This is a genomic window from Loigolactobacillus rennini DSM 20253 (genome assembly GCF_001436505.1).
In the GTDB taxonomy this organism is placed as follows: Bacteria; Bacillota; Bacilli; order Lactobacillales; family Lactobacillaceae; genus Loigolactobacillus; species Loigolactobacillus rennini.
The window spans coordinates 1-57,671 of sequence record NZ_AYYI01000015.1 but is presented as its reverse complement, the minus strand read 5'-3'; the positions used below and the strand labels follow the sequence as shown (position 1 = coordinate 57,671).

Here is a 57,671-nt window from a genome sequence, read left to right as displayed (position 1 = left end):
TAAATCTCTTTGGCGCCAGCTTTCATTTCTGGTGTTGGGTGGCTCATTGGTTCTTTGGTGTAACCGGCGTGGATGCCCATTTCTTCCATGACTAATTTCAAGCTTGGGTAAATGTCATTTTGAATTAAAGCGGTGATTAAATCATTGCTATCTTTTTGCAACTGCCGTGCTTTAGCGATGTCGCCAGCTTCAAAAGCGTTCATTTCTGCCTTTGCCCGTTTAGCATTTAAATTATAAGTGGAACCGATCGCACCGTCAACATTTAATGCTAAAGCAGGTAATAACATTTCATCGAAGCCAGACAGAATTAATTTATCTGGGAACCGATTACGGACACGTTCTAATAAGTAAAAGTCAGCGTTGGTGTATTTGATCCCAATAATTTTTGGATTTTCAAATAATTCAGCAAATTGATCCGTGGTTAGTGCCACACCAGTTAATGCTGGAATGGAGTAGATGATCAATTTGTTATCGACATCTTTAACAATTTCATCATAGTAATGTTTGATTTCATCAAATTTAAAGTTGTAATAAAAAGGTGTTACGGCAGAAATTTTCTTGTAGCCCAAATCGGTGACGTATTTTGCCAATGCTTTAGCTTCTAATAAGTTCAAGGAACCAACTTGTGCGATTAAATCAATGGCGCCGTTAGCTTCATCAAAAGCTGTCTTAAAGATCAATTTCTTTTCTTCTGTACTTAACATGAAAGCTTCACCAGTACTACCACCGACGTACAAGCCATCGATGTGGTTAACGTCAATATTATAACGGACCATTTCGCGAATGCCTTGTGAATTGACGGTACCATCTTCGTTAAATGCCGTCATTAAAGCAGAATACAATTTTTTCATGATTTTAGCCCCTTAGTTTAAAATGAATTTTGTAATAATCATCTCAATAATTCAACCGCTTACACCTTGTAGCATACGTTGCGAAAAAATATATTTCAAGTTTTATTTTCGGTAATAATTTTCGTTTGATGTAAACAACCTGACTATAATAAGCTTAAATTAAATTTAAAAAATTTACTCTTTGCGCTTTAAATGATTCCATGCTATTATGTTAGCGTTTTAATCATCGCATTTAAGTCGTTTAAAACTTAAAAGAATTGAGTTGAAATTTCATGGCAAAAGAATATTTAGTGTTTGATGTTGGCGGAACAACCATCAAATATGGGTTATTGAGTCAGGATTTAAAGTTACACGATTGCCAGCGTTGTTCTACGGAACATAACCATAATGGCCACATTTTAGCCCAATTAAAACGGTTAAGTGCTAATTATCAGCAAAATCATGAATTAGCTGGCATTGGTGTCAGTACAGCAGGCATTGTGGGTGCAGATGGTGGGATTCAGTATGCCGGCCCCACCATTGCCGACTATCAAGGGACACCGATTAAAGCTGCATTAAAAGCGCAAACGCAACTACCAGTTTCCGTGGTTAATGATGTGGATGCAGCGCTACTAGGCGAGCAGCTGGCGGGAAGTGTGCAAAAAGCGGACGCTGTTTATTGTGTAGCTTTAGGAACTGGTATTGGTGGTGCGTATCTGAATCAGAGCCAATTACTTAATGGTGCGCACGCAACGGCCAACTCATTAGGGTACACATTATTTGATGTTAAAACGCAGACAAATTATGAACAACGGGCCTCAACTTTAGCGTTGGAAGCTACGTTAAAGCCGCTTAAAATCAGTGTACCAGAAGCTTTTGCTCGTGCTCGTCAAGGCGAAACCACGTATTTAAACGTGATTAAGGCTTGGGCGGCCCAGGTAGCTGCTGGTTTGGCACAGATCATGCTACTTTTTGACCCAGAAGTGCTTTTGATCGGTGGTGCGGTTTCTCAGCAAGGCGACTTTTTATTAACCTTGCTTAAACAACAATTAAAGCCAATCTTACCGCCTAATTTATGCCAGACACAGTTAAAGGTTGCTACCCTTGCGGACAAGGCACAGCTTTATGGTGCTGCAGCTGGTTTGATTAATTAATTTTTATAAAGCGTTTACAACCAGAATTTTATATGCTATATTTATGACGTAATAATCTTTCAAAAAATTCAACCGCTACTAAAAATGTAGCTATAGTCCGTTCTGTTCCCATTTTGGGTACCATTGGACTCATAGCCTACGTTTTCTTAGTAGTGGTTTTTTTGTCTGTAATTTTTGAAAGGTGGTTTTACTGTGCAAGTTGCGATTAACACAGCAGTTTTTTTATCTGAATTGCAAAAGGGCACTAGTCAATTAACTTGTTTACAAAAATTAGTCGGCACGGATATCAACGCTGTCGAAGTCCGCGGTGAGTTTTTTGATTCCGCAACACGACAGCAAGAATTAAGCAACATTGCGACCTTGTGTCAGCAACAACATTGGACACTTTATTATTCCGTACCGGACACTTTGTTTACTGAAGCGGGTGTGAACCCTAATTTAGCAGCACACTTAACGTTAGCTAGAGACTGCGGCGTTAAAGCTTTAAAGTATAGTTTTGGCACCTTAACTACTGCGGCTAAAAATGTAGCCGTAGTGACAGCGTTAAAAGAACAGATTGAAGCAAGCGGCATTCAAGTTACCATTGAAAATCAACCGAATGCGGATGGTACTTTAGCAACCATGCACCAAAACTTAACTTGGTGCCGGCAACAACGATTGCCGTTAGCTTATACCTTTGATGCTGGTAACTGGTACTGGATTGACCAGCAGCCAGAAGCTGCTTTTCAACAGTTACAGAATTTTATTACGGTTTTCCATTTAAAAGACATTAAGCAAAAAGAAACAGTTTTATTAGGTGACGGAACCACTGACTGGCGGTCACTGCTGCAACAATTAACACCGCAAATTCCTGTTTTTTTGGAATATGCGATTGCACCAGCAGAACTACCGCAGCAGATTAAGCTAGTTAATGATGTTCTCAAACAGCAGGCGTCATCATGAGTTATTTAGTACAACTGGTTCTAATTTTAGTGTTGACTAAACTGGGGGCCCATTTATCCAACACCTTGAATTTTCCTAGTGTGATTGGCGAATTACTGGTGGGCGTGCTTGCAGGGCCAGCCGTGTTGCATTTATTGACACCTACTAGTTTTACCCATTATTTTGCGGAGATCGGTGTTATTGTTTTGATGTTTATCGCGGGGCTAGAAGGTAACTTAGGGTTATTGATGCGTTATTGGAAGCCAGCGTTAACGGTTGCTACATTAGGCGTCATTTTACCAACATTAAGTGCTGCTGCACTTTGTGTTTGGGGCTTTGGCTTTTCTTGGGCAACGGCGATGTTTATCGGCCTGATTTTAAGCGCCACGTCGGTTAGCATCACGGTTCAGGTTTTAAAAGAAATGAACCACATGAACACCCGCGAAGGGGCCATTATTTTAGGCGCAGCGGTAGCGGATGACATTATGTGTGTTATTTTACTAGGCATTTGCGTCAGCTTGTTTGGCACGGGTGCTGCTGCCCAATCACAGTCTGTCGGAGCCTTGGCATTGCCGAAAATCCTGTTCTTTATTTTAATGTTGGTCTTAGGCAAATGGTTTGTTCCTTATTTTCTCCGCTTTTTTGACAAGCTTAACGCAAGTGAAAATGTTGCCACCGCTGCTTTAATTTTGTGTTTTGGCTTTGCAGCGTTGGCCGTTAGTTTAGGGATGAGCGATGTGCTCGGGGCTTATTTTGCTGGGTTAGCGATTTCGGAAACTAGCTTTAAAGAAAAATTAGCCCTGAAAATTGAGCCGATTGGCTATGCGGTTTTTATTCCCGTTTTCTTTGTCAGCATCGGTTTGAACATCACCTTTAAAGGTATGCAGCATGATCTGTTATTCATTGGCTTATTAATTATTATTGCGATTATTGGCAAACAATTTGGTGGTGCATTGGGCGCTCATTTATTCGGTTTGAATTTAAATGAAGCGAACATTGTTGGCGCAGGGATGGTATCACGTGGTGAAATGGCGTTAGTTGTGGCTAACGTGGCCTTATCCGCACATTTAATCGATCAGAATCACTACACAGCAATGATTGTAGTGACAGTGATCACCACGTTAATTGCACCGCTAGTTTTGAAATTATTCATTCAACGCGCACAAAAAGAACATTCTGAAATTAAACAAAGCAGGACAAAAATTGATGAGGTGAAATCATGAACAAAGTTGGTTTTGGTGGTTTAAATTGGGCGGTATTGATTTTATATTTATTGGCAATGCTGGGTGTCGGGGCCTACTTTACCCGCAAGGCGAGTAAAGATACAGAAGCTTTTTTCAAAGCTGGCGGCAACGTGCCTTCTTGGGCTGCTGGTTTTAGTATTTATGCGACAACCTTAAGTGCGATTACGTTTATGTCAACGCCAGAGCAGGCCTTTTTACAAGATTGGGCTTATGCGATTGGGTCTTTTTCCATTCTTTTAATTATTCCCTTACTGGTTAAATATTACGTGCCGTTTTTCCGGAAATTAAATGTTTCAACGGCTTATGAATATTTAGAAGAACGGTTTGGTCCAGTAATGCGGGCAATTAGTAGTTTATTATTTATTTTGTATCATATTGGCCGGGTTGCAATTGTGATTTACTTGCCGATTATTGCAATTACAGCTGTATCTGATATTAATCCAATTCTAATTGCCATTGTGGTTGGCGGGTTGTGTATTATTTATACTTTCTTAGGTGGTTTAGAAGGGGTCATCTGGAGTGACGTGATCCAAGGTTTTATTTTACTAGGCGGCGCCTTGTTAGTCTGCATTTTAGGAATCTACTACATTGATGGTGGTTTAGGTACTGTTGTTCACGATGCAGCCGTTAACCAGAAATTCATTTCTGGCGCTGACTTTACTTTTAGCGATCTGTCGAAATTCGTACCACTGATTTTAGCAGGGCAGATTTTCAACACGTTATACCAATATACCGGTAGTCAAGATGTTGTTCAGCGCTACCAAGCGACAAGTTCGATGAAAAAGGCAAAAGAGTCATTATACACCAATGGGTTCCTGGCTTTAATCACCATTCCGCTGTTCTTTGGAATGGGGACAATTTTGTTTAGTTTCTATCAGCATGTTGGCACCTTGCCGGCTGGTTTCAATACCAGTGCCGTTGTGCCGTACTTTATCGTGACGCGGATGCCTGCTGGAGTTGCTGGGTTAGTGATTGCCGCTATCTTTGCAGCTGCCCAGTCCACAATTTCGTCTAGTTTGAATGCGATTTCATCATGTGCGATTTCTGACTTTAAGCAACGGTTCTTTAGTGATAAGTTAAAAGGTGTTAAAGACGTGACACTAGCGCGGATCATCATTATCATTACTGGTTTGTTAGGCTTAGGGATTGCGATTTACTTATTGATTGCAGATGCTTCTGAAACTTGGAACCTGTTCTTATCCGTTACAGGAATGTTTGGTGTGCCGATTGCTGGTATTTTTGCGGTTGGAATGTTCACTAAACGGGCCAATACGGTTGGCGTATTAGTTGGTTTAGTCGCTAGTGTAGCTCTATCTTTCTATGCGCAATCACTCAATGTTTCTTCCTTATTAGTCGCTTGTGTTGCCTTTATTTCCGCATTTATTATCAGTTACTTGGTCAGCTTAGTTACGCCAGGACATAATAAAGACGTTACTGGTTTAACTGCAGCGACTATCAAAGAAACTTACGTTAAGAAATAAGACTTGCGTGCGTTTGGGAGGCTTAGTCAGTTGAAATTTGAAAAGATAACGTTACAAACACCTGAAGGTGCGTCGTTTAAAATTCGACTTTACAGTCGACGGCAATTTACTGCCTTTCCTGATCGCCGGCAATGGCCAATTGCAGTAATTTTTCCTGGTGGCGGCTTCACCGGTATTTCAGAACGTGAAGTTGAGCCAGCCGCGTTAGCCTTCTTAGCTAAAGGCTACCAAGTTGTGGTAGTACGATACCATTTGGCCGTGACCACACCGTTTTACCCCACGGCCGCAGTAATGGGATTAACTGTTTTGCATTATCTGCGGGAAAATGCCGCTATGTTTCATGGCGATCCAACTAAAATTGTGACGGTCGGTTTTTCTGCTGGGGGACATTTGGTGGCTGTGATGAACGCGTTAGGCGAACAACCTGAATTTTTAAAGCAGCATGGCTTTACCGAACAAAAGTTACAGCCTTTGGCACAAATACTTTGTTACCCGGTGATTGATCTAAGATTAGGATTTCCAAATGATTTAAAGCAGGCCGAAAAAATTAGCCCGGATCAGGAATTATGGGCAGCGCAAAATTTAGTCACAGCACAGACGCCACCGACATTTATTTGGCACACTGCTACTGATGAATTAGTTCCCGTGTTGAATACCGTTGTTTACATCACAGCTTTAACTCAGCACCACGTTAATCTTGATAGTCACATTTATAGTCAAGGTGTCCATGGTTTAGCATTTGCCAATCTGGCCAGTTCACGGGCGAACCATCCGGAAGACATTGCGCCCCGTGCAGCAAGTTGGTTTGAACTTGCGCTAGGTTGGCTGCGGACTTGTTTTGCGTCTAGCAACCAAACCGAACTTTAAAAGGAGGAAATGGCAATGAATTGTGGGGCGTTAACTTTAAAGACACCAACTGGCTTTGCCTTTAAAATAGAATATTTTTTAAAAGAACCATTAAAAGAAGAAAATGATCAACGCCAGTGGCCCATCGCAATCATATTTCCTGGTAGTGGCTTTGTTAAGATGACGGAACGTGAAGGCGAACCGATTGCGCTTGCTTTTAGTGCGCAAGGTTACCAAACATTAGTTGTGCACTATAATCTACTTGACCAAGGCCCGATTTACCCTAATGCCATTGATGTAGGGCTGACAGCTTTACATGCGGTTAAGCAACATACAGCCGAATTTCATGGTGATCCACAGCGAATCGTAACCATCGGCTTTTCGTCAGGGGGCCATGTGGTGACTTTAATGAATGCGCTGGGACAGCAACCCAAATATTTAGCAGCACATGGTTTTAATGCCCAAAAAATTTCGCCAGCAGCACAAGTACTGGGCTATCCCGTGATTGATTTGAACCTAGGTTTCCCTAAGGATCCGGCTGACATTCAGCGGATTAGTCCAGATGCCACTTATTGGCAGGCAGAAAAATTAGTCAGTGCGCAGACACCGCCAACTTTTATCTGGCACACATTTGCGGATGCCATGGTACCGGTGATCAATAGTTTAACTTACGCCACAGCGCTGGCACAGCATCAAGTGCCGTTAGATTTACATTTATTTACCAAAGGAAAACACGGTTTGTGCTTAGCAACTGTCGAAACGGCACGTTATAATCGGCCGGAAGATATTGAAAAACGAGCTGCGGCTTGGTTTGAGCTTGCGTTGAGCTGGCTTGCCGAGCAATTACAGTTTGATCAAGTTAATTTTTAATGATAAGACCAATTAAACGCAATGGCGGCTTGACTTAAGTGCAAGCCTGCCATTGCGTTTATCATTTAAAAGCAGGTTTTGTAGTTGTAATTTTTCACCAGTGGTTTAATTTCAGCAATAAGCCTGCTATGATTATTTTTAGAAGTATCAAACTGACAAACCTAGCTCGCTTATTGCTGGCTTTATGGTAGAATAATAGCGTAACTAAAATGAAAGAGAGGCAAGAGAATTGGCAATTAGTAAAGAGCAAGTCGAACACGTTGCAAACCTCGCCCGTTTATCTTTTAACGATCAAGAATTAAATCAATTTACTGACCAATTAAGTGAAATTACGGATATGTTTAATCAACTACAAGTGGTTGATACTAAAAATGTGACGCCTATGAATTATGTGGGTGATTTAGACAATGTTTTGCGTGCGGATAACCCTGCACCGGCCGATCCAAAAGAACGGCAAGCATTACTGGATAACGCACCGGATACACAAGATGGCTTCATTAAAGTACCTGCTATTTTTAATAAAGGGGAGGATGACGGCGAATGAACTTCTTTGATAATGATTTAACCACCATCCATCACCAGTTGGTGACGAAAGAACTCACCAGTTATGACTTAACGCAGCAGACTTTAGCGGCATTAAAGGAAACTGACCAACAAATTGGCGCTTTCTTAACTTTAAATGAAGAGCAAGCTTTGGCAGCAGCTAAAGCGGTGGATGAAGAGGGAATTGACCCAGACAACTTGTTAGCTGGGATTCCGATTGCCATTAAAGATAACATTATGACTAAAGGGCTGCGTACTACTGCAGCTAGCAAAATTTTAGCTAACTTCACGCCTGTTTATGATGCTACCGTCATGAAAAAGATTTACGCTAATGATATGATAGTTATCGGCAAAACTAACATGGATGAATTTGCCATGGGCGGTTCCACCGAAAACTCTGCTTTTAAAATCACTAAAAACCCTTGGGATACCACTAAAGTACCCGGTGGTTCATCTGGTGGTTCCGCAGCAGCAGTTGCCGCTGGTATGGTGCCATTTGCTTTAGGGTCTGATACTGGTGGTTCTATTCGCCAACCGGCGTCCTTTACCGGTGTTGTCGGGATGAAACCAACCTACGGGCGGATTTCTCGCTGGGGCCTGATTGCCTTTGGTTCTAGTTTGGATCAAATCGGTCCGTTTGCCCGCAACATTAAAGATAATGCTGCGTTACTGAACATTTTAGTGGGCAAAGATGAACACGATGGCACTTCTGTCGATGGCTACCCAGCTGATTTCACCGCTAACTTAACGGCTGGTGTTAAAGGCATGCGGATTGGCTTACCTAAAGAATATTTAGGAGCAGGGGTGCAAAAAGAAGTTAAGCAAGCCATTTTAGCAGCTGCGGATAAATACCGTGAATTAGGTGCTACAGTGGATGAGGTTTCTTTACCGCACAGTAAATATGGTGTCGCAGCTTACTACATTATTTCTAGTTCCGAAGCATCCTCTAACTTACAGCGTTTTGACGGTATTCGTTACGGCGTGCGTTCAAAAGATGCGCGTAACTTAAATGATGTTTACGTTAGATCCCGAACAGAAGGCTTTGGTCCAGAAGTCAAACGGCGGATTATGTTAGGCATGTACTCGCTATCCGCTGGTTATTATGATGCTTACTTTAAAAAGGCAACGCAAGTACGAACTTTGATGCAGCAAGATTTCACTAATATTTTTAAAGATCATGACTTAATTTTAGGACCAGTGGCACCGACTACGGCGTATGGCATTGGCGAAGATAGTGACGATCCATTAACCATGTATGCTGGCGATGTTTTGAGTGTGCCAGTCAATATGGCTGGCTTACCAGGCTTATCACTGCCAGCTGGCTTTGCTTCCGGTTTGCCGATTGGGATGCAACTGATTGGTAAGCCATTTGCTGAAGCAACGCTGTACCAAGCAGGTTATGCCTTTGAACAAGCGACCGACTTTCACCAACAAACACCAACGTTAGGGGGCAAATAACTCGTGAATTTTGAAACGACAATTGGACTTGAAGTCCACGTGGAATTAAAAACCAAATCGAAAATGTTTAGTCCATCGGCGAATGAATTCGGTGATACCCCTAACTTGAACACCAACGTGATCGATTGGGGTTATCCCGGTGTTTTACCGAGCGTCAATAAAGGCGCAGTTGAATTCGGCATGCGGGCAGCATTAGCTTTGAATGCAACGATTGCCAAAGAAAACCACTTTGACCGGAAAAACTACTTTTATCCAGATAACCCAAAGGCTTACCAAATCACCCAATTCGAACAACCCATCGGTCATGATGGCTGGGTTGAAGTCGAAGGCGCTGATGGTAGTATGAAGAAAATTGGCATTGAAGAATTGCATTTAGAAGAAGACGCTGGGAAAAATACCCACCGTGGGCAATACTCTTATGTTGACTTAAACCGGCAGGGGACGCCTTTGATTGAAATTGTTTCTAAACCAGACATGGCTTCGCCAGAAGAAGCTTACCAATATTTGGAAACTTTGCGCCAAGTGATTCAGTTCAGCGGAGTTTCCGATGTTAAAATGGAAGAAGGTTCTTTGCGGGTTGACGCTAATATTTCAATTCGGCCAGCAGGGAAAAAAGAATTTGGTGTAAAATCTGAATTGAAGAACATCAACTCTTTTAACTTTTTGCGTAAAGGCTTAGCCTATGAAGAAAAACGGCAAGCGCAGATTTTGCTGTCCGGTGGGGTTGTCCGCCCAGAAACTCGTGGCTACGATGAAAATACGGGTAAAACGGTGTTACAGCGGGTCAAGGAAGGCTCTGACGACTACCGTTACTTCCCAGAGCCGGATATTCCACCTTTGCACATCAGTGATGATTGGATCGAAAAGGTTCGCCAGTCGATTCCAGAAATGCCAGCAAAGCGGCGCCAGCGTTACGTTAACGAGCTAGGTTTAAGTAAAGCAGATGCAGCGGTGTTGACCCAAAGTCTGGAAATGGCCAACTTTTTTGAAGCGACAGTTAAAGCCGGTGCAGATCCTAAATTAGCCGCTAACTGGCTACAAGGTGAAGTTAATGCTTATTTAAACGCGCAGAAAATGGATTTAACGGCTACAAAATTAACGCCGGAACATTTGGCAACCATGATTAAATTAATTACTGATGAAACAATTTCATCGAAAATTGCCAAGAAAGTCTTTAAAGAAACCATTAGTAATGGAACTGAACCTAAGCAATGGGTTGAAGCAAAAGGCTTAGTTCAATTGTCCGATCCTGCAAAATTATTGCCAATCATCACTGAAATATTGGATAATAATGAGAAGTCAATTACAGACTTTAAAAATGGTAAAGACCGTGCAGTGGGTTACTTAGTTGGCCAGATCATGAAGCAAACCCGCGGTCAAGCAAACCCGAAAGTGGCTAACAAGCTATTGATGCAAGAATTGAAACAACGGTAGAGAAAGAAGGTTGCGCCATGCAGCAGCGAGCGCGTGTGATTTATAATCCAGTGTCCGGTCATGAAAGTTTAAAGCCGAACATGATCGATATCTTAGGCATTTTTGAACAGGCGGGTTACGAAACCAGTGCGTATGCCACTACCGCTGAGCCGCTTTCTGCCCAAAATGAAGCTACCCGAGCTGCTAAAGCCGGATTTGATCTAGTTGTCGCGGCAGGTGGAGATGGCACTATCAACCAAGTGGTCAATGGTTTGGCGGGGCTGAAAAAACGCCCGAAGATGGCGATTATCCCAGCTGGCACTACCAATGACTACGCGCGGGCGTTAAAAATTCCCCGGGATGATCCGGTTGCAGCTGCCAAAGTTGTGCTGAAGCGCCGGACCATTAAAATGGATATCGGCCAAGCGGATGATAAATATTTTATGAACATCGCCGGTGGCGGATTTTTAACCGAATTAACTTATGGCGTGCCCTCGGAAACTAAATCAATTTTTGGCTACTTGGCTTATTTGGTTGAAGGAGCCAAAATGTTGCCGCAAATTAAGCCGGTACCGATGCACTTAATTTATGATGATGGCGAATTTGACGGTGAAGCCTCCATGTTTTTATTGGGTCTGACCAATTCCATCGGCGGTTTCGAAAAGGTTGCACCAGATGTTACCCTAGGCGATGGTCGTTTTTCACTAATTATTGTTAAAACCTCTAATTTAGCGGAATTGATTCGTTTAATTGCGTTAGCTTTAAACGGTAAACACTTAAACGATAAACGGATTATTTACACGAAAACTCACCGACTCATCGCAAAAACTGAGAATGGCACAAAAATGAAAATTAATTTGGATGGTGAATATGGCGGCACTGCGCCGATGACTTTCACCAATTTGAAGCAGCACATCGAAATTTATGCTGATGTCGCTGCGCTGCCAAAAAGTGCTACCGCAGCAGAGCGCACTGCTGGCCTGCCGCAAACACCAGCAAAGCCGAAAGTAACAGATTAAAAAACCGAAAACGGTGAACGATTCGCAGTGGGTCGTTCACCGTTTGTGGTTATTTGCAAGTTGCAATTACTTAATCAAACAGAATTGCAACATTAAAGGAGAACAAAATGAAATTTAAAGCACCAGTAACTAAGAATGAAACCGTGACAGCCACCATCGTTGACCTGACGTATGAAGGCTTAGGCGTCGCAAAAGTAGCGGACTATCCGTTGTTTGTGGCTAACGCATTGCCTAGTGAAAAAGTGAAGCTGCAAGTCACCAAAGTGGGTAAAAATTTTGGTTACGCTCGGGTATTGCAACGCTTTAATGACAGTCCTGATCGCGTTAAATTACCTGATAAAGTATACATGCAAGCTGGCATTGCGCCATTAGGACACCTAAGCTATTCAGCACAATTGAAATTTAAACAGCAACAATTGCGCAACGTTTACCAAAAAAATCATTTGGACATTGACGTGCTGCCGACAATTGGAATGGACGATCCTCGCGGTTACCGGAATAAAGCGCAAATCCCGGTTCGTCAAGTGAAAGGTCAACTAGAAACTGGCTTTTACCGGCGCCACAGCCACCAATTATTGCCACTAGAAGATTTCTATATCCAAGACCCCGCAATTGATCACGCGGTAGTGGTGGTGCGCGACCTGTTACGCCAGTACAACATTCCAGCCTATGATGAAAATCGTAACCGCGGCGTGATCCGCCACATCATGGTGCGGCGGGGCCACTTTAGCCACGAAATGATGATTGTCTTAATCACCCGCACCAAAGAAATTCCCCAAGCGCAGAAGCTGATTTTAAACATTTTAAGCCAGTTGCCAGAAGTTGTCAGCATCATGCAAAGCGTGGTACCAAAAGCAACTAATGTGATTTTAGGCAAAACCGTGAAAAAATTATACGGCAAATCTTACATTCACGACCAAATTCTCGGCCACACCTTTGATATTTCTGCCTTGTCCTTTTACCAAGTCAACCCAGTACAAACGGAAAAACTGTACCAAACCGCGATTGACGCCGCCCAACTGACTGGCGAAGAGACCGTTATCGATGCTTATTCAGGCATTGGCACCATTTCTTTGTCATTGGCACCGCACGCTAAATACGTTTACGGCATGGAAGTGACCGAAGCCGCGGTTGCTGACGCTAAACGGAATGCCAAGCATAACGGCATCCACAACGTGAAGTTTGAACAAGGCTTGGCTGAAGACATCTTACCAAAATGGCAAGCAGCCGGGATTAAAGCCGATGCTTTAGTAGTCGATCCACCACGTAAAGGCTTAGCCAGCTCCTTTATCGATACCGTGGGCAAAATGCAGCCAAAACGGATCGTTTATGTCAGTTGCAACCCAGCAACATTAGCCCGCGACCTTACGCGGCTACAAGAATTTGGCTACAAAGCCAGCCAAACCCAGCCAGTGGATATGTTCCCACTGACCCAGCATGTGGAGAGTGTGACGGGATTGGAACGGGAGAAATAGTTTAGACTGGTAGTAACAACATTTAATGATAATTTAAGGTGTGCTTTTTCTGTTGTGATGATTGGAAAGAGTACACTTTTTTCTGCTATAGAATTAAATTGGTGGATACTTTTATGTAGTTTGTTTAGATTTTTTAAGAATAGATTATGTTTTCTTCGGAAAGACAGTGTACAAGATCATGAGTCTCTTATAAAGAAATAAGAGATAGGCTAACTGTGAGAATTTTTTCACTTACTAGTGATTGTTAAAGGATGTTTTTAATTAAATATTACATTGGGAAAGTACTAATTAAGTAATTTATTCTATTCAGTGAACCTAGTAGACTTAAATGTTGTTTTTTAGCCTGACAAATAATTTTGGTATAATTGATTTGATACTGGTCTTTGATTAAATTGACAAGATTATACTGTTAAGATTTTATATTGATATTAGCTAATTAAAGATGACCATAAAGAGTACACTTTTCAACTTCTTTTTAGTAATAATAAATAGTTTGTAAAAATATATAATAGAGTTGTTAGAGGAACATAAGAAAACGTATCCAACCTTTTTATCAACTAAAGTAAATTGGATTAAACAATATGTGGGAAACTTAGAACATTTACTAGATATTGATTTTAATAAAGCAGAAATTAATGTGGTTAGGTCTGAAAATGGTAATGGTTCTTTCATTTAGATTAAAAGGTAAAAATGTATCACTTGAATTTTTGAAATTTTAGACTAGTTATATTATGGAAATTACGAGGGAGTTACGAGAATGGTAGCGAAATCAAAAGAATTAAACATTGAAGACAAGCTGTGGAAAACGGCTGATGCATTGCGAGGAAGTATGGATGCTTCTGAGTATCGTAATGTGGTTTTAGGACTCATTTTTCTTAAATATGTGTCTGATTCATTTGAGATAAAACGTGAAGAGCTATTAAAAGGCGATTACCCAAAAGATGCAGAAGACCCGGATATGTATCTTTCGGAAAATATCTTTTGGATTCCAAAAGAAGCTCGTTGGAGCCTAATTCAACAATCGGCTAAGACACCAAAAATCGGTGAAATTATTGACAAAGCAATGGATGCGATTGAAAAGAAAAATAGTTCATTGCGTGGCGTACTCAGTAAGAACTATGCCTCACCTGATTTAGATAAAGCTCGTTTAGGTGAAGTTGTTGATTTGATTTCGGATATTAGTTTAGGTGATGAAGAAGCCAAACAATCAGATATTATTGGACGCGTTTATGAGTATTTTTTGAATCAATTTGCTTCTAGTGAAGGGAAAAAAGGCGGAGAATTCTATACACCTCGATCTATTGTTCGTATATTGGTTGAGATGATTGAACCTTATAAAGGTAGGATTTATGATCCATGTTGCGGTTCAGGCGGGATGTTTGTTCAATCAGATAAATTTTTACAGGAACATCAAGGATATATTGGTGACTTGTCTGTTTACGGTGAGGAATCGAATCCTACTACTTGGAAATTAGCTAAGATGAACTTGGCCATTCGAGGGATTGACAACAACCTTGGTCCTCACCAAGGGAATACCTTTACTAATGATTTACATAAAGGTGAACGCTTCGATTATATTTTGGCTAATCCACCATTTAACGTTAAGCGTTGGGGTGGCGATAAGTTAAAAGAAGATGCTCGGTGGAAGTACGGAGTACCTCCAGAAGGGAATGCCAACTACGCTTGGATTGAGCACATTATCAGCAAGCTTGCTCCGGATGGTAAAGCAGGTTTTGTTCTAGCTAATGGTGCTTTATCAACTTCAATAGGTGCTGAAGCTACGATTCGGAAGGCTATCTTAGAGGATGACAAGATTGATGCGATTGTAGCCTTACCAAGCCAAATGTTTTATTCTACAGGGATTCCTGTTTCACTGTGGTTTATTGATATGAATAAGGAATCAGCAGATGAACGGTCACGAAAAGGTGAAACGCTGTTTATTGATGCGCGCAATCTAGGTGAAATGATTGACCGGACCCATCGCGCCTTTAACACAGAAGACATAAAGAAGATTGCAGATACCTATCATGCTTATCGAGGGACTAATGATCAAAAATATCAAGATATTGCAGGTTTCTGTAAGGTTGCTAAGTTAGATGAAATTGCTAAAAACGACTATGTGTTAACTCCTGGTCGTTACGTAGGCCTTGCTAAGCAAGAAGATAATGGTGAACCATATGAAGTTAAAATGAAACGGCTCACGAGTGAATTGAAAGAGCAATTTGAAGAGAGTGATAGATTGCAGGCTCAGATTAAGGATGTATTGAAGGAGCTTGGATATGAAATATAAACTAAAGGATATTGGTAAGATAGTTGGTGGGGGCACTCCATCTACTAAACATTCTGAGTACTATGCTGAAAACGGCATAGGATGGATTACTCCTAAAGACCTTAGTAGGTACCATAGGAAATATATTTTTCATGGGCGAAGGGATATATCTAGACTGGGATTGGATCATTCGAGTGCCAGATCAATGCCCACTAATAGCATTTTAGTGAGTTCTAGAGCACCAATAGGATATGTAGCGATGGCTGGAGATACTCTAACGACGAATCAAGGCTTTAAGAATATTGTGCCTGATATCTCAAAAGTACTTCCAGATTATCTTTACTATTTAATGTTAAATAGTAAAGATAAATTAGAGCAGGTTGCTTCTGGATCGACTTTTAAAGAGGTTTCAGGAAAGACCATGAAGGAGCTTGAAGTTGACATTCCAGAACTTAATAAGCAATATGAAGTTGTTTCCCGGTTGAATCCTATTATTCAAAAGATAGAGCACAACAATAGGTTAAATGATAATTTACTTGAGCTAATATCGTTAATTTGGAATCAGTATAGAAATAATATTAGTCGAAAAATCACTTTAAAATCATTGGCAAAATATATTATTACGGGGAAAACTCCTAGTACAAAGGTTAAAGAAAACTATGGTACTGATGTTCCCTTTGTTAAAATCCCAGATATGCATAATAAAGTATTTGTAGATGAAACGACACAAAATCTTTCTGCATTGGGAGCTAATTCGCAAAAAAGTAAATATCTACCTACTAATACAATAATGGTTAGCTGTATTGGGACACCCGGGCTTGTTTCATTAGCAGGCGGAGTCGTTCAAACCAATCAGCAGATCAATTCATTAATTCTTGACGATAAATACACTTACTGGGTATTCCTTGAATTGAGATCTCTAAAAAATAAAATTGGAAATCTTGGTAGTGGTGGAACAACCATCAGGAATTTAAATAAATCCGATTTTAGCAACATAGAAATTAAAATACCTAACACAAAAGACATGTTGGATGACTTTAGTAATATTGCTCGATCAATGTTTGAGCAGATTCATGCAAATTACAGCGAAAATAGGAAACTAATTCAGTTAAAGAAATCTTTACTAAACAAATACTTCTAAACAACTAAATTATCATTTATTCACCTATAAACTAATTCTGTGTGGTGTAATGGTATTAAAAACGGAGATATTGACTATGCAGAAAATAGAAGTGGATAAAGTAGTTAGAGAAATGTTGCCATATTTAAATAACCAACAATTGATGCGGTTAAAGGGTATTCTTGGTAGTCTTGCATCTACTACTGCTGTTAAAAATGATTCAGATGATAATAACTTGTTATTAAAGAAATATTTTACTGCTAAGCGGACAGAAGGATGTTCGGAAAAGTCATTAAAATACTACAAAGCGACACTTACTAAAGCATTGGATTCAATCGGTAAAAATGCCAAAGAAATCGAGACCGATGAGTTAAGGAATTATTTAACTAACTATCAAGCAGTTCACGAATCAAGTAAGGTTACGATCGACAATATCAGACGGATCATGTCTAGCTTCTTTAATTGGTTAGAAGATGAAGACTATATTGTCAAAAGTCCGGTGCGCAGGATTCACAAAGTGAAGGTGTCGACGACGGTAAAAGAAACCTATTCTGATGAAGAATTAGAAAAGCTCCGTGATAATTGTACCCAGATTCGCGATTTAGCGATGATTGATCTTCTGGCTTCAACTGGGATCCGAGTGGGCGAGCTAGTGTTATTGAACCGTGATGATATTAATTTTGAAGAACGGGAATGCATAGTATTCGGCAAGGGTAGTAAGGAACGAATTGCTTACTTTGATGCTCGGACTAAGTTACACTTGCAAAAATATTTAAGTAATAGACGTGATAATGAACCTGCCCTATTCGTTTCACTATATAAGGAGTACACAAGACTAACGATTGGCGGAGTAGAAGCACGACTTAAGCATCTGGGTCAAAAAGTAGGAATATCAAGAGTGTATCCGCACAAGTTCAGAAGAACTTTAGCAACAACAGCGATAGATAAGGGGATGCCAATAGAACAACTACAACAATTATTGGGTCACAAGAGAATTGATACTACGTTGCATTATGCAATGGTTAAACAGCAGAATGTGAAGATAGCACATAGAAAGTATATAGGGTGATTTAATGTGAGAGTGAAATTACGTGACTGTGCTCAGCTTATTAAGTCACGAGTGGGCATAGAAGAAGCTAATACTACTAATTATGTTAGTACGGATAATATGTTGCCAAATCGTGGTGGAATAAAGTTTGGTAAAGATAATTTGCCAAAGGCAAAAACAGTCAATTATTACCAAAAAGGTGATATTTTGATGTCAAATATCCGGCCTTATTTTAAGAAAGTTTGGTTTGCTGACAGAGACGGGACTAGATCTAGCGATGTGCTATGTTTTCGGGCGCACAACACAGATGTATTAGATGAGTACTTATATTGCATTTTACAAAGTGATCATTTTTTTAAATATGTTGTATCAACTTCTAAGGGAACGAAGATGCCACGTGGTGATAAAAAAGCCATCCTTAATTATGAATTTGATTTTCCTTCTAAGGAAGAACAATATAGAAAGTATAGTCCAATTATGCTTATTGAGAAGAAAATACGTCTAAATAGACACATAAATGATAATTTAGTAGTTTAGAAGTATTTTTTTAGTAATATATGTTTGAGCTCCGATAGCCGTTGGTTTTCTTTAATAACCTCAATTCGTTTATCATAAAGTGGTTTCATTATAACGTCTAATTTTTTAAATCTATTTTCATTAGGTATAAGGACCTTCGAAGATTTTAAATCACTTTTTTTGATATGCCCCATGGTTGTCGCTTTTCCAGCTGCAATTGACTGAAATTTACGTAAGTGGTATTTAGTCCACTCATAGATAAACCATTTAGGGTAATCGTTTGAAGTAACTTTAAATAAGTGCTGGTTTAACCCAGCAGTTTTACCTGTCCAGTTTTTTACAAGCAGTGTCCCAGACCATGAGAATATGATATCGCCTGTGTTTACAATTACGTTCTTATCAATTTTTGCTGAACATTTATCTGAAAAATCATCAGTGTATCCTTGATTTAATTCTTTAATCTTAAGCACCGGTAAACTTTGCTCATCATCATTGGGTCGATATTTTTGCATTGCCAATCCATTTTTATAGGTAGCAATATCTGTTAAAGCCGCTTTAGAAAAATTATCATTATTGGTTTGTTCTTCAAAAATGATCGTCATTACCGCGTCTAAATTATCATTTATTCAATTAAATAAAAGAAAGGAGCGTTATACATCATGTCAAAAGGTTATTTACTAGAATCTGATGTTGAAAATCTAGCTTTAGCTACCTTAAAGCAGGTTAGATACGATGTTTATAAAAGTCCAAGTCTTACATCACCAAATCCTGAAATTGATGCGATGAGAGATAATGACCATTCAGTATCTCTTTTGACCGATAATGTTCAAAAGGCACTTCGTGGACTTAATCCAGGATATTCAGATGAAATCTATAGAGAAGCATTTCGACAACTGAGCCGATTAGCTGATAATCCTGATATGATAGTTAACAATCATTATTTTCACAGGTTATTAATTGAAGGAATCAGGGTCAGGACAACAAAAAAAGGTGAAGATAGGACTGAGGTTCTATATCCTATTGATTTTGATCATGCTGAAAATAATGAGTTTATTGCAACAAATCAATTTACCTTCAAAGGAAACCGCGAGAGGCGTCCTGATACGACTATCTTTATAAATGGGTTACCAGTTGTTACGTTTGAATTCAAAGATGCTAGTAACCCTAATGTCAGCATTGAAAATGGTTATCGTCAGTTACAAACCTACAAGGCAGAAATACCTGAATACCTTAAGTATAATGAAATTTTGATCGCTTCGGATGGTATTAATTCACGAGCAGGTTCATTAACCGCTGGTTTTGATCGATTCATGCGTTGGAGAGCTCCCAAAAATATTTCAGAAGATGATGATCTTCAACTAGAAACGATGATTAAGTATATGCTAAATCCTAAAGACTTGCTTAATCTGATTAAAAACTTCATTATCTTTGAAACTGATGGCGATAATACCATTAAAATTTTAGCCGCATACCACCAGTACTATATGGTGAATAAAGCAGTTAATGCTGCTAAACGAACTATCGCTGATCCAAATGATAAGCGTATTGGGGTTGTATGGCATACGACTGGTTCAGGTAAGAGTTTATCGATGGTCTTCTTTGCTAGTATTGTGGCTCGAAAGCTCAATAATCCAACGATGTTAGTGATTAATGACCGTAATGATTTGGATGATCAGTTATTTGACACGTTTGCTGCGGCCCATGAATTCTTACGTCAAAATCCTGAGCATGCTGAATCACGTGTTGAATTACGTAAATTTATGGATAAGCAGTCTGGCGGCATTGTTTTTTCAACTATTCAAAAGTTTTCGCCCAATTTTGAAAACGGTGAAACGGAAATGCCAGTCTTGACTAATCGTAGTGACGTTATTGTTATCGCTGATGAAGCACACCGTAGTCAGTATGGACTAGAGCCAAAATTCACAAATAATGGTTTACGTTATGGCTATGCAAAATACTTGCGTGACGCTTTGCCTAAGGCTGCCTTTATTGGTTTTACAGGTACGCCGATCTCGACAACAGATAAATCAACGGTTGCTGTTTTTGGTAACTACATTGATGTTTATGATATTACTCAGGCGGTAAACGATCATGCCACCGTTAAGATTTATTATGAGAGTCATGTCTTTCCTTTGAAATTAAAAGGAGACGCTCAAGCTAAATATCAGCAGCTTCTAAGAGATGCTCATTTAGATGATGATCCTAATCTTGAGGTTAATGTTCAACGTAGTCGAGAATTTTCACGATTGGAGGCTTTAGTTGGGGCAAAACCACGTTTACAAAGTATAGCTAAACATTTTGTTCATCATTTTGAAGCCAGACAAAAGGAAACATTCGGCAAAGCAATGATTGTCGAGATGTCTCGTCGAAACGCTGTGCGCCTTTATAACGAAATCGTTAATATTCAGCCGGAATGGGAAAGTAATGATCTTAATAAGGGCAAAATTAAAGTTGTCATGACTTCATCTGCTGCTGACGGACCTGAGATGGCAAAATTTCAAACTAGTAAAGCAGATCGAAGAGTTCTTCAAAAGAGGATGAAGGATAACTATGATGAATTACAGATTGTTATTGTGATTGATATGTGGTTGACAGGTTTTGATGTACCTGCGATGAATACTATGTATGTTGATAAACCAATGAAAGGGCATAACCTGATTCAAGCAATCGCCCGTGTTAATCGAGTATTTAAAGATAAAGATAGTGCTTTAATTGTTGACTATATTGGCATTGCGGAAAATTTAAAGACCGCATTAAATGTTTATTCTACAGAAGACCGAGGGCAAGTTGGGATTAATATGAATAAGGCTTTAGCCCTTCTAAAAGAAAAGTACGATATCATCACTAATGATTTTTTGTATGGAGTTGATTATTCTGGCTTTGATTCCAAAAATGGCAAAATACGATTAAAGGTTACTCGACAGGTAGCTAATGAAATTCTACATGAAGACGAAGATACACAAAAGAAATTTTTAGATGTTGTAACAGAACTACAAAAGGCCTATGCGTTAACCTCTACTCAGCCTGAAGTACAGGCATATGGAAAAGAGATTGCGTTCTTTAAGACAGTTAAGGTGTTTATTCAAAAGCTAAAACAACCTATTACATCAAGAGATTCAAGAGAATCTACCAATGTAAAGTACCAGATGCAGCAGTTATTAGATCAATCTATTATTTCTGAGCCAAACGTTGACATATATAATGATTTAGGTCTTAAAAGGCAAAGCGTTGATTTAATTTCAGATGAATTTTTGCAAAAAGTTAACAATATGCCAGAACAAGATGTCGCAATTACTTTATTGGAAAAATTATTAAAGGGTCAGATTAAAGCAATGATGAAAACCAACAAAGTGACATCTGGGAAATTTGAAGATATGCTTCAAAAGTCGATTGATGAATACAATAAGCGTGGTATTACTAGTGAAATAGTTATTCGTAAGCTTATTGAAATGGCTAAAAATATCAATGCTGAGCAGAAAAGGGGAAAAAATTTAGGCCTTAATCAAGAAGAAGTAGCTTTTTATGATGCATTAGCGGATCATGAGAAAGCCATTGAAGTCCTAGGTGAAGAAAAGCTGCATTTGATCGCACAAGAATTAGTTAAATTAGTCAAAAAAGAAGCTGGGGTTGACTGGGAAAAACGGCGGAATATTCAAGCAAAAATGCGTGTGGCAGTAAAACATCTTCTTAGAAAATATGGTTATCCACCTGACATTGCTCCTGAAGCTGTGAATACAGTGGTTGAACAAGCTGAACTTATGGCCTTAAATGATTGATATCCCCATATAAAATTAGTTCACAGTAGTAATTTTTTAAGAGATGAGGATCACAATAAAATATTTGAAGTTGTGAGTGACAAATTCATAATTTAAATTACAATTATGTTAGGAAAAATAAGTAAATTTTCTTATAACAGTAGTTCTTAGATATTATTATAAAGATATCAGATGTTTTTGATTTTATAGATCAAGTTTCTGATATGGTAAAATAGGAGATTGATTAATGAAATTAGATCATGATTTAGTTCGGCATATTTTGCTAGCTATTGAATCAAATGAAAACATTTCTGGGCCAGATGGGAAGGAGCTATTAGCATCTGTTTCTAAAAGGGGATATGTTAATCTAGATGAGATCGCTTATTCGATAACAAAATTAAAAGAAGCTAATTATATAACCGGTAAGGCTAGCTGGGGAGATAATATGCCAACTGAGATAATCCCCGGTAATTTAACGTTTGAAGGACATCAATTTCTAGATAATATTAGGGATGATTCAGTGTGGAAAGATACGAAAAAAGTGTTATCCAAATTTTCTAGTGTTTCACTAACATTCGTTTCTAGTGTTGCCAGTAGTGTAATAACACAGCTAATTAAACAACAAATCGGTATTTAATATTTTCCACAAATTATTACTATATTTAGTTGTTGCTAGTTGTCATCGCAAATCAATAATAAAATTGGTTCAAAGATTATTATAAAAAATAATCAAAGATAAGTTTTTTTAAGTTGAGTATATATTATAAATACTATGGTGAGCTAGATATTAGGATTCAGGCTGGATAAAGTGTTTAGTCGAATTACCTTTAATACGTTGAGAATGTGACGAGGTTAAAATGCAAAAAATAACTAAATTTAGTTCCAGTAATATCTAACAACAATAAAAGTGTACGTTTTCTTTCTTAACGACTGAAAATGTGCATTTTTTTAATCATCTGTCTGTTATCATTTATTGAATATTACTGATACTAAATTTATAATAACCTAGCAATTAGAAATTTTTATGGATAGAGGTTGGCGACAAGATGATTGTGTGGACAAATCAGCCTTATGTGGTTTATCAAAAGTTAATGCGCACAGGTAGTGTGAGCTGTGACCCACAAAAGTCTGATAATTTAAATTCCACTATTTTAGAGAGTAATCGTATTTTTCAGCGAGCTTATACTTGGATGACTGAGCAGCTACGGGCTAAAGTTGGACCAGCGCCAGCAGGTGTGACGTATCCGATTTGGGCTTGGTATAGACAAAACTTCACTCACCGGCGTCCCGATTTTAGGGAACGACACGATTATGCCGATCAAGTATGCATTGAATTAGATATTACAGAGGAAGATATTTTACTAAGTGATTTTTCTGCTTGGCATTTTGTATTAAATGATTGGTACAATAATGATGCGACTAATGAAAAAGAATGGGAAGAAAAAGAGCGTTGATTCGATAATTTACCAGCAGAGAAGCAAAAAATAGTCACAGCACAATCTTGGCAGCGCATTTTTGACATTACTCCGCGAAAAGATAATTGGACAATGAATGGAAAATATGTTCAGGCTTGTTTTTGGCTATTACAAAAAGAACAAGTAAGACGTGTTTGGCGTTTAAGAAAGGGACATCGTGTTAAGGAGCTAGCTGTTTCTGAAGTTATTTAACTAAAAACATAGATGGGGCCAATAGACGATCAGAATGGAGAAAACATTAAATGACTAAATCACTATCAGAAATGTCACTTAAAGAATTATGGGAGTTGTTTCCCATTCAATTGACGCCGCATCAAGCCTACTGGGAAGATTGGTACCAAACAGAAAAGCGATCGCTTGCAGCTTTTTTGCCAAGGAATGTTTTCCTTGCACATATTGGCAGTACTGCTATTCAGGGCATTTGGGCCAAACCGATCATTGATATTTTGTTAGCGGCGCCAGAAAGTGAACATGACTTAATTAAAACAAGATTGCTTAAACATGGCTATCTCTGCATGGCACAAACGAAGCACCGTATCGATTTTAATAAGGGTTATTTGCCTACTGGTTTTGCTAAGCGGGTATTCCATTTGCACTTGCGTTGTTTTGGCGATGATGATGAATTATATTTTCGTGATTATTTGAAGGTACACCCCAAAGTGGCAAAAAAATACGAACAATTAAAGTTATCTCTTTGGGTACCTTATCAGCATGATCGTGATGGTTATACCGCACAGAAAACGCGCTTTGTTCAAAAAGTGACGCGCACGGCTAAAGCAGAACGCGGCGAAAATAATAGCTGAACATGTCAGCGCCAATTTAGTGTGGCCAATATTTTTTAGCACTAAATTTGTGTTGGCATTGCTGGTCATTGTAGACTAACAAAAATAACGCGGAGGAATGAACATGCCATTAAGAATACAGCCATTACAGAAAAAGATTATCAGCAAGCAGTACAGTACGCGATTGTAGGGATGCATTTTGAGCGTTACTTCGCAAATAGTTGGCTGTTAAAGCGCTATGGTCACTATTTTTTTAATTCTGAGCTCAATCGCGCAACTCATGTATTAGCGGTGTATGATGGTGATCATTTAGTGGGTGTTTTAATGGCAGATTTGACAGGCCAGCCTAAGATCCAATTTAGTCGTTGGCGTCAGGTAAAGGTGTGGCTGTGGGAAACTTTACAGCATGTTTTTGCTGGTGGGGTTGATCGCTATGCCCAAGCTAATCAAGCACTTTATGCGGCATACCGGCGCCATTATCAGTCTGATGGTGAAATCAACTTTTTTGCGGTGGATCCGCAGGCACAGGGCAAAGGAAGCGGCACATTTTTACTGAATGCGTTGAAAAGTGAAGTGGCTGGCAAGGCGCTTTATTTATACACAGACGATAACTACAATTATCGGTTTTATGAGCACCGCGGTTTTCAGCGTTCTGGAACTGAACAAATTCAATTTAAAATTGGGAAGAAGTTGACTACTTTGCGATGTTTTTTATATCATCGGGAGTTTTGATTGAATGTTACACTGTACTTGGATCCCAAAAGGAGTGTGGCAGTTATGGCTAAGCAAGCAAAAGCCGAACAATTAATGGCGCAACTCAGCGCCGCTTATTCTGATTCAGTGGTCAAGCGTTTGCCGATTTTACGAGATTATTTATTAAAAGCAGCTAGTGGATTAAACCGCAGTGGCGATGCAGCTTTAGTGGCAAGCAAGTTATACCAAAAGTTAGCCCTTTACCAGTCGGTTCACAAACAAGCTATGCCACCGGCCATTGCGTTATTGCAGCAACAGCTAAAAAAACAGGCGCTAAAGTATGATGCCACTGCCATTATTGCCACTTTGTTTCCATTTTGGCTTTAGCACCGGTCGTAGAAAGCGCTTAATTATGTTAAAGTAAAGATAATTAAATAGTAACATTTGGGGTGCTGCAACGGCTGAGATGATACCCATTGAACCTGATTCAGTAAAACTGACGGAGGGAAATGTGACTTGTTGAGTAAAAGACTATCCCTAAGTGCTGGAATAGTCATTTTTAGTGGGTAAGGGTGCAAATTATGTCTCAGCAAGCAGATTAGTCAATGATTTGCTTGTGTAACAGCGATTGCTTCTGATTAACTTAAGCGGCTTATCCCAATGGCTATTTAACTATTTTAGCTAGGAGGAGTAGCATGCTTTTTACAAAATTAGTGCGGCAAAAGGTTACCCCGTATTGGGAGGGAAGTTTCCAGCATCCTTTTATTCAAGAATTGGAAAGCGATAACTTAGTACCGGAAATTTTTCGCTATTATTTAATCCAGGATCAGTATTATTTATCACATTTTAGCCGCTTACATTTTTTGATTGCACAGCAGACTACGGATAAAGCGGTAGCTGATTTGATGGTGGCAGAAGCGAAAGGCTTAGCGTCTGGTGAACTTGCGGTGCGGCGGGACTTTTTCAAGCAGTTAGCGATTACAGATAAAGAGGTTGCGCAAACGCCGGTGGCACCCACAGCTTATCATTATGTTTCACACATGTACCGCCAATTAATTGATGGCACGTCGAATACGGCTTTTGCCGCGGCGTTGCCTTGTTCTTGGCTGTACCATGAAATTGGGGTGCGCTTAAATCAGCACGGCTCACCGGATCCACTTTACCAGCAGTGGATTGCAACCTACGCGGATAAAACGGCAGCGGCGCAATTACAGCAAGCTTGTCGGGTGATTAACCGCCTGTATCAAAAAAGTTCGGTAGCGGAGCAACAGGCGATGGTGCAAGCCCTTTGCATTAGCAGCCAGCTTGAATACGCCTTTTGGCAAATGGCCTATACATTTGAACGCTGGCCTAAAGGTGCTGCTAACGGGTCACCAAAGCATGTGCGTCAACGGTAATGTCGTTAACTAAAAATGCTTACTGGACCATTTATGACCAAAGTGACATGGTGGTTAATGGCAGCGAGCATTTTTTTAATTTTCTGGTGCTAAAAGGTTTAAAACAGCGGTGCCAGCGGCTTTAGCAGCAATCAGTAAGGCGGCTTCATTTAGTAAAAAATTGGGACTGTGATGGGGATGATTTTGTTGATCATCCGGCATGCAACCAACGTAAAAGAAGCAACTGGGCCGTTTTTGTGCATAGTAAGCAAAATCTTCAGAGGGATCTTGCGGACCGCAATCGGTGATGTGCTTGATTTCCGGAATAGCAGCGTGTTGTATAGCAGCGACGACTTTTTGGGTTAATTGCGGCTCATTATATAATACGGGGTAATTATCATCATAGTCTAAATCTGCGTGAACGTTAAAAGTAGTTTCTACGCCGCGGATGATTTGTTCAATTTGCTGGTGAACTAATTGTCGCGTACTTTCTTGCATCACACGCACATCACCTTTTAAGGTAACGGCTGCTTTAATCGCATTGAACGTACCAGCACCGTCAAAAGAGCCAATAGTTACACTAGCTGTCGCGAAAGGATCCAAGCGGCGGGCGACAACCGTTTGCAGTAAAGTGACAAAATAGCTGCCGGCGACAATGGCATCATTTGCCAATTGCGGCATTGACGCGTGGCCGCCTTTTCCAATAAATTTAACGGTAAAATTACTGCGGCCAGTTTGCGTTTCGCCTTGGTGGTAACCGATAGTACCAGTAGGGATGGATGACATCACGTGTAAGCCAAGCACCCGGTCTACATTCGTTAAACAGCCAGCTTTAATCATGCTTAAAGCACCCCCGGGGGCCACTTCTTCGGCTGGTTGGTGAAGAATCCGCACACTGCCGTGCAAATCGGCTTTTAACGCAATGAGTTGTTTAGCTAGAACTAATAAATAAGCTGTGTGCGCATCGTGCCCACAAGCATGCATGGCGCCGGGATTGACGGATTTAAATGGTAAATCATTATCTTCTTGAATGGCTAGCGCATCGAAATCCGCGCGCAATGCGATTTTAGGTCCTGAATGGCCGCCAATGATATCCACGATGATACCATAACCAGTACCACAATCACGAACTTGGCAGTCAAGTCCTTGGTAAAATTGTTTGATGTAATGAGCGGTTTCTTTTTCATGGAAGGAAATTTCTGGGTGCCGATGTAAATGCCGGCGGATGCTAATCATTTCCTTTTCTGCTGCCTGCAGGCGCTGCATTAATTTAGTTTCAAGTGACATGATCATTCCTCCTAAGTTAGCGTTTGTTTTATGATAACAATATAAAGGTAATTAACTTAAAAATACATTGTTTTGCAAAATCCGAATTATTATTTAATTTTCCCCTTGATCATTCTTGAAATTAATTTTATACTAGTTTCATTCCTTTTGTTCGTAAATAGCGCTATTTACTTATTTTTCGGAACTAATTTAGCTTTAATCTGTTTAAAAAACGAATATTGGAGTGAATGGATTTGGCAAATAAAGCAGGATTAATCGTCGGACCAGATGAAGCGATTAAGGCGCACACGGCAACGTTATTAGGTTTACAACATGTTTTGGCGATGGATGTTTATGTCCCGCCGTTTATTATTGCTGGTTTATTGGCAATGAGTATGGATGCCAAAATGGCCTTGATTCAAATAACCTTTTTTGCTGCTGGAATCGGCACCATTTTGCAAACTAGGTATTTTATGAAGATGCCGATGACGCAAGGGCCTTCCTTTGTTCCTATCGGCGCGATTGCTGGGATTTATTTAGCAAACGGTGGCGGCCAGCATGGTTTAGCAACCGTATTTGGTTCGTTGTTAGTGGGCGCGGTTTTAGTGATCTTATTTGGTCTATCTGGCTTCTTTCAAAAAATCATTCGGTATTTGGTGCCTTCATTAGTCGGCGGTACCATTATTACGGTAGTGGGGTTGTCGTTAATTCCTTCCGCATTGAATGACAATATTTTCCAAGCTGGCGGTAACCTTAACCAAAATGTCATATTAGGCGTGGTGACGGCGACGATTTTAGTGACCTGTGTTGCCATTAGTTTACGGTTTCCTCGTTTAGCCCGCGCATTTAAAGTCAGTTCGATCATTATTGCCTTGTTAGGTGGTTCTTTATTGGCCGCGAGCATGGGGCGTTTTTCGTTTAAATCCATTGCGACAGCACCTTGGTTTAGCTTACCTAGTTTTGCGGTGACGCATTACGGTTTTCATTTTTCGCTTTCGGCTATTTTAACCATGATCGTGATTTACGCTGTTTTATTGACCGAAACGTCTGGTACTTGGTTTGCGATGAGCGCTATTTTACAAGAACCGATGACAGATAAACAATGGAATCGTGGGATTATCGGTGAAGGGCTCAGCTGTTTAATCGCCGCGCTGGCAGGTTCCACACCGATGACAGGTTATTCGACTAATGCAGGGGTGATTTCCATTACAGGTGTGGCTAGTAAGCGTGCTTTTATAGCAGCTGGTGTGTGGTTTATCGGCTTTAGTTTTATTGGTAAATTAGCAGCCTTTTTAGCGGCGATTCCAGCTCCTGTTATCGGCGGCGTTTTTGCCATCATTTGTTCAACTATTATGCTGAGTGGCTTGCAAGTGATTCGGCAGCAGCAGTTTGCGGAACGGGATTTATATATCATTGGCCTTCCAATCATTATGACGTTGGCGTTGATTTTAATTCCAGAACAATTAACCAAAGAAGCGCCGCAACTCATTCAGTATTTATTGAGTTCGCCAGTTGCCGTCAGTGCCATTTTAGCCATTGCACTCAACCAAATTTTGCCGCAACAAATCGTTCCTGCTAAAGCTAAACTTGCAGTAAAGGAGCAAGCTTAGGATAAACTAGTTTAAAGTGACTTGGGCTGACAGTGACAACTGTCGCTTCAGGTCGCTTTTCATTTTGGACAATAAACATATGCATTCTGACTGACAGCTGTGGTAGACTGAATTCATGATGTTTGTGAAATGGAAAGCAGGGATATGACATGCAACAACGGCTTTCACGGGCAACCGTACTGGGTATTGTCGCAACTGGATTATTGAGTTTTATGGGCGTTTTAGTTGAAACGTCTTTAAACGTGACGTTTGCAACGTTGACCAAACAAATGAACGTTAATTTAGCGACCATTCAATGGCTAACTACAGGCTATTTATTGGTAGTCACCATGACGATGATCGCTTCGGCCCATTTAATTAAACGCTATTCAGTCAAAACATTATTTTTAGTCGCCGTGATTTTTTTCACAGCAGGTAATTTGCTCAGTGCAGTTGCACCTAATTTTAGTGTGATTTTACTGGGTCGTTTAGTTCAGGCGTTTTCGACCGGTTTGGCTACGCCGTTAATGTTCCATATTATTTTAACGTCTGTTCCGCAACAACGATTAGCGACCTATAATGGTATGGCAGCGATGATTATTGCACTGGGGCCAGCTTTAGGGCCAACTTATGGCGGCTTTTTAACCGCGTTGTGGTCTTGGCGGTTAATTTTCTGGCTACTTTTCCCCTTAATTTTGGTGGTCTTTGTTCTGGGATATTTTAATTTAGACTTAAAGCCAGTCAATCCGCAAGATCGTTTTGATGGCTGGGGTTTTGGACTTTTAAGCCTGTTTTTGATTTTATTGTCGTTGACCTTTAACCGAGCGGCAAAGGTTAGTTTTACTAGTTGGCAATTTTGGCTGTTGCTGCTTTTAAGCGGGTTAACGTTAGTAGCCTATTATTATTATAATCGCCATTCCTCCCGTCATTTAATTGATTTTTCGATTTTTCGGCATCAAATTGTCACTTGGAGTTTATTAGGCTACTTCTTGTTGCAATTTATCAATATTGGTTTTTCTTTTGTGGTACCACAAGTCGCGCAATATGTTTTAAAAGAAGATGCATTTGTGGCGGGGATTATTTTACTGCCTGGTGCCCTGTTAGGTGTTCTTATTGCGCCTTTAGCAGGTAGTTGGATGGATCGCGTCGGGACGCCTTTGCCCATTGTGATCGGCCACGTGATTTTTGTATTGAGCGCGCTGGCTTTTGTGGTGTTGGACCGCCATTTAACCGTTTGGTTACTGCTGATTTTTTATTTTTTGTTGCGTTTGGGCTTCAATTTTGCTTTTGGAAATACTATCAGTCATGCTAGTATTCAAGTCGAATCTGAACAAAAAGCGGATATTAATGCCGCGTTTAACATGTCTCAACAATATGCAGGTTCGTTGGGAACCAATATTTTTGCTGCTGTTATTGGTATTTATCAATTACAGCCCGGCAGTTTACAAGTAACAACGGCACAGGGTGCTACGGTGGACTATTGGCTAATTACCTTGCTGGCCGCGATTGCATTAGTGGCAAGTTGGTTCAATTATCGGCTCACGATGAAGCAGCGCCGGCAAGCTTAAAGATCAAAAAAGACCCGATAAGTTTAGAGAAATAGCAAAAAATAGGGCTGCTCCATAATTTGATTATGGGACAGCCCTTTTAATGACTAAACTGATAGTTGTGCATCATGATAGTAGTAAACGTTCACCAGCAAGATAGCTGCTGGTTCAGTTTTTTGTTATTCAATTTTAATATCACCAGTTTGTGCTGTGGCTTTAATTCGATTAGCAGCGGTAGGGTGTTTTAAATAAGAGGATTGCTGCGTACGGTCACGGAAATGAATATCACCAGATTTACTGCGCAAATGATAACCGGTACTATCACTATTAGTCAAAGCAATATCACCGTTGTCAGTGGCTAATGTTGTAATTCCAGTTAAACGACTGTTTTCAATCTCAATGTCACCGTCATCGCTGCTTAGTTTAGATTGGTTTAAATGGCTATTATTAATGCTGATATTACCGAAGCTGCTAGAACTATCAACTTTAGTCAAGGTCGTGTTAGTCAATTTAACGTCGCCACCACCGGTGGTAATTTGGCCATTGCCAGTGACTTTGAGTTGGTTAGCGGTAAAACCATTACCATTTAGATCTAAATAAAGTTGTTGGGTTGTGATGTTTTGCAGTTTTAAGTTGCCACTATCCAATGACAAATTTAGTTGGGCCAGTCGTCGTTTTGGCAAAGTCAGCTTAATTTGCGGTATTGTTTCATCTGAACTAAAACCGATGTGTGGTAGGTCTTTAGTTTGGTTAACGGTTAATGTGCCATCATTTTGACGAATTTTAGCGGCATTAGTGACATCGCCTTGCACTTTAATTGCCGCGCGCTTACCTTGTGTGATTGTCACATCTGCGGCGCCACTATTGATTTTAACTTGGTCAATGCGGCCTAATTGTTTACTTTGTGTTTGCGTTTTAATGATGTGAAATCCATGATCATAAGTAATGGCGCGAACGCCACCAAATGCGGCGCTTAAACCGGCAAAAATTAAGCCGATAATTAGAATGATGGTGGCCCATTTTGCAATTCTTTTCATTAGTGATTGGCTCCCTTCCGCTTAGGTGTTCTGACTTTACGGTAGATGTGTTTAATCAGTGCGGCGCCCCATTGTAGTAACAATTTGACGATTAAGTAGCTGAACAATAAACCTAATGCGCCTGCACCTAAACCGATTAGGCCAGTACCAATGTAAAAAATGCCAGTGATAAATGATTGGAATAACACCGCAATCCCGGCAATTAGTAAAAAGCCACCAGCTAAGAATAATGCCGCAACCAACATGATTGCCGTAAAAATGATGGCGATAACCACAGCGATGCCAGCCACTAAAAAGGCTAACACAACGGCTGCCAAAGGTAACGCAATGGGGCTAGCGAATAATGCCAGTAAAATGAGCCAGATTAAATGTGCATTGTGCCTGGGGCTGGCTTTAGAGACTTGTGTTCGCTGAATTGAGTAATCAGCAAGGGTTTTTCGCGCCAATTGCTGCGGTGTGCCTAATTGCTGTACGACGGCAGTATAATCTGGTAACCCTGCATCTAAAATGTACTCTTGATAATATTCCAGAACGTCATTTAATTCATCAGGGGAGAGTTCTTTTAATAAATGAGCAAATTTATCTAAGTAAGCTTGCGTCGTCATTTTCCGTTCCCTCCTTTTTTAATAACCAATCAACACGGTGCTTATAACTTTCCCAATCTAAACGGATTTCGGCTAAGCGCTGGGTACCAGCCGGAGTAATTCGGTAGTAGCGGCGGTTGCGACCTTTATAGGGCTGATCATAAGTTTCTAATGCACCATTTTTCTTAAGCCTGCGCAAAACGGGGTACAACGTTGATTCTGAAATGGTGATAGTCTGTTTAATTTGTTGCGTAATCAGGTAGCCGTAATAATCCTTGTCAGCTAACAGCGCTAACACACAACCATCCAGTAATTCTGAGCTGATCGGGATGCCCATGTTTATACACCTCACTATATTATATGACATATAATACTATTTAGCTTTAACTGTATAGAAAAACGGCATCGTTGTCAAGTCATTTCGGTAACCATGATTGTAGGCATTTGGCTTGTCACTGGTTTTAGAAAAAGTTATACTGAAGTTGTATGTTGAAAGCTTAGGGAGGGAAGTAGCGCTTATGAAAAAGATTATGAACGATCCGGAAAATATTGTGCCGGAAATGGTGGCTGGTTTAGTGCAGGCTTATCCGCAACACTTGAAGCAATTGCCTGATACTGAAGCGTTAGTTAGGCATGATGAAGCGTCGATGGCTGGTAAAGTAGGGGTTATCAGTGGTGGTGGCAGTGGCCATGAACCAGCACATGCCGGCTTTGTGGGTCCTGGGATGCTATCTGCAGCCGTTGCAGGACAAGTTTTCACTTCACCGACACCTGACCAGATTTATGCGGCCATCAAAGCAGCTGATCACGGCAAAGGTGTCTTCATGATTATTAAAAATTATTCGGGTGACGTGATGAATTTTGACATGGCCAAAGATTTAGCTGAAATGGATGACATCGCTGTTAAATCAATTGTAGTAGATGATGATATTGCCGTTGAAAACAGTACCTTTACTCAGGGACGCCGCGGTGTTGCGGGGACAATTTTCATGCACAAGGTGATCGGTGCGGCAGCTGACCAGGGTGCTTCACTAGATGAACTTGCAACTTTAGCGCAGAAAGTAAAACCTAATATTAAAACTATTGCGGTGGCTCTGTCTGGTGCGACCGTACCTGAAGTGGGTAAGCCTGGCTTTATTTTAGCTGATGATGAAATTGAATACGGTGTTGGGATTCACGGTGAACCAGGTTACCGTAAAGAAAAAATGCAGCCAGCCAATGCTTTGGCTAGTGAATTGCTAAACCGGTTAAAAGCAGAATTTCATTACCAAGCTGGTGATCACTTTGCATTATTAGTCAACGGCATGGGCGCAACACCACTGATGGAACAATATGTGTTCACCCATAATGTAATGGATCAATTGGCAGCGGATAAAGTCAACATTGATTTTACTAAAGTGGGTAACAATTTAACGTCATTGGATATGGCGGGCGTTTCTTTAACGTTATTTAAATTAGCTGATTCCAAATGGTTACAAGCTTTACAATACCCAGTGGACACTATTGCTTGGACGCAAAAATAATAATGCACTAAAGAGAGGACAATTTAAATGGCATTAACTTTAGAAAATACATTAAACTGGTTGCATGGTTTTGATCAGGTTATTGAAGCTAAAAAGGCTTATTTAAGCCAGTTGGATACCCCAATTGGTGATGGCGATCACGGTAATAATTTAGCCCGGGGTGCGGCGGCAATTGAAGCTGCCTTGGAAAAAAATAAACCGACTGATTTAACCGCAGCTTTAAAAACAATTGCAATGGCGCTAGTTAGTAAAGTTGGCGGTGCTTCTGGTGCGTTATACGGAACTGCTTTTTTAGAAATGGCTAAAACCAGTCAAAAGACCCAAGCGTTACCTGACTTGTTGGCAGCCGGCTTAGCTGGCATTCAAAAACGGGGCAGTGCAACAACAGGTGAAAAAACCATGGTTGATGTCTGGGCGCCAGTAGTCACTGCCGCGCAAGCAGGTGAATTAGATCAAGCAGTTGTTGATCAAGCTGTTCAAGCTACTAAAGAGATGCAAGCCACTAAGGGACGCGCCTCTTATGTTGGTGAAAAATCAGTTGGTCACCTTGATCCAGGCGCTGTTTCTAGTGGTTACCTCTTCACAGAACTATTAAAGACTGGGGTGGACAAATGAGCCTAGGAATTTTAATTGTCTCGCATGTAGCTGACATTACGGTAGGTGTGCAAAAATTGATTAGTCAAACAGCTGCCCAAGTCCCCGTAACCGTAGCTGGTGGTACTGATGATGGCGGCGTTGGCACCAGTGTTGATAAAATCCAGCAAGCTGTTGCAGCAAATAAAGCAGACGAATTATTGGCGTTTTATGATTTGGGTAGTGCCAAGATGAATTTAGAAATGGCTCAAGAATTTAGTAATAAACCAATTTACCTGTATGACGTGGCGTTAATTGAAGGGGCTTATACTGCGGCAGCCTTACTACAGGCAGGTGTGGAACGGTCGGAAATTGAAAAGCAATTGCGGCCTTTAAAGATTAAATAAGCCAGTTAAACAGTGACCGTGTTAACTTAAATCTTTTTGTTATGTTTTACCTTGTGCGGCTGTGCGGTAAAATAAATTTAACGAACGTGAGGGGGTGCAAGATGATTAAGTTAGTGGTGACCGATATGAACGGCACATTACTTAATGCCGCACAAAAATTTGATCATTCCCGGCTAAATCAGTTATTGCAGCGGCTAGCGCAGCACCATGCTTATTTTGCTGTGTGCAGTGGCAACCAATACCGGCATTTACGTGACGTGATGGCACCGGTATCTGCTAATAATCTCATTTATGTGGCTGAAAATGGTGCGTCGATTTATTGGCGGCAAAAACAAATTTTTGATGGTGCATTATCAGCTAAACAGCTAGCTGACTTTTTGCAGCTTTATCAAGCTCAACCACCATTATTACAACAGGCTTATATTATTTTAACTGGTAGTACAAAATCTTATACTAGCCGTGGTGTCCCAGAAGCTCTGCTGCAGCAAGCTCGTCAATTTTATGCTAATTTACAGGCTGTCGACTTGCAAAAAGTAACGACGCCAATTAAAAAAATTAGCCTAGCTTATACAAGTGGGCAGCCGCAACAACATGTTGCTGCGTTAAATCAATATTTTGCTGGCCAATTAGTGGCACATGATAGTGGTTATGGTGTGATTGATTTGGTTCGTGCTGATGTGGGCAAAGCAGCGGCAGTAAAGTTTTTGCAGCAATATTGGCAAATTACTCCCGCTGAGACTGTGGCGTTTGGCGATGGGACCAATGATATTGCGATGCTAAAATCAGCTGGTCGCAGTTATGCCATGCAAAATGCAGCTGCTGAAGTACAGAAAGCAGCACAGCGCATTACAGAATTAGACGCTGAACATGATGGTGTTTTGGCAACACTAGAAGATTTGTTGGTTGGAGAATAAAATTAGGTAACAAAAAAGCTGTGGCAAACTTTGTTTGACCACAGCTTTTAATGTCCATTTCGGCGGACACCACGTTTGTGCGCGCTGAGTTGGTTCACTTGTTTTTTAAATTTTAACCAGGTCTGCTCTCGCTGTTTAGTATTTTCCCGGTGTCGTTTTGTATATTTCATTTTATCACCTTCTTAAATGCGCTATCCATTATACCGCGTTTTGCTAAGTTGTCTAGTCATCTGTTGACCCAGCGCTTGGCAGCGTGCATAATGTGAATGAGTAAACAATTTTAAATAACAATAGGTATACTGATGATGGGAGGGTAAATGATGGATATCGAAAAAATTGCCGCGCAAACGCGACAGGGAGCTTCTGAACTGTTAGCACAAGATGCTTTACAGCCTGGTGATGTTTTTGTTTTAGGTTGTAGTACAAGTGAGATCCACGGCCAGCAGATTGGCAAGGATTCCAGTCTAGCGATTGGCCGGACGGTGGTGAAAACATTGTGCGAATTACTGACACCGCAGAAAATCCACTTAGCCGTCCAAGGCTGTGAACACATTAACCGTGCATTAGCGGTAGAACGCCAAGTTGCGCAGGCACATGGTTGGGAAGTTGTCAAAGTTGTCCCAGCTTTGCATGCTGGCGGAGCTGCCCAAGTCGCGGCATTTGAACAATTCATGGATCCAGTTGAAATTGAACACATCACTGCACAAGCTGGCATGGATATTGGTGATACTGCCATTGGCATGCATGTTAAATTTGTCCAAGTACCAGTGCGGACAAAAATTGATGTCATTGGTGCCGCTCACACAATTTATTTACGCAGCCGGCCAAAATTAATCGGTGGCCAGCGGGCACAATATGAATGGAGAGATCAGGATGACTGAAAAGAAAGCATGGTACATTAATGGCTACATTGGGTTAATTATTTTACTAGTTTGGCTAATTTTAGCAGGTTGGTGGACATTGGCTAGTTTTGCAGCAGCACAGGCTTTTGGAACTATTTGTGGCGGCATTTTAGTGTTGATCGCACTTTTATTTGCCAGTGGCGTGACTATTGTTGCCCCTAATGAGGCCAAAGCAGTGACGTTTTTTGGTAAATACATTGGGTCATTGAAAGAAAGTGGGTTGTTTATTACACTGCCGCTGACGTATAAATACCCGATTTCATTACGGGTACGTAATTTTAACAGCGATATTTTAAAAGTGAATGATGAACAAGGTAATCCAGTTGAAATTGCAGCGGTGATTGTTTTTCGCGTAGTAGATACAGCTAAAGCACTATTTAACGTGGATCATTATGAAGAATTTGTCCAAATTCAAAGTGAAGCGGCAATTCGACACGTTGCTAGCCGGTATGCTTACGATACGTTTAGCGATGAAAAAGCAATCACGTTGCGAGGAAACACCACTGAGGTGTCCCAAAAGCTGGCGGCAGAATTAGAAGAACGGCTAAAAGTTGCAGGCGTTGAAGTGATTGAAACCCGTTTGACCCACTTGGCTTACGCAACAGAAATTGCCAGTGCCATGTTGCAACGACAACAAGCATCAGCCATTTTGGCAGCGCGGAAGATTATTGTCGAAGGTGCTGTCACTATGACAGAAGACGCATTATCGCGCCTAGAAGCTAATGATAAATTAAACTTTGACGACGAACGCAAATTACGCGTAGTCAACAACCTATTAGTATCAATCATAGCAGACCGCGGCACCCAACCCATTATTAATACAGGAGAAACGGAAAATTAAAAGAGTGAAGAGTGCCCGGAAAGGCGGTTAGCTTCTGAGTATTAGCCTAAGCAGACAAGTTATTTGCGGAGCAAATGTTTTGGCTGCTGTAGCTAAACGGAAGAAGCTGCCTTTCCGGGCACGTTTAACCGGGCGGTGCAAAGCAAAAACAAAGATGCACTGAACTGTTGAGCATTAGCCTAGTTTAAGGGGATGATTCGCGTAAGCGGATTGTCCCGTTAAACGTCGCTAAGCGGAAACAGTTGCCAGTTTCAGCACGTTTAGCCAGGCGATGGTAGTTAATAGCAAAAATGCACTGAGCTTCTAAGTACTAGCCTAAGCAGACAAGTTATTTGCGGAGCAAATGTTTTGGCTGCTGTAGCTACTATTTTGCAATTAGGGAAGATTTTCGTTCCGAAAATCTCTGATGCGTCAGACGTTGACCATTCAACTACGGCGTAAACCGCCGAGTTGAAACATGGCAGACGGAAGAAGCTGCCTTTCCGGGCACGTTTAACCAGGCGGTACTAAGCAAAAACAAAGATGCACTGAACTGTTGAGCATTAGCCTAGTTTAAGGGGATGATTCGCGTAAGCGGATTGTCCCCTTAAACGTCGCTAAGCGGAAGCAGCTGCCAGCTCCAGCACGTTTAAATGGGCGATGGTAGGCAAAAGTAACAAGCCGAATGATTTTGAAATCATCCGGCTTGTTTTAATCCCTTTTATTGTTCTTCCACTGCATAAGTCAGTTCCACTAAACGACCAATTTTTTTAGTTTTCATCAGATTTAGTGGGACATCTTTTAAGTTTGTCCGTAGTAATGGTGTGCCATCGCCCAGTAAAACTGGTGCAATGGAAATAATCAGCTTGTCAATTTCATGTGCTTTGAGTAATTTTGCAAACAGGTCAGGGCCACCAACTAGCCAGATATCGCCGCCTTTTTTCTGTTTTAGCTGGCGGACAAATTCAACAACATCGCCTGCAACTACTGTTGCGCGTTCACTTGCATCATGCATGGTAGTTGAAAAAACAAAGCTTTGCTTATCTGCATAAGGATAACTGCCAGCACGCTGTATGGCGCGGGTATAGGTTTTCCGCCCCATAATCACGGTATCAACCCGATTGTAAAAATTTTGGAAGGCGTTATCTGCCTCGGTGGTGTTAAGTTGTTGCAGCCAAGTCATACCGCCATCATGTTCAGCAATATAACCATCTAAACTTTGGACTAAATATAAAAGAACATTTTGCGTTTCTGCCATTGCCTTTTCCTCCATTAGTGATAGTTTAAAGTTAGTGCGTGATGTTTATTTGAATTAAAACGGTGTACATGTTTAGTATATCACGAAAGCGCTTTAGGGTGTAGATTGACAAAAACTGTCATTCAGTTCACAAGCAGGGTTTGCTTTGCTAGAATATAGTCAGACTGGCCATTAGCAACCTGACAGCCATCGAGATGGGAAAGGTATGAACTTATGACAGAAAAATTTTCAGCTACAGTGAAGACATTATTAACTGAGGTAAAGCAATTAGCCAAGTCACCGGTAACGCTTGAAATTGGCAGTGATCGGGCTGGCTATTTGCGGCATGATCAATCTTACCAAGAACGTAGTGCCGACGGTAGTTTAAAAGTCGTTGTGGCGGACGTCACGAATATTGACTACACAGCTTCTCATGAACTGCTTCATTTATTATTGTCACAGCAACATTATCCACAAATCCATTTTAATTTAACCACACATGATCATGATTTGGACCAACAATTAGAAGCAACTGCGGTGGAACTTTATCACGCTGCTGTTCACGTTCCGATTGTTGCTGTGCAAAAGCAACGGGGTATCATTGATGACACGGTACAAGCACAGTATTTAAAGGGAATTGAAACGGTGGTGCCACCGGAAGATCCGGCTAAAAATGACCGCCTACTTATTTTTCGCACTTTAACGTTATTGGATGCATTGGTATTTTACCAAGGACAGCTAGCTACTGCGAAAAAAGTGTTAACAGCGCGCTATCCCATAGCTTACCAAGGTGCTGAACAGTTGTACCAAATCCTAGCAGATAAGCCGATTGATTCGCCGTTTACCTTGAGGCGAGCTGTGGTCAAGTTATTTGCTGCTTTTGATCAGTGGTTGGCTAACGTTGGCTTAGCACAGACCCATCACAATCAATTTGTCACGTTAGATGGCGTCTTTTCACAGCGACAAACGCATTTAGAAGTACGGCAACTCTTTCAAATTTTACATTCGGAGTTAACTTTGCGCGATAATAAGCGCTCTGCCTACATTGGTTTAGGCAAAAACGATCAACAAAACACCTTTGTTTTGTCCGCTCCCCAAGCTGAAAAACAACGTGCTGACTTTTTTAAACAAATTTATGGTCAAAAAATGACTGATTTTCTGCAAAAACAGCACTTGCCGTTATTAATCCGCTAAACGTCATCAGTTTAACGATTAGAAATAAAATTTATTAATGAGATAGGAGACGAGAAGATGTTTGATTTAAAACAAGCAATTGAAAAAGCAAATCATGTCACCTTTCTAACGGGAGCAGGTGTTTCTGTCCCTTCTGGCATTCCAGATTACCGTTCTAAAAATGGGTTATACGCCGGCCACCAAAACCCGGAATATTTATTGAGCCAAGACAATTTACGGGATCATCCAGAAGATTTCTATAAGTTTGTTAAAGCAAGTATGTATTATCCTGATGCCAAGCCTAATGTGATCCATGAAAAAATGGCTGCAATCAGTAATGAAAAAGGCACGATTGTCACTCAAAACGTTGATGGTTTGCACGCAAAGGCAGGCGCAAAACATGTGGTCGAGTTCCACGGTAATTTATACCGAATTTACTGCCAGAAATGCCACCAAACTTTTAATTACCAACAATATTTACAAAGCGATCGGCATGAAAAAGACGGTGGAATTTTACGTCCCGACATTGTCTTGTATGGTGAGGCTTTGCCTGAGCAGGCGATTAGTCAGGCAGTGTCTGCAGTTGGCGAAGCTGATTTAATCATCATTTGTGGGACTTCGTTTCAAGTTGCTCCATTTTCAATGTTGGTTAACTATGCGCAACCGAATACGCAAATTGTCGCAATTAATGAACAGCGGTTACGTTTACCTTTCAAATTTGAAATGATTCAAGCTGATGCACAACAGGTTTTTCAAGCATTGTAAGGGTTGTGTTTAGGCAGAACTTGTTTTAAAGTGCTAAGTTTATTAAAATAAAATTAATAAAGCATTAGATAAGAGGTTATCATTCAGCATGTTAGAAGCGCAGCGCCAAGAAATTAATCAGATTGATACGCAGTTAACGGCTTTATTTGAACGGCGTTTAGCGATCGCAAAAGAAATTGCTAGCCAAAAATATCAGCAACAGTTACCGTTAACTGATGTCACTCGGGAACATCAAGTGATTAAGCAACAATGTGCGCAGTTAAAGGATCCACAGTTGGCACCTTATTTAACTGATTGGTATCGCTCAACCATGCTGTTAACCAAGCAATATCAAGCACATGTCATTCAAAAATTGCAGCACCATTCTTCAATTAAATGATAAAAGGATGTCAACAATGACTTATAAATATACTTTAGCGTTGATTCGTTATCAAGAACAATTATTGGTTTTAAATCGGTTGAAGCCACCTTACCCAGGGCAGTGGAATGGCATTGGTGGAAAAGTAGAACCCGGTGAAACGGCAGTGACAGCCACTAAACGTGAGATTGCTGAAGAGACCGGCATTGCGGCTAGTGATTATCAATTAGCGCCTGCCGGAGTCATCGATTGGTTTATTGATGGTCGTTACATCAATAATATTTATTTAGCGGTGGCAAAACTTGACCGACTGCCACAAACAGCTTACCCGCAGCAAATGCGTGAAGGGTTATTAAATTTCTTTCCAATTGACTGGTTAACCCGTGAAGATAATTTAGGTGTTGTCCCAGACTTTAAGCGGTTGATTACACCGGCGTTGTCAGGGAAAAAGCAGTGTTACATTACTAATTTTAAGGATGAACAATTAATTGATTTTTGGGTCAAACCATTGGCCTAGTGATGTATCTGTAAGCAAGCGCTAACGTTTGTTAGAAGGAGACTGCTGCCAAACTGTTATGGCACAAATTATTTTCAAATGTATCTGATTTAAGAAAGGAAGCACAAAAATGCGTCTGGATTTTTCAGTAGCTGTTCACAGTTTACTTTATTTAGAACAAAAACAACCCCGTTTGGTATCCAGTCGCGAGCTTGCTGTCTCTATGGCCACGAATCCAGTGATGATTCGTAATATTTTATCCGTTTTGCACAAGCAACATTACATCCGTGGCATCGTGGGTAAAAATGGCGGTTATCAATTGGATCGCCGGTTAATTGATATCAATGTCGGTGAATTATACGATTTAACGATTCCACCGGCCATTAGCTATGCACGCTTTACAACTGGCAGTCCTAGTGCTGTTGGTGATGGTAGTGACATCAATCGTAACATCGAAGAGACGTTAACTGATTTGTTTACTTTAGCCGATCAAGGATACCGCGCTTTTTACCATCAATTTACCATGGCGGATCTGAAGCAAGACATTGAACATCACGGTTATTTTAAAGCAATTGCGCGGAAACCTTTTGGTTAATGTGCTGAAAGAAGTTAGACCATGACGCATGAAGATCTATTATTGGCCATTAAAATGATTACCCACCGGTTACGCTATTTGCGTTGGCTGCAAGTTGGGCTGGATTGCTTGTTGGCTTATTTAATTTGGCGAATTTTAGTTGGTGGGCTGTCCTTAAAATTATTTTGGTTAACCATCACGCGGACACGTGTTTTTTTCGGTGCTTTTTTATGTGGTATTTTAGGCTATAGTGTGCGGCAAACACGTTATCATTATCGACTGAATGGACAACATTTAGTCGATGAACTGGGACAGCAATTAAATCAGCGCGAATGCCAAATTGTTCGCCGATTTCAGCGCTATTAGTTTGGAATGGGGTGTTAGGCAATGATTACAATTGGATTGACAACTTGGCGCGAGCATGGCAGCTTATTGCATGAAGGCCAAGAACGTAAATTAACGTTACCTGAATACGCACAATTTTTACCTTGTGTTGAGCTAGATACGCCATTTTATGGGATTCCTAGGGAAAGCTCATTTAGAAAATGGGTGCAAGAAACACCGCCAAATTTTCAGTTTATTGTTAAAGCTAACCAAGTGATGACGCGACATCGTGAGCCTGCCGCTGTGGGTGCAACGGATGAAGCAGAAGTTTTCATGCATTTTAGACAAAGTAGCGCGCCGTTGGTTGCGGCTGGGAAATTGAAAACAATTTTGCTGCAATTTCCGCCTTTTTTTGGCGTTACTCAGGAGAATGTTCGTTATTTGCGGCGGGTGCGGCATTATTTAGGTGATTTGCCAGCTGCGGTGGAATTCCGCAACCAAGCTTGGTACCAACAAGCTTATCGACAGCAAATGCTGGGTTTATTACGGCAGCTGAATTTTAGCCATGTCATCGTTGATGAGCCACAGACGCCGACTGGCAGTACACCCTATTTTCCAGTTGCAACCAATCAATTGGCGGTGTTGCGCTTGCACGGTCGGAATTTTGCCGGTTGGGCTAATCAAGGTAAAGATTGGCGCCGGAAACGAACTTTGTGGCGTTATAATGATAATGAATTAAAGAATTTTGCGTATGATATTCGGCGTTTAACGGGTGAAGCACAGGAGGTTTGTGTGATTTTTAATAATAATTCTGGTGGGGATGCTGCAGATAATGCGTTGCGTCTCCAAGAATTATTGGGCTTAGAATTTAAAGGCCTAGCACCTCAACAAATGGATTTATTTTAATGGAGGCGTCTGTGATGACAGCAATTCAGCGGTGTCACTGGGCAAATGTTAGTCCAGAAATGCAAGCGTACCATGATCAGGAATGGGGTAAACCAATTTATACCGACCAGGCTTTGTTTGAGCGGTTATGTATGGAAACTTATCAAGCCGGGTTAAGTTGGGCCACAGTATTGCATAAACGGCAAGCATTTCACCGTGTATTTCATGATTACCAGTTGGTCGCAGTGGCAGCGATGACGTCAGATGAAATCACCGCAGCTTTGCAGAATCCAGCCATCATTCGCAATCGTCGTAAATTAGAAGCAACGGTTAGTAATGCCCGTGCTTTTTTGAAGGTAAGCGTTGCTTATCATGGCTTTGCAAATTATTTTTGGCCTGCAGTAGGGGACTACCCAATTAAGCATGTGGTCACTGTGCAGCATGCAGCACCGACCCAGACGCCGTTGTCAGCTAAGCTTGCAAAAGACTTAAAACAGCGGGGGTTTAAATTTGTTGGTCCTGTTTCGATGTATGCCTTTATGCAAAGTGTGGGTGCGGTTAATGATCACGAAATGACTTGTGCTTGGCGATCATCTTAATAATGTTGTAAATGATAAAATCCAGTAACTGAGCATTTAACTCAGTTGCTGGATTTTTTTGCTTCTAACTAATTATGTGGTAATGTTAAGTGCTGCCGCCGTTGGATTAATAATAATGTGATAACAACGGAAATAACGGTATCGACTGCCGTGATCCAAAAAACCGTTAAAACACTCGCTGCAGTAGTGCTGATGACAAAGCTAGATAATAGTGGTCCTAAAAAGTAAGTGACAGCAGCCATAAAACTATAATAACTCGTTAATTTACCGTGACCCTTGGGAAAGTAACTGGTCAGAATGGACAAACCAACTTGCCAAATTCCACCTGCACCAAAAAAGCCGATGGCAAGGCTGCCGATTCTAGCAGTTAATAACGACGGCTTCAGTAACATTAAAAATAAACCAGCTGCTGATAGCGCTGTATAAATAATGATCAGCGTTAAGCGCTTAATTTTTGTGACGGCAATTGCCGTGATAAAAACAGAGATCAAAGAAGCCATTGCGTACCAAGAAACTAAGGTTTTGGCAGTGCTAGCAGAGACACCTAAAACGTTGACGCCGAAGTTAGGTAAGTATTGCGAAAAAACATAGAAAGTAAAACAGATGGTGAAACCTAAGGCAATTAATAACGCCCCATCAATTGCCATCTTTGGTTGTTGCCCTTTTGTTTGTGGTTGAATGGCAGTAGCATTTTCGGTGCTGACTTTATTTTTTTGTGGCGTTTCTTCGTGCGGTGCAAAGGGACTGACCAGGGTCAATAAAATGTTAGCAGCTAGCGCAAGCGCTAACACTATTGCGGTTAAACGTGCATCAGTAACGGCAGCTACCCAGAAGGGAAAGAGAAATTGACACAGTGACATCGCTGCTTTAACCAATGAATTCATGGTTGCCGATTTATTGGGATAGGCATCGGTTAAAGCTGGGTAGCCAGCGGCATCGCCGAAAGAATTAGTGACACCAAAAAATAATGCAGCGATGCAGGCCATCAATAAGTTATGCGCGTAAGCAGCGCCTAGTAAAAAGATAATATCAGCTACTAAAGCGATTAATAGTGTTTTTTTGCGGCCAATTTTATCAGAAATCACGCCTGCGGATAGAATCGTCAAAATCCGGCCTAAACCAACGACGGCTAAAACAATGGAAATTCCTTTAATATCAGTGTGCCAACTTTTTTGAAAATAGGTGCTGTATTGCGACAGGATGATAGTGATCATACCGACTAACGCATAATTTATATAAATACTGGCAGTTGCGCCAAGATAATGTCTTTGTTTCATCGTGAGCCTCCTTAACAATTGTGTATGAAACCGATTAACAATTTCAATATAAGTCAAGATGATAGCTTTGTCTAATTCAGATTTTTTGGTGAATTGATTAATCTTCTCTATTGAATGTAATCGGTGTCAATCTAGTCGAATCACGAGCCACCTTAATAGTGAATGTGATTTGTCTGTCTGATGTAATGAATGAAACGGGTTGCGGCAGGTGATTGGTAATGTGCCTTAAGAGTTGCCATGTAGATGAAGCGCCGGTATTTAGGAAAGACAATCGGTAACTGTTTAAGTGGTAAAGTTGCTAAAAGATTCATTTCTGGCACAATGCCGACGCCAAAACCTGCCGCCACTAATCCGGCAACAATTTCGTCTTCATCGACAGAAAAACGGCTTTGCGGTCGGCCGCCACAAATCGAAAATAACTGGTTTAATGCCACGTGTAAACCGGCTGCTTTGCTGTAAGTAATGTATTGGTAATCTAAGGTATCTTTTAAATTAACTGCTTTTTTTGCTGCTAAAGGATGACCTAGCGGCGTAATGAATTTTAATTGCTGCTCGTACACTGGATAGTATTCAATGTCCGCTAGGTTGTCGATTTTGGAACAAAAACCAATATCAATTTGCTCAGCACGTAATTGTTTGACAATTGTTTGAGATAAAACAGCGCCACTAGTGAACTGAAATTTCGGTGTTGTACGATTTCGGTACTGGCTTAAAAATTCTTTCAATGAAAAGGGCAACCATCTAGTGCTTAACGAACGTAAAGTTGAGATTTTAATAATGTCTTGTGGCTTTTCAGCTTCTTTTGCCTGCTCTACCGCTTGATTTAAAGTATTAATTGCTTTCATACTTTGTTTGACAAAAATTCGACCACTATTGGTGAGTCGAACATTGCGGCCAACACGTTTAAATAAAGTTAAATCAACTTGTTCTTCTAATTTTTTGATGGCGTAAGTTAAAGAAGGCTGGGTAATGTGTAACATTTTGGCTGCTTGTGTATAATTCTCTGTTTGTGCCAAGATTGCAAGGTATTGTAATTGCTGAAAATTCATTTGCGACTCCTTTTTAACACTTTTATCAATAGAATAATTATATCAATTTAAACAAAATAATCAATTAGACGCGCTATAACAATTGATCTATATTTGATTTATAGAGATAAATGAATGAATTAGTTGTAAAGAAGGAATTAATGTGACAGGTAAACCACCGATTACTATGAGTTCATGGACGTTAGGCAGCCATTGTACTTTTGAGCAACGGTGTGTGGCTGCTTCGGCAGCTGGGTATCAAGGAATCGGCCTACGTGCTGAAAATTATGTTGATGCGTTAAATGAAGGCTTAACTGACGACGATCTATTAGTGTTGCTTCAGCGTTATCACTTACGCTGTACAGAAGTGGAATACATTGTGCAATGGTGTGAGGAACCACGCACGTATTTGCAAAAATATAAAGAGCAGATTTGTTTTCATATGTGCCAACTATTTCAAGTTAATCGGATTAATACTGGATTGTTGGAAACTTATCCGATTGATTATGTCGCGCAAAAATTACGTGAATTATGTCAGCGCACTGGACAGTTAATCATTGCCCTTGAGCCGGTGCCTTATAGCGGTATACCAGATTTAGCGACAGCTTGGCAAATCTTACAACAAGCTGGTTGTCCAAATACGGGACTTTTGCTGGATGTTTGGCACTGGGCGCGTGCAAAACATCCGGTTGATTCTTTGACAACAGCGCAGGCCAAGCGTGTAGTAGCAATTCAGTTAGACGATGTTAATCAGCGGGCTTATGCACCGACGGTTTTGCGTGCGGAATCTATGCATGATCGTTTGGCTCCTGGAGATGGCGCGGCGGTTAGCTCAAAATTTATTCGAATGCTTAAGCTTGCGGGCGTGCAGCCACAAGTGATTGGCGTTGAGGTGGTATCTGATCGGGCACTAGCTAAAGGAATTAACTGGACAGCAAATGACACATACCGGAAAACCAAACAAGTTTTAGCGGATACTTGGCCCGAAATGCTATCAGTCGTTTAGAAAGGAAGTTAGTAGATGTCAGATTGGTTAGGTTTACAAGATAAAGTGGTTGTTATCACTGGTGCTGCTGGTGGTATGGGGACAAAATTTAGTCAAGACTTTGCCATGCAAGGTGCTAAATTAGTGTTGTTAGATATTGCGCGCACAAAATTACAAACTTTAGCAAAGCAAATTAAAGCACAGTATGGGACTTCTGTTTTGCCGCTAGTTTGTAATTCAACGGATGAAAAGGCAGTTGATCGTGCGGTTGAGCAAACATTAGTTCAATTTGGACATGTGGATATTTTGGCCAACACGGCTGCCATTTTACGTTTTTCGCCATTAGAAGATTTAAGTTTGGCCGAGTGGCAGCAGCAATTAAATGTTAATTTAACTGGCTATTTTTTAACGTCACAACGATTTGGCCGGCAGATGATTAAACAGCGGCAAGGGACAATGGTACACATTTCAACAGTTGCCTCACAATTTCCAGAAACCTATTCTGGTGCTTATAGTACCACTAAGGCTGGTGTCAATTTATTATCTAAGCAAATGGCAGCAGAATGGGGCCAATTTGGAATTCGTAGTAATTGTGTGCTGCCTGCATTAGTGAAAACTCCTTTATCTGCGGATTTTTATAAGGATCCTGAAGTTGAAAAAGGCCGTAGTCGTTTGGTGGCTAGCAAACGGATTGGTAATTTAACGGATATTTCTAACACTGTATTGTTTTTAGCTAGTGCACGTTCAGCTTATACCAATGGTGAAGAAGTGCCAGTTGATGGTGGTTTGAGCATTATGATGCAAGATATGATTCCTAAACCAGGTGGACGGCGACAATATGCACTTAAGCACCATCAAAAATAGGAGGAATTAAAATGGCAACAGATGAAAAACAAATTAAAGCAACAGCACAGGGGCATAATGGTCCCATTGAGTTAAAACTCAACGTAGCTCAGCAGCAGTTAAAAGACATCCAAGTGGTACATCATTCTGAAACACCCGGTATTTTTAATCAAGTGTTTGCTAAATTGCATAACCAAATTTTGAACTCTCAAAGTTTCGATGTGGATGCGATTAGTGGGGCAACGGTGATGAGTAAGGGGATTTTAACAGCCAGTAAACATGCGTTGACAGCAGCACATGTTAAACTTAAAGGGAAGCCACAAAAAAAGGTTAGTGAAGGTCCCAAAACGTTTACGGCAGATGTTGTCGTCATTGGTGGCGGTGAAGCGGGTTTGGTAGCTGCTTGCCGCGCGTTAAGCTTAGGTAAGCGGGTCATTTTAGTTGAAAAGAACGGTTACCTAGGTGGTGCGACCATTTTTAACGGATCAAATGTTACCGCTACCGGTTCTAAAACTGCCCAACGTATTTTTGGATCGACTTTAGCGAAGAAAGATTCGCCGCAAAAATTAGTGGCAGATGTCACGCGCGAATCACACCAGACTAATACACCGACATTGACCACATTGATGGCTAATCAAATTGGTGCAGCCATTGATTTTATCAGTGATTTTGCGCAATTAGATTACCGTCAGGCACAGACACAAACGCCAGAACATTCAGTCAAACGTCAGATTGAACTACCAACTTCCAGCAGCTATGAATTGATTCAAAAAGTTGCGGCTGCTTTTGTTAAAAAGGGGGGTAAAATTCTTTTAGATACCCGGGTAGAAAACTTAATTCAAACAGGGACACAGATTAAAGGGATCGTTGCCAAAAGTAAACACCAAATAGTTCGTGTATTAGCCCCAGCAATTATTTTGGCGTCTGGCGGTTATGGTGCTAACACAAAAATGCGGACAGCAGTCAATGCAGGATTAGATTATTATGGCCCCATGACATCTACCGGAGATGCTTATCAGTTTTTGGCGCCTTTAAAGTTGAAAACACAGCATTTGGATTGGTATAAAGTGTATCCACACGGTGTTGAAACGACGCCAGGAATTGCTAAGTTGACAACTTATGCTTCTAAACAGGCAACAGATATGGGAGCGATTTATGTTAATCGGCAAGGCCAGCGAATTGTGAACGAATCCGCAGTTTATGCGGATTTGCGTGATGCTATTTTGCAGCAAACGGATAAGATTGCGTTTTTGGTAATGGACCAACGTACTTGGGATGCTTTTTACAAATTATTGTTATTGCATGATTTTACGGCAACAGAAATAGAAAGTTATTTTGCTAAAGCTGGTCAAAGTTCACCGATTTTAGTTAAAGGAACTTTGTCACAAGTGGCACAAAAAGCAGGAATTGATGTAGCTGGTTTAACACAGACAGTTCAAAAATATAACCAGTATGCAAAAACTGGTAAAGATCCGCAATTTCACCGTCAGCCGCAATATTTACATGGCTATGTTGGTACTAAGTATTATGTAATTGAGCAACGTGATCGCTTTGCAACTAGTTTAGGTGGCTTTACAGCAGGATCAGATCTACGCTTAGAACAACAAAACGGGACCAAAATAGTTAACCTTTTTGGTGCTGGTGAAGTTGTTGGCGGCGCTAATGGGCACGATTCAATGCCGAGCATGATGAATAGCTGGGCTATTGCTTCCGGCTATGTTGCTGGAATGACAGCGGCTCAATTTAATCAAAAATCAGATAAATAAAAGGGAGCGTTTTATGATGGCACAAATTGATGGACACACTATTTTAATTGGTTTGATGGCAACACCGATCAGACACTCGATGTCGCCTACAATGCATAACAATGCTTTTGCTAAATTGGGATTAAACTATGCCTATTTAGCGTTTGAAGTTGGAAACGATCGTTTAGAAAAGGCCATTGAGGCAATCCGAATTCTAGACATGCGTGGTTCGAACATTTCAATGCCCAATAAACAAAAAGTGATTCCGTATTTAGATCAACTGGATAAAAGCGCACAATTATGCGATGCTGTCAATACAATCGTTAATGATGACGGCAAACTAACAGGGTACACTACAGATGGCATTGGCTTCATGAAATCTTTGACTGATGAAGGCTTGGATATTCGGGGCAAAAAAATGACTTTAGTGGGTGCTGGTGGTGCTGGCACGCCGATCGCCATTCAGGCGGCGTTAGATGGAGTTAAAGAAATTGCGCTATTCAACCGAGATGATAGCCAATGGGCACAAGCCGAAAAAAATGTTAAAACAATTAATCAAGAGACTGATTGCCACGCAACATTACATCATTTAGAAAATCAGACTGAGTTAAAAGAAGCGATCGCTGCCAGCGACATTTACGTTGACGCTACTGGTTGTGGGATGAAGCCACTAGAAGATGTTGCGGTAGTCAATGATCCAAGCTGGTTCCATCAAGATATGATTGTGTTTGATACTGTCTATGCGCCGCGGGAAACTAAATTAATGCGGATTGCGAAACAAGGTGTCGTTAAACATGTTTTTAACGGATTGGGCATGATGCTTGAACAAGGTGCTGCAGCGTTTAAGCTTTGGACTGGCAAAGATATGCCAGTAGCTTATATTCGCCAATTATTATTTAATGATGCGCAAGCATAGGAGATGAGCGAATGCAAGCAATTAAAGTAAAAAATGTGACCTTAGGTAGTGGTCGGCCTAAAATTGCTGTCCCAATTACTGGAAAAGAGTTGCCAGCAGTTTTGACGCAAGCCGCTGAAATTAATGCGACTAATGCTGATTTAGTTGAATGGCGTTTGGATTGTTTTGCGCCTGTCACTGACTTTGATCAAGTTGATGCTGCAGCTACTCAATTGCGGCAGCGATTAGCTGATTTGCCGCTTTTACTAACCTTTCGAACGCATGCCGAAGGTGGACAGCAGCCAGCAAAAGATGAATTTTACTTTCAGCTTTTGCATCATCTGGTTAAAAAATCGTTAGGTGATTTATTGGATGTTGAGTTATTTCATGATTCGGAGCAAATCCAACAAGTGATAACAGCAGCTCAGCACCAACAGATTAAAGTAGTTATGAGTAATCATGATTTTACTAAAACACCAGCGATTACAGAGATACAACGGCGTTTAAAGTTGATGGCAACACTGGGAGCAGACATTGCTAAAATTGCTGTGATGCCGCATAGCGCACAAGATGTGCTCAAATTACTTTGGGCAACTAATGCGATGAAAGATCAGCTCAATTGTCCGTTGATTACCATGGCCATGGGTGATTTAGGCAAAGTGACTCGCATTAGCGGTGAAGTTTTTGATTCTTGTTTGACTTTTGGAACGGTTGGTGCTGCTTCTGCACCTGGACAAATTCAAAGTCAAAAGCTGCGCCAATATTTAGCGGCTTTACAACTCAGTTCAAATGCTTAAATTTTTAGTGTGTTTTTATGTGATTTAATGACATGAAAACACACTTTTTTTAGTAGTAGCGGTGGTTAAAAGGTGATTAAAACGCTGATACTGGCATGTAAAGCACCGTGTTCTGTGCTATAATTTTTGTATATCTAAAAATGCGCATAAAAATTAATTATATAAGTGAGGAATGTCATATGGCAGCTGCAACGAAACCAACTTTTTATATCACAACGCCAATTTATTATCCATCAGGGCGTTTGCACATCGGGAATTCATACACCACCATTGCTTGTGATGTCTTAGCACGTTATAAACGCTTAGCTGGTTATGATGTCTTTTATTTAACCGGGACAGATGAGCACGGATTAAAAATTGAACAAAAAGCTGAAGCGATGGGGATTAAGCCCCAGGACTACGTGGATAACATGGCGGCTGATATTAAAAAATTATGGCAGCTACTGGAAATCTCAAATGATAAATTTATTCGGACAACGGATGAAGAACATGTTAAAGCCGTGCAAAACATTGTTGATCGTTTAATTAAACAAGGCGATGTATATTTAGGCGAATATGAAGGTTGGTATTCAGTTTCTGATGAGGAATATTTCACCGAATCACAGTTGGCTGAAGTTTACCGGGATGAAAATGGAAATGTGATTGGTGGTAAAGCGCCAAGCGGTCATGAAGTGCAACTAGTTAAAGAGGAATCCTATTTCTTCAAAATGAGCAAATACGCTGATCGATTAGTGAAATATTATCACGATCACCCTGATTTTATTCAGCCTGCTTCTCGTAAAAATGAAATGTTGAAGAATTTTATTGAACCCGGGCTGGAAGATTTGGCAATGTCCCGGACAAGCTTTAATTGGGGCGTTCCGATTAAAGGCAATGATAAACACGTGGTCTATGTTTGGGTAGATGCGTTGCTTAATTACATTACCGCATTGGGGTATGGTTCAACTGATGATGCATTGTTTAAGCGGTATTGGCCTGCTGATGTACAAATGGTGGGTAAAGAAATCGTGCGTTTCCACACGATTTATTGGCCGATTATTTTAATGGCCTTGGACTTGCCACTGCCACGAAAAATTTATGGTCACGGCTGGTTACTGATGAAAAATGGTAAGATGTCTAAGTCTAAAGGTAATGTCGTTTATCCGGAAATGTTAGTTAAACGCTACGGTTTAGACGCTTTGCGTTATTATCTGATGCGCGCGCTGCCTTTTGGTCACGATGGTGTCTTTACGCCAGAAGATTTTATCGCGCGGATTAATTATGATTTAGCCAATGATTTAGGCAATTTATTGAACCGGACAGTGGCGATGATCAATAAGTACAACCAAGGAATGGTACCACCCATTACCACTGATATTACCGATTATGATGCTGATTTAGTGGGAACAGCTAATGAAGTGCTGAAAAATTACGCTAAATTAATGGATGAACTGCATTTTTCTGATGCATTAGCGGAAGTTTGGCGTTTAATTGGCCGGGCTAACAAGTATATAGACGAAACAGAACCTTGGCGTTTAGCAAAAACACCAACGGCTAAAAAACAATTGGACAGTGTTTTAGGCCACCTAGCTGAAAGCTTGCGCATTGTCGCTTTGCTATTGCAACCAGTGATGACTCATGCACCAAAGAAAATTTTTGCACAATTAGGCTTAGATTTTGCAGATGCCAATGCTCGGCAGTTTAAATTTGGTTATTTTCCAGCTAATGTTAAAGTGATTGCTAAAGGCAAACCAATTTTTCCACGGTTGAAAATGGACGATGAAATTGCCTACATTAAAGCGCAGATGAAACTAACTGTTGGTACAAATAAAAAGGATCAAGCAAAGAAAAAAACGACAGCTAGTTGGGATCCAACACAGACTAAATTAGCGTCGACTAAAAAACAATTAAAGTTTGCGGACTTTGATAAAGTAGAGCTAAAAGTTGCTGTGATTAAGCAAGTCCAAAAAGTTGCCGGTGCAGATAAATTGTTACAATTTCGATTGGATGCTGGTGATGGTGCTGATCGGCAAATTGTGTCTGGTATTGCTGAATTCTATCCTGATTACACGTCATTGGTGGGCAAACATGTCATTATTGTGGCAAATTTGAAGCCGCGCAAATTGCGGGGACAGATTAGTCAAGGTATGCTACTGTCATCTGAAGCGGCAGGCAAAGTCACGTTGTTGACAGTTGATTCTACAATTCCTGCCGGTGCTATTGTCGGATAAGTGGTGTCAAGCCAAGGAGGACTTTATGCAGATTTTTGATTCACATACGCATTTAAACGATACGCCTTTTGCCGGTCAAGAAGCAGCTTATATTGAGCATGCCCGGCAGTTAGGTGTCACTAAAATGGCAATTGTTGGTTCTAATGCGCAACTTAATCAAGGTGCTTTGGCGCTGGCACATCGTTTTTCTAATTTGTATGCCATTATTGGCTGGCATCCTGAAGATGTTCTCACTTATTCGGCAAAGGAAGAAGAAAAACTAGCAGCACAATTACAACAACCCAAAGTTGTCGCACTGGGCGAAATTGGTCTGGATTACCATTGGGATCAAGAACACCATCAACAGCAACAAAATTTATTCCGTAAGCAAATTGAGTTGGCGCAAGCTTATCATTTGCCAATTTCAGTTCATACACGGGATGCAATGGCAGATACCTATGCGATCCTTAAGGCAGCGCATGTGGAGCGTTATGGCGGCATCATGCATAGCTTTAATGGCAGTACAGAATGGTTGCGAAAATTTTTAGATTTGGGAATGATGATTTCCTTTAGTGGTGTCGTCAGTTTTAAAAATGCGCCACTAGTACACCAAGCAGCACGTGCTATTCCAATTGACCGGTTATTGGTTGAAACGGATGCACCTTATTTGACGCCAACGCCATATCGAGGCAAACAAAATGAACCTGGATATACACGTTATGTGGTGGAGGCAATTGCTAAATTACGTCATACTAGTGTGACAGAGATTGCAGATCAAACTTATCAAAACACAATTCAATTTTTTAAGGTGCAAGCATGATGAAAGATAAAATTAAAGAAGTCATCGTCGTGGAAGGTCGGGATGATACCAAACGGCTGCATGAAGTACTTGCAGCAGATACCATTGAAACCAATGGTGCGGCAATAGACCAAGTGGTGTTGAATCAAATTGCTTTAGCACAGGAAAAGCGTGGTGTGATCGTGCTCACTGATCCGGATGTACCCGGTGAACGAATCCGCCATTTGATCGCTGATGCTGTGCCAGGTGTTAAACAAGCTTTTTTACCTGCAAAACAAGCACAACCAACCCAGCAACACGGCAGCTTAGGTGTAGAGCATGCTAGTGATCAAGCTATTTTAGCGGCTTTAGCCAATTTATATACAACAGCAACTGCAGCGACACCAGTACTAATTTCAAGACAAGATTTGTGGCGAGCACGTCTCGTGGTAGATGAACATGCACAACAACGACGGCATCGGTTAGGCGATTTACTGCATATTGGCTATCCCAATGGGAAACAACTGTATAAACGGTTGCAGTTATTTCGCATTACTTTAGCTACTTTTAAGCAAGCTGTTGCGCAAGTGGACAGAGAGGAAGCATTGAATGATAAATAAGCAAGTGCCGATTGGTGATCCGGGACGGACACATGCAATTTTGGCAAAATATGGGTTAACGTCTAAAAAAAGTTTAGGGCAAAACTTTCTAACGGCACCGACAATTTTGCAGGACATTGCGCAGACTGCTAATTTAAGCTCGGCGGATGATGTTTTGGAAATTGGTCCTGGTATTGGCAGTTTGACGGAGCAATTAGCCCAAAATGCTCACCAAGTTTTAGCACTTGAAATTGATCAGCGATTATTGCCCGTATTGAAAGAGACTTTAGCTACCTACACCAATGTGAAAGTCCTCAACCAAGATGTTTTAAAAAGTGATTTAGCAACTTTAATCCGTCAAAATTTTGATGGCCAACATGCCATTAAAGTAGTGGCTAATTTGCCTTATTACATTACCACACCAATTTTATTGCGCTTACTTGAAAGTGGTGTGGCGTTTAGCCAGATTGTGGTGATGATGCAGCGTGAAGTGGCAGACCGAGTGGCAGCAGCACCTGGCAGCAAAATTTATGGGTCATTATCAATAGCCATTCAGTACCAAATGGCGGTTAAATTAGCACTGACAGTGCCTAAGACAGCCTTTATGCCACAGCCTAAAGTTGATTCGGCAATTGTTTCTTTGACTCGCCGTCAAAATAAAATCAATATTGCTGCTGATGAGCAACTATTTACGCGCGTTGTCAAAGGTAGTTTTGCACAACGGCGCAAAAGTTTGTGGAATAACTTATTAGCACTTTTTGGCAAAACAGCAGCCACTAAAGAAGCGTTAACTGCTGTTTTAAAGCAAGTGGATATTGACCCCGGGGTACGTGCAGAACGATTGTCAGTTACTGATTTTGTCCGCTTAACGAATGCTATCGGGGACAATCCAAATCTTTAGAATTTTATTGTTGATTTTTGTTGCGTAACATAATAGCTTGTGGTATAATTGCAAATTTATTTGATTTATGCTATACTAGTCTCTATCTTAAGAAGAGGTGAAGCAGATGCCAATTACACTAGCGAGCATTAAAGCAAATCTCGATAGTAAAATCGGAGAAAAGATGATGGTCATCGCCCAAGCAGGTCGTAAAAAGGTGACTAAGCGCAAAGGCACATTACATGAAACTTACCCTTCTGTTTTCGTCATCGACCTAGACCAAGAAGAAAACGCCTTTGAAAGAGTTTCATATAGTTACGCTGATCTACTAACTAAAACAATTAAAATTGAATTTGCTGATGACCAACAAACCGCGGCATCTTAAAGATTTTTGACTCAGTGCAATGAAGCACTGAGTTTTTTTGTTTGTCAGCGATAGGTTGTTTTAATGGTGCTTTTACTTGATTGCTAAAAACATAATTGGTTTATATTTAAATGTGAAAGCGTTATTATATAAGTATATGTGAATTACTTAACTTTCATAACTGTACGCCATTTTAACCAGGTTATAAAATCAGATTTAACAAATAATGCCATTCCACATTCATGTAAGTTAGGTTTTTAAAAACTCGTTGTCTTTTAGTACAATTGTTGCCTAACTTTTAAACATGCATTATTGTTACGGTTAATTTTATTTGTTTAGAATGGGGATAACAATTATGAACTTAAATCAATTGCGATATTTTCGTGTTATTGTTGACGAAAAACAATACACTAAAGCAGCCAGTAAATTGTTTATTAGTCAGCCAAGCTTAAGTAATTCCATGAAGGCATTTGAAGAAGATTTAGGTGGCAAATTGTTTAATAAAAGGGGGCATCAAATTGAACTGACTAAGTACGGGCAATTAATCTATAAGACAGTTTGTAACACACTGGATACGTTAGATCAAGGAATTGCAGAAGCCAATAAAATGTTGGCAAAGCCTGCTAATACACTTCGTGTTGCGTGTTTACCGACAACATTTGGGACTACCTTGCCTAAAACAGTACGAGATTTCAAAAAGAATATTAATGAAACAGCCCATTTTATTTTATTCAGTAAAGCCTCTATTCCAATTTTAGAAGGAATTCAAGATGGGCGGTATGACATTGGAATTTCTTCTTATAAAAGCGGTTATGAAGGTTTGCATTTCACACCATTTTATACGGAAGATATTATAATTCTATTACAAAAAGAACATCCTTTGGCACATTTGGAGCAAGTTAAATTAAGCCAGTTAAATAATCAGAAAATAATAACATACACAAATGACATTCCTTTAGGTGAAACAATTGCAAATAATGTAGTTAAATGTATTAAACCAGCGGCAGTTGATACAAGATCTATTGATGAAGTTGGAATTGCTGGTTTAGTTGCTTCTGGTCAAGGAATTGGTGTTTGTGCGAACACATCATTTCTACAGCCATTTGATTTGGTTAAAGTGCCATTAGATATTCCTAGTCGAACTAGAGTTATTTATACAGTTTATAATAAAAGAACCTCCCATAGTGAATTAGTGACAAAATTTTTAGCGTTTTTAGCTAAGGATAGCGTAAGAAAAACATATCAATTAATTGATTAAAAAGATAGATTAGTTTGACTGCAATTGTTTTTTAAGAGTGACCATGATAGTCTTTAATCGTATTAGTACTAATTCTAAATAGTCCTTCGCTAAGATTCATCCCACTAATAATGATTTTAGGTAACGTCAAAAGTTCTATGAAAACCGTGGTTCAGGAAGGGGTGTGACTGCT

General features: G+C 40.5%; 58 protein-coding genes, 1 pseudogene and 1 riboswitch (1 of these 60 running past the window's edge). Of the genes and pseudogenes, 49 read left to right on the top strand and 10 right to left on the bottom strand.

Annotation, left to right across the window (positions count from 1 at the left end):
• On the bottom strand, window positions 1-851 hold the 5' portion of the coding sequence (locus FC24_RS02390; RefSeq protein ID WP_057873279.1) for an N-acetylneuraminate lyase. 19 nt of this gene lie to the left of the window's left edge; only the first 851 of its 870 coding nucleotides appear in the window; its start codon is at window positions 849-851; its stop codon lies beyond the left edge, outside the window.
• Window positions 852-1,123: 272 nt separating this feature from the next.
• Here FC24_RS02390 and FC24_RS02385 point away from each other — a divergent pair, with 272 nt between their 5' ends.
• The 15 genes from FC24_RS02385 (at window position 1,124) to FC24_RS02315 (ending at window position 18,228) form a co-directional block, all read left to right on the top strand.
• On the top strand, window positions 1,124-1,984 hold the full coding sequence (locus FC24_RS02385; protein WP_057873278.1) for an ROK family protein: 861 nt from the start codon (window positions 1,124-1,126) through the stop codon (window positions 1,982-1,984).
• A 192-nt stretch (window positions 1,985-2,176) separates the two neighbouring features.
• Window positions 2,177-2,926 (top strand): sugar phosphate isomerase/epimerase family protein, encoded by a 750-nt coding sequence (locus tag FC24_RS02380; protein WP_057873277.1) that lies wholly within the window; start codon window positions 2,177-2,179, stop codon window positions 2,924-2,926.
• A complete protein-coding gene (locus FC24_RS02375) occupies window positions 2,923-4,128 on the top strand; it encodes a cation:proton antiporter (protein WP_057873276.1) in 1,206 nt (401 codons plus the stop codon). Before FC24_RS02380 ends, FC24_RS02375 begins: the two co-directional genes overlap by 4 nt.
• Window positions 4,125-5,630, top strand: a complete 1,506-nt coding sequence (locus tag FC24_RS02370; protein ID WP_057873275.1) for a sodium:solute symporter family protein — start codon at window positions 4,125-4,127, stop codon at window positions 5,628-5,630. Before FC24_RS02375 ends, FC24_RS02370 begins: the two co-directional genes overlap by 4 nt.
• Before the next feature lie 30 nt (window positions 5,631-5,660).
• The gene (locus tag FC24_RS02365; RefSeq protein WP_057873274.1) at window positions 5,661-6,497 is read left to right on the top strand and encodes an alpha/beta hydrolase; all 837 of its coding nucleotides are present in this window, start codon (window positions 5,661-5,663) and stop codon (window positions 6,495-6,497) included.
• A gap of 15 nt (window positions 6,498-6,512) precedes the next feature.
• Window positions 6,513-7,346, top strand: coding sequence for an alpha/beta hydrolase (locus FC24_RS02360; RefSeq protein ID WP_057873273.1), 834 nt, complete (start codon window positions 6,513-6,515; stop codon window positions 7,344-7,346).
• A 229-nt stretch (window positions 7,347-7,575) separates the two neighbouring features.
• Window positions 7,576-7,890 (top strand): Asp-tRNA(Asn)/Glu-tRNA(Gln) amidotransferase subunit GatC, encoded by a 315-nt coding sequence (gene gatC, locus FC24_RS02355; RefSeq protein ID WP_057873272.1) that lies wholly within the window; start codon window positions 7,576-7,578, stop codon window positions 7,888-7,890.
• Window positions 7,887-9,347 (top strand): Asp-tRNA(Asn)/Glu-tRNA(Gln) amidotransferase subunit GatA, encoded by a 1,461-nt coding sequence (gene gatA, locus FC24_RS02350; protein WP_057873271.1) that lies wholly within the window; start codon window positions 7,887-7,889, stop codon window positions 9,345-9,347. Before gatC ends, gatA begins: the two co-directional genes overlap by 4 nt.
• Before the next feature lie 3 nt (window positions 9,348-9,350).
• Complete coding sequence (gene gatB, locus FC24_RS02345; RefSeq protein ID WP_057873270.1) at window positions 9,351-10,781, top strand: Asp-tRNA(Asn)/Glu-tRNA(Gln) amidotransferase subunit GatB; 1,431 nt, start codon at window positions 9,351-9,353, stop codon at window positions 10,779-10,781.
• A gap of 17 nt (window positions 10,782-10,798) precedes the next feature.
• Entirely contained in the window at window positions 10,799-11,779 is a 981-nt protein-coding gene (locus FC24_RS02340; protein WP_057873269.1) for a diacylglycerol kinase, read from the top strand.
• A 107-nt stretch (window positions 11,780-11,886) separates the two neighbouring features.
• Window positions 11,887-13,254, top strand: coding sequence for a 23S rRNA (uracil(1939)-C(5))-methyltransferase RlmD (gene rlmD, locus FC24_RS02335; RefSeq protein WP_057873268.1), 1,368 nt, complete (start codon window positions 11,887-11,889; stop codon window positions 13,252-13,254).
• A 757-nt stretch (window positions 13,255-14,011) separates the two neighbouring features.
• Window positions 14,012-15,544: a class I SAM-dependent DNA methyltransferase gene (locus FC24_RS02330; RefSeq protein ID WP_057873267.1), complete on the top strand. Its 1,533-nt coding sequence runs from the start codon at window positions 14,012-14,014 to the stop codon at window positions 15,542-15,544.
• On the top strand, window positions 15,534-16,664 hold the full coding sequence (locus FC24_RS02325) for a restriction endonuclease subunit S (protein ID WP_057873266.1): 1,131 nt from the start codon (window positions 15,534-15,536) through the stop codon (window positions 16,662-16,664). The genes FC24_RS02330 and FC24_RS02325 overlap by 11 nt, the downstream gene beginning before the upstream one ends.
• Before the next feature lie 76 nt (window positions 16,665-16,740).
• Window positions 16,741-17,712 carry a site-specific tyrosine recombinase/integron integrase gene (gene xerA, locus FC24_RS02320; RefSeq protein ID WP_057873265.1) on the top strand — a complete coding sequence of 324 codons (972 nt, stop codon included), beginning with the start codon at window positions 16,741-16,743 and terminating at the stop codon, window positions 17,710-17,712.
• Window positions 17,713-17,718: 6 nt separating this feature from the next.
• Window positions 17,719-18,228 carry a restriction endonuclease subunit S gene (locus FC24_RS02315; protein WP_057873264.1) on the top strand — a complete coding sequence of 170 codons (510 nt, stop codon included), beginning with the start codon at window positions 17,719-17,721 and terminating at the stop codon, window positions 18,226-18,228.
• On the opposite strand, the gene FC24_RS02310 is transcribed toward FC24_RS02315, so the two are convergent.
• The gene (locus tag FC24_RS02310; protein WP_083485607.1) at window positions 18,225-18,809 is read right to left on the bottom strand and encodes a restriction endonuclease subunit S; all 585 of its coding nucleotides are present in this window, start codon (window positions 18,807-18,809) and stop codon (window positions 18,225-18,227) included. The two genes, FC24_RS02315 and FC24_RS02310, sit on opposite strands and share 4 nt — an antisense overlap.
• A gap of 57 nt (window positions 18,810-18,866) precedes the next feature.
• On the opposite strand from FC24_RS02310, the gene FC24_RS02305 reads away from it, so the two are divergent.
• The 7 genes and pseudogenes from FC24_RS02305 (at window position 18,867) to tenA (ending at window position 26,309) form a co-directional block, all read left to right on the top strand.
• Window positions 18,867-21,983 carry a type I restriction endonuclease subunit R gene (locus FC24_RS02305; RefSeq protein WP_057873262.1) on the top strand — a complete coding sequence of 1,039 codons (3,117 nt, stop codon included), beginning with the start codon at window positions 18,867-18,869 and terminating at the stop codon, window positions 21,981-21,983.
• Window positions 21,984-22,209: 226 nt separating this feature from the next.
• Entirely contained in the window at window positions 22,210-22,599 is a 390-nt protein-coding gene (locus tag FC24_RS02300) for a DUF2513 domain-containing protein (RefSeq protein WP_057873261.1), read from the top strand.
• Window positions 22,600-23,008: 409 nt separating this feature from the next.
• A pseudogene (locus FC24_RS02295) lies at window positions 23,009-23,629 on the top strand (DUF3841 domain-containing protein).
• A gap of 50 nt (window positions 23,630-23,679) precedes the next feature.
• Window positions 23,680-24,240 (top strand): GrpB family protein, encoded by a 561-nt coding sequence (locus tag FC24_RS02290; RefSeq protein ID WP_057873260.1) that lies wholly within the window; start codon window positions 23,680-23,682, stop codon window positions 24,238-24,240.
• Window positions 24,241-24,411: 171 nt separating this feature from the next.
• Window positions 24,412-24,951, top strand: a complete 540-nt coding sequence (locus FC24_RS02285) for a GNAT family N-acetyltransferase (RefSeq protein WP_057873259.1) — start codon at window positions 24,412-24,414, stop codon at window positions 24,949-24,951.
• Between the two features lie 45 nt (window positions 24,952-24,996).
• Window positions 24,997-25,299, top strand: a complete 303-nt coding sequence (locus FC24_RS02280; RefSeq protein ID WP_057873258.1) for a bacteriocin immunity protein — start codon at window positions 24,997-24,999, stop codon at window positions 25,297-25,299.
• A gap of 48 nt (window positions 25,300-25,347) precedes the next feature.
• Window positions 25,348-25,437: riboswitch (TPP riboswitch) on the top strand.
• Window positions 25,438-25,607: 170 nt separating this feature from the next.
• Complete coding sequence (tenA, locus tag FC24_RS02275) at window positions 25,608-26,309, top strand: thiaminase II (RefSeq protein ID WP_057873257.1); 702 nt, start codon at window positions 25,608-25,610, stop codon at window positions 26,307-26,309.
• A gap of 75 nt (window positions 26,310-26,384) precedes the next feature.
• Here tenA and FC24_RS02270 read toward each other — a convergent pair whose 3' ends face one another.
• Window positions 26,385-27,575 carry an amidohydrolase gene (locus tag FC24_RS02270; protein ID WP_057873256.1) on the bottom strand — a complete coding sequence of 397 codons (1,191 nt, stop codon included), beginning with the start codon at window positions 27,573-27,575 and terminating at the stop codon, window positions 26,385-26,387.
• Window positions 27,576-27,808: 233 nt separating this feature from the next.
• Between FC24_RS02270 and FC24_RS02265 the strand changes: the two genes are divergently transcribed.
• Window positions 27,809-29,164, top strand: coding sequence for a uracil-xanthine permease family protein (locus FC24_RS02265; protein WP_083485608.1), 1,356 nt, complete (start codon window positions 27,809-27,811; stop codon window positions 29,162-29,164).
• A gap of 149 nt (window positions 29,165-29,313) precedes the next feature.
• The gene (locus FC24_RS02260) at window positions 29,314-30,711 is read left to right on the top strand and encodes an MFS transporter (RefSeq protein WP_057873254.1); all 1,398 of its coding nucleotides are present in this window, start codon (window positions 29,314-29,316) and stop codon (window positions 30,709-30,711) included.
• A gap of 158 nt (window positions 30,712-30,869) precedes the next feature.
• On the opposite strand, the gene FC24_RS02255 is transcribed toward FC24_RS02260, so the two are convergent.
• From FC24_RS02255 to FC24_RS02245, 3 genes are read right to left on the bottom strand one after another with little or no spacing between them, the layout of a single operon-like run.
• Entirely contained in the window at window positions 30,870-31,727 is an 858-nt protein-coding gene (locus FC24_RS02255) for a DUF4097 family beta strand repeat-containing protein (RefSeq protein WP_057873253.1), read from the bottom strand.
• Complete coding sequence (locus FC24_RS02250; protein ID WP_057873252.1) at window positions 31,727-32,332, bottom strand: DUF1700 domain-containing protein; 606 nt, start codon at window positions 32,330-32,332, stop codon at window positions 31,727-31,729. The genes FC24_RS02255 and FC24_RS02250 overlap by 1 nt, the downstream gene beginning before the upstream one ends.
• Window positions 32,307-32,648, bottom strand: coding sequence for a PadR family transcriptional regulator (locus FC24_RS02245; protein WP_057873251.1), 342 nt, complete (start codon window positions 32,646-32,648; stop codon window positions 32,307-32,309). Before FC24_RS02245 ends, FC24_RS02250 begins: the two co-directional genes overlap by 26 nt.
• A gap of 181 nt (window positions 32,649-32,829) precedes the next feature.
• On the opposite strand from FC24_RS02245, the gene dhaK reads away from it, so the two are divergent.
• The 4 genes from dhaK to FC24_RS02225 all read left to right on the top strand — a co-directional run bounded on the left by dhaK (window position 32,830) and on the right by FC24_RS02225 (window position 35,728).
• Window positions 32,830-33,834, top strand: coding sequence for a dihydroxyacetone kinase subunit DhaK (gene dhaK / locus FC24_RS02240; RefSeq protein ID WP_057873250.1), 1,005 nt, complete (start codon window positions 32,830-32,832; stop codon window positions 33,832-33,834).
• A 27-nt stretch (window positions 33,835-33,861) separates the two neighbouring features.
• The gene (gene dhaL, locus FC24_RS02235; RefSeq protein WP_057873249.1) at window positions 33,862-34,449 is read left to right on the top strand and encodes a dihydroxyacetone kinase subunit DhaL; all 588 of its coding nucleotides are present in this window, start codon (window positions 33,862-33,864) and stop codon (window positions 34,447-34,449) included.
• Entirely contained in the window at window positions 34,446-34,814 is a 369-nt protein-coding gene (gene dhaM / locus FC24_RS02230) for a dihydroxyacetone kinase phosphoryl donor subunit DhaM (RefSeq protein ID WP_057873248.1), read from the top strand. The genes dhaL and dhaM overlap by 4 nt, the downstream gene beginning before the upstream one ends.
• Window positions 34,815-34,915: 101 nt before the next feature.
• On the top strand, window positions 34,916-35,728 hold the full coding sequence (locus FC24_RS02225) for a Cof-type HAD-IIB family hydrolase (RefSeq protein WP_057873247.1): 813 nt from the start codon (window positions 34,916-34,918) through the stop codon (window positions 35,726-35,728).
• A 47-nt stretch (window positions 35,729-35,775) separates the two neighbouring features.
• Here the strand turns inward: FC24_RS02225 and FC24_RS11865 are convergent, their stop codons facing one another.
• Window positions 35,776-35,898: a hypothetical protein gene (locus tag FC24_RS11865; RefSeq protein ID WP_268872294.1), complete on the bottom strand. Its 123-nt coding sequence runs from the start codon at window positions 35,896-35,898 to the stop codon at window positions 35,776-35,778.
• Between the two features lie 147 nt (window positions 35,899-36,045).
• Here FC24_RS11865 and FC24_RS02220 point away from each other — a divergent pair, with 147 nt between their 5' ends.
• Together FC24_RS02220 and FC24_RS02215 are read left to right on the top strand one after the other, a co-directional pair.
• A complete protein-coding gene (locus tag FC24_RS02220; protein ID WP_057873246.1) occupies window positions 36,046-36,609 on the top strand; it encodes a TIGR01440 family protein in 564 nt (187 codons plus the stop codon).
• The gene (locus FC24_RS02215; protein ID WP_057873245.1) at window positions 36,602-37,471 is read left to right on the top strand and encodes an SPFH domain-containing protein; all 870 of its coding nucleotides are present in this window, start codon (window positions 36,602-36,604) and stop codon (window positions 37,469-37,471) included. The genes FC24_RS02220 and FC24_RS02215 overlap by 8 nt, the downstream gene beginning before the upstream one ends.
• A 700-nt stretch (window positions 37,472-38,171) precedes the next feature.
• Here FC24_RS02215 and FC24_RS02210 read toward each other — a convergent pair.
• Complete coding sequence (locus tag FC24_RS02210; protein WP_057873244.1) at window positions 38,172-38,708, bottom strand: dihydrofolate reductase family protein; 537 nt, start codon at window positions 38,706-38,708, stop codon at window positions 38,172-38,174.
• A gap of 213 nt (window positions 38,709-38,921) precedes the next feature.
• Here FC24_RS02210 and FC24_RS02205 point away from each other — a divergent pair, with 213 nt between their 5' ends.
• The 8 genes from FC24_RS02205 (at window position 38,922) to FC24_RS02170 (ending at window position 43,861) form a co-directional block, all read left to right on the top strand.
• Window positions 38,922-39,881: a hypothetical protein gene (locus FC24_RS02205; RefSeq protein WP_057873243.1), complete on the top strand. Its 960-nt coding sequence runs from the start codon at window positions 38,922-38,924 to the stop codon at window positions 39,879-39,881.
• 57 nt (window positions 39,882-39,938) lie between these two features.
• Window positions 39,939-40,625, top strand: a complete 687-nt coding sequence (locus FC24_RS02200) for an NAD-dependent protein deacylase (protein ID WP_057873242.1) — start codon at window positions 39,939-39,941, stop codon at window positions 40,623-40,625.
• Between the two features lie 88 nt (window positions 40,626-40,713).
• Window positions 40,714-41,004, top strand: coding sequence for a chorismate mutase (locus FC24_RS02195; RefSeq protein WP_057873241.1), 291 nt, complete (start codon window positions 40,714-40,716; stop codon window positions 41,002-41,004).
• 16 nt (window positions 41,005-41,020) lie between these two features.
• Entirely contained in the window at window positions 41,021-41,500 is a 480-nt protein-coding gene (locus FC24_RS02190) for an NUDIX hydrolase (protein ID WP_057873240.1), read from the top strand.
• 109 nt (window positions 41,501-41,609) lie between these two features.
• Window positions 41,610-42,074 carry an RrF2 family transcriptional regulator gene (locus tag FC24_RS02185; RefSeq protein WP_057873239.1) on the top strand — a complete coding sequence of 155 codons (465 nt, stop codon included), beginning with the start codon at window positions 41,610-41,612 and terminating at the stop codon, window positions 42,072-42,074.
• 21 nt (window positions 42,075-42,095) lie between these two features.
• Entirely contained in the window at window positions 42,096-42,419 is a 324-nt protein-coding gene (locus FC24_RS02180; RefSeq protein ID WP_057873238.1) for a hypothetical protein, read from the top strand.
• A 21-nt stretch (window positions 42,420-42,440) separates the two neighbouring features.
• Window positions 42,441-43,283: a DUF72 domain-containing protein gene (locus FC24_RS02175; RefSeq protein WP_057873237.1), complete on the top strand. Its 843-nt coding sequence runs from the start codon at window positions 42,441-42,443 to the stop codon at window positions 43,281-43,283.
• A gap of 14 nt (window positions 43,284-43,297) precedes the next feature.
• Window positions 43,298-43,861 carry a DNA-3-methyladenine glycosylase I gene (locus FC24_RS02170; protein WP_057873236.1) on the top strand — a complete coding sequence of 188 codons (564 nt, stop codon included), beginning with the start codon at window positions 43,298-43,300 and terminating at the stop codon, window positions 43,859-43,861.
• A 68-nt stretch (window positions 43,862-43,929) separates the two neighbouring features.
• On the opposite strand, the gene FC24_RS02165 is transcribed toward FC24_RS02170, so the two are convergent.
• Both FC24_RS02165 and FC24_RS02160 read right to left on the bottom strand, forming a co-directional pair.
• Complete coding sequence (locus FC24_RS02165) at window positions 43,930-45,138, bottom strand: MFS transporter (protein ID WP_057873235.1); 1,209 nt, start codon at window positions 45,136-45,138, stop codon at window positions 43,930-43,932.
• Window positions 45,139-45,290: 152 nt separating this feature from the next.
• The gene (locus tag FC24_RS02160; protein WP_057873234.1) at window positions 45,291-46,187 is read right to left on the bottom strand and encodes a LysR family transcriptional regulator; all 897 of its coding nucleotides are present in this window, start codon (window positions 46,185-46,187) and stop codon (window positions 45,291-45,293) included.
• A 142-nt stretch (window positions 46,188-46,329) separates the two neighbouring features.
• Between FC24_RS02160 and FC24_RS02155 the strand changes: the two genes are divergently transcribed.
• From FC24_RS02155 to FC24_RS02105, 11 genes are all read left to right on the top strand, one after another.
• Complete coding sequence (locus FC24_RS02155; protein ID WP_057873233.1) at window positions 46,330-47,172, top strand: sugar phosphate isomerase/epimerase family protein; 843 nt, start codon at window positions 46,330-46,332, stop codon at window positions 47,170-47,172.
• Between the two features lie 15 nt (window positions 47,173-47,187).
• On the top strand, window positions 47,188-48,015 hold the full coding sequence (locus FC24_RS02150; protein ID WP_057873232.1) for an SDR family NAD(P)-dependent oxidoreductase: 828 nt from the start codon (window positions 47,188-47,190) through the stop codon (window positions 48,013-48,015).
• Window positions 48,016-48,026: 11 nt separating this feature from the next.
• Window positions 48,027-49,760, top strand: a complete 1,734-nt coding sequence (locus tag FC24_RS02145; protein ID WP_057873231.1) for an FAD-dependent oxidoreductase — start codon at window positions 48,027-48,029, stop codon at window positions 49,758-49,760.
• A gap of 13 nt (window positions 49,761-49,773) precedes the next feature.
• Window positions 49,774-50,655, top strand: coding sequence for a shikimate dehydrogenase (locus FC24_RS02140; RefSeq protein ID WP_057873230.1), 882 nt, complete (start codon window positions 49,774-49,776; stop codon window positions 50,653-50,655).
• Window positions 50,656-50,666: 11 nt separating this feature from the next.
• Window positions 50,667-51,431: a type I 3-dehydroquinate dehydratase gene (gene aroD / locus FC24_RS02135; RefSeq protein ID WP_057873229.1), complete on the top strand. Its 765-nt coding sequence runs from the start codon at window positions 50,667-50,669 to the stop codon at window positions 51,429-51,431.
• A gap of 140 nt (window positions 51,432-51,571) precedes the next feature.
• Window positions 51,572-53,641, top strand: coding sequence for a methionine--tRNA ligase (metG, locus tag FC24_RS02130; RefSeq protein WP_268872293.1), 2,070 nt, complete (start codon window positions 51,572-51,574; stop codon window positions 53,639-53,641).
• 25 nt (window positions 53,642-53,666) lie between these two features.
• Window positions 53,667-54,440, top strand: coding sequence for a TatD family hydrolase (locus tag FC24_RS02125; protein WP_057873227.1), 774 nt, complete (start codon window positions 53,667-53,669; stop codon window positions 54,438-54,440).
• Complete coding sequence (gene rnmV, locus FC24_RS02120; protein ID WP_057873226.1) at window positions 54,437-55,018, top strand: ribonuclease M5; 582 nt, start codon at window positions 54,437-54,439, stop codon at window positions 55,016-55,018. The genes FC24_RS02125 and rnmV overlap by 4 nt, the downstream gene beginning before the upstream one ends.
• Window positions 55,008-55,898 carry a 16S rRNA (adenine(1518)-N(6)/adenine(1519)-N(6))-dimethyltransferase RsmA gene (gene rsmA / locus FC24_RS02115; protein WP_057873225.1) on the top strand — a complete coding sequence of 297 codons (891 nt, stop codon included), beginning with the start codon at window positions 55,008-55,010 and terminating at the stop codon, window positions 55,896-55,898. Before rnmV ends, rsmA begins: the two co-directional genes overlap by 11 nt.
• 106 nt (window positions 55,899-56,004) lie before the next feature.
• The gene (locus FC24_RS02110) at window positions 56,005-56,262 is read left to right on the top strand and encodes a Veg family protein (RefSeq protein WP_057873224.1); all 258 of its coding nucleotides are present in this window, start codon (window positions 56,005-56,007) and stop codon (window positions 56,260-56,262) included.
• 334 nt (window positions 56,263-56,596) lie between these two features.
• A complete protein-coding gene (locus FC24_RS02105; protein ID WP_057873223.1) occupies window positions 56,597-57,499 on the top strand; it encodes a LysR family transcriptional regulator in 903 nt (300 codons plus the stop codon).
• Window positions 57,500-57,671: the final 172 nt, after the last annotated feature.

What these genes read in the sequence shown, in the direction of transcription:
- FC24_RS02385 (WP_057873278.1), top strand. Translation starts at nt 1,124, where the DNA reads ATGGCAAAAGAATATTTAGTGTTTGATGTTGGCGGAACAACCATCAAA.
- FC24_RS02375 (WP_057873276.1), top strand. Translation starts at nt 2,923, where the DNA reads ATGAGTTATTTAGTACAACTGGTTCTAATTTTAGTGTTGACTAAACTG.
- FC24_RS02370 (WP_057873275.1), top strand. Translation starts at nt 4,125, where the DNA reads ATGAACAAAGTTGGTTTTGGTGGTTTAAATTGGGCGGTATTGATTTTA.
- FC24_RS02360 (WP_057873273.1), top strand. Translation starts at nt 6,513, where the DNA reads ATGAATTGTGGGGCGTTAACTTTAAAGACACCAACTGGCTTTGCCTTT.
- gatA (WP_057873271.1), top strand. Translation starts at nt 7,887, where the DNA reads ATGAACTTCTTTGATAATGATTTAACCACCATCCATCACCAGTTGGTG.
- FC24_RS02340 (WP_057873269.1), top strand. Translation starts at nt 10,799, where the DNA reads ATGCAGCAGCGAGCGCGTGTGATTTATAATCCAGTGTCCGGTCATGAA.
- rlmD (WP_057873268.1), top strand. Translation starts at nt 11,887, where the DNA reads ATGAAATTTAAAGCACCAGTAACTAAGAATGAAACCGTGACAGCCACC.
- FC24_RS02330 (WP_057873267.1), top strand. Translation starts at nt 14,012, where the DNA reads ATGGTAGCGAAATCAAAAGAATTAAACATTGAAGACAAGCTGTGGAAA.
- FC24_RS02325 (WP_057873266.1), top strand. Translation starts at nt 15,534, where the DNA reads ATGAAATATAAACTAAAGGATATTGGTAAGATAGTTGGTGGGGGCACT.
- xerA (WP_057873265.1), top strand. Translation starts at nt 16,741, where the DNA reads ATGCAGAAAATAGAAGTGGATAAAGTAGTTAGAGAAATGTTGCCATAT.
- FC24_RS02310 (WP_083485607.1), bottom strand. Translation starts at nt 18,809, where the DNA reads ATGACGATCATTTTTGAAGAACAAACCAATAATGATAATTTTTCTAAA.
- FC24_RS02305 (WP_057873262.1), top strand. Translation starts at nt 18,867, where the DNA reads ATGTCAAAAGGTTATTTACTAGAATCTGATGTTGAAAATCTAGCTTTA.
- FC24_RS02300 (WP_057873261.1), top strand. Translation starts at nt 22,210, where the DNA reads ATGAAATTAGATCATGATTTAGTTCGGCATATTTTGCTAGCTATTGAA.
- FC24_RS02290 (WP_057873260.1), top strand. Translation starts at nt 23,680, where the DNA reads ATGACTAAATCACTATCAGAAATGTCACTTAAAGAATTATGGGAGTTG.
- FC24_RS02285 (WP_057873259.1), top strand. Translation starts at nt 24,412, where the DNA reads ATGCATTTTGAGCGTTACTTCGCAAATAGTTGGCTGTTAAAGCGCTAT.
- FC24_RS02280 (WP_057873258.1), top strand. Translation starts at nt 24,997, where the DNA reads ATGGCTAAGCAAGCAAAAGCCGAACAATTAATGGCGCAACTCAGCGCC.
- tenA (WP_057873257.1), top strand. Translation starts at nt 25,608, where the DNA reads ATGCTTTTTACAAAATTAGTGCGGCAAAAGGTTACCCCGTATTGGGAG.
- FC24_RS02270 (WP_057873256.1), bottom strand. Translation starts at nt 27,575, where the DNA reads ATGTCACTTGAAACTAAATTAATGCAGCGCCTGCAGGCAGCAGAAAAG.
- FC24_RS02260 (WP_057873254.1), top strand. Translation starts at nt 29,314, where the DNA reads ATGCAACAACGGCTTTCACGGGCAACCGTACTGGGTATTGTCGCAACT.
- FC24_RS02255 (WP_057873253.1), bottom strand. Translation starts at nt 31,727, where the DNA reads ATGAAAAGAATTGCAAAATGGGCCACCATCATTCTAATTATCGGCTTA.
- FC24_RS02250 (WP_057873252.1), bottom strand. Translation starts at nt 32,332, where the DNA reads ATGACGACGCAAGCTTACTTAGATAAATTTGCTCATTTATTAAAAGAA.
- FC24_RS02245 (WP_057873251.1), bottom strand. Translation starts at nt 32,648, where the DNA reads ATGGGCATCCCGATCAGCTCAGAATTACTGGATGGTTGTGTGTTAGCG.
- dhaK (WP_057873250.1), top strand. Translation starts at nt 32,830, where the DNA reads ATGAAAAAGATTATGAACGATCCGGAAAATATTGTGCCGGAAATGGTG.
- dhaL (WP_057873249.1), top strand. Translation starts at nt 33,862, where the DNA reads ATGGCATTAACTTTAGAAAATACATTAAACTGGTTGCATGGTTTTGAT.
- dhaM (WP_057873248.1), top strand. Translation starts at nt 34,446, where the DNA reads ATGAGCCTAGGAATTTTAATTGTCTCGCATGTAGCTGACATTACGGTA.
- FC24_RS02225 (WP_057873247.1), top strand. Translation starts at nt 34,916, where the DNA reads ATGATTAAGTTAGTGGTGACCGATATGAACGGCACATTACTTAATGCC.
- FC24_RS11865 (WP_268872294.1), bottom strand. Translation starts at nt 35,898, where the DNA reads ATGAAATATACAAAACGACACCGGGAAAATACTAAACAGCGAGAGCAG.
- FC24_RS02220 (WP_057873246.1), top strand. Translation starts at nt 36,046, where the DNA reads ATGATGGATATCGAAAAAATTGCCGCGCAAACGCGACAGGGAGCTTCT.
- FC24_RS02215 (WP_057873245.1), top strand. Translation starts at nt 36,602, where the DNA reads ATGACTGAAAAGAAAGCATGGTACATTAATGGCTACATTGGGTTAATT.
- FC24_RS02210 (WP_057873244.1), bottom strand. Translation starts at nt 38,708, where the DNA reads ATGGCAGAAACGCAAAATGTTCTTTTATATTTAGTCCAAAGTTTAGAT.
- FC24_RS02205 (WP_057873243.1), top strand. Translation starts at nt 38,922, where the DNA reads ATGACAGAAAAATTTTCAGCTACAGTGAAGACATTATTAACTGAGGTA.
- FC24_RS02200 (WP_057873242.1), top strand. Translation starts at nt 39,939, where the DNA reads ATGTTTGATTTAAAACAAGCAATTGAAAAAGCAAATCATGTCACCTTT.
- FC24_RS02195 (WP_057873241.1), top strand. Translation starts at nt 40,714, where the DNA reads ATGTTAGAAGCGCAGCGCCAAGAAATTAATCAGATTGATACGCAGTTA.
- FC24_RS02190 (WP_057873240.1), top strand. Translation starts at nt 41,021, where the DNA reads ATGACTTATAAATATACTTTAGCGTTGATTCGTTATCAAGAACAATTA.
- FC24_RS02185 (WP_057873239.1), top strand. Translation starts at nt 41,610, where the DNA reads ATGCGTCTGGATTTTTCAGTAGCTGTTCACAGTTTACTTTATTTAGAA.
- FC24_RS02180 (WP_057873238.1), top strand. Translation starts at nt 42,096, where the DNA reads ATGACGCATGAAGATCTATTATTGGCCATTAAAATGATTACCCACCGG.
- FC24_RS02175 (WP_057873237.1), top strand. Translation starts at nt 42,441, where the DNA reads ATGATTACAATTGGATTGACAACTTGGCGCGAGCATGGCAGCTTATTG.
- FC24_RS02170 (WP_057873236.1), top strand. Translation starts at nt 43,298, where the DNA reads ATGACAGCAATTCAGCGGTGTCACTGGGCAAATGTTAGTCCAGAAATG.
- FC24_RS02165 (WP_057873235.1), bottom strand. Translation starts at nt 45,138, where the DNA reads ATGAAACAAAGACATTATCTTGGCGCAACTGCCAGTATTTATATAAAT.
- FC24_RS02160 (WP_057873234.1), bottom strand. Translation starts at nt 46,187, where the DNA reads ATGAATTTTCAGCAATTACAATACCTTGCAATCTTGGCACAAACAGAG.
- FC24_RS02150 (WP_057873232.1), top strand. Translation starts at nt 47,188, where the DNA reads ATGTCAGATTGGTTAGGTTTACAAGATAAAGTGGTTGTTATCACTGGT.
- FC24_RS02145 (WP_057873231.1), top strand. Translation starts at nt 48,027, where the DNA reads ATGGCAACAGATGAAAAACAAATTAAAGCAACAGCACAGGGGCATAAT.
- FC24_RS02140 (WP_057873230.1), top strand. Translation starts at nt 49,774, where the DNA reads ATGATGGCACAAATTGATGGACACACTATTTTAATTGGTTTGATGGCA.
- aroD (WP_057873229.1), top strand. Translation starts at nt 50,667, where the DNA reads ATGCAAGCAATTAAAGTAAAAAATGTGACCTTAGGTAGTGGTCGGCCT.
- metG (WP_268872293.1), top strand. Translation starts at nt 51,572, where the DNA reads ATGCGCATAAAAATTAATTATATAAGTGAGGAATGTCATATGGCAGCT.
- FC24_RS02125 (WP_057873227.1), top strand. Translation starts at nt 53,667, where the DNA reads ATGCAGATTTTTGATTCACATACGCATTTAAACGATACGCCTTTTGCC.
- rnmV (WP_057873226.1), top strand. Translation starts at nt 54,437, where the DNA reads ATGATGAAAGATAAAATTAAAGAAGTCATCGTCGTGGAAGGTCGGGAT.
- rsmA (WP_057873225.1), top strand. Translation starts at nt 55,008, where the DNA reads ATGATAAATAAGCAAGTGCCGATTGGTGATCCGGGACGGACACATGCA.
- FC24_RS02110 (WP_057873224.1), top strand. Translation starts at nt 56,005, where the DNA reads ATGCCAATTACACTAGCGAGCATTAAAGCAAATCTCGATAGTAAAATC.
- FC24_RS02105 (WP_057873223.1), top strand. Translation starts at nt 56,597, where the DNA reads ATGAACTTAAATCAATTGCGATATTTTCGTGTTATTGTTGACGAAAAA.